The sequence below is a fragment of the Paraburkholderia ribeironis genome, assembly GCF_900019265.1.
In the GTDB taxonomy this organism is placed as follows: Bacteria; Pseudomonadota; Gammaproteobacteria; order Burkholderiales; family Burkholderiaceae; genus Paraburkholderia; species Paraburkholderia ribeironis.
The window spans coordinates 1-57,671 of the sequence record NZ_CYGX02000003.1; the positions used below are offsets into that span (position 1 = coordinate 1).

Sequence of the window (57,671 nt, forward strand, 5' to 3'; positions counted from 1 at the left end):
AATCAGCGTTTCCCTAGCATGAGTCTGTATAAGAAGGCGGAAATTGTCACTGAACTACCAGTACGATACTCGGGGTTAACGCTTGGATTTTCGGGCATGTCGCAGCGGGCGGCCGGTCAGGATTAACGGCAGACGATTAATTGATCGGTAAAAAGGACTTTCGAAAAGCGATGATTTTGACCGACGCTTTTAAGGAAAGCAGATTAAGACAAGCGGTTATTAAATCGCTCCCCGACAGCAAGGCTTTTCGGGTCACGACCATCAGGTGGAGACATACAGCGCGGCCTGTCTGCCGAAGGGACTTCCTTCCGGGCATTGGCCGGCTGCACCAGATACAGTGGAGACAAGGCTCATGGACGATATCAACCAGCAAACCACGCCCCGCCTATTCGTCGGGAACCGTTGGTGTCAGCTCGTCATCGGCATGGTGTGCATGGCGCTGGTGGCCAATCTGCAATACGCGTGGACGTTGTTCGTCGCGCCCATGCACGCCCGTCACGGGTGGAGCGAAGCGTCCATTCAACTTGCCTTCTCGATCTTCATTCTGACCGAGACATGGCTCGTGCCGTTCGAAGGTTTGCTGGTCGACAGGTTTGGACCACGGCCTGTGGTCGCGGCGGGTGCGGTATGCGCGGGCCTCTCGTGGGTCATGAACGCGCATGCATCGACGCTCGGGGTGCTGTACGCCTCCGCTGTGATCGGCGGGATCGGCGCGGGCGGTGTGTATGGCACTTGCGTCGGCAATGCGTTGAAGTGGTTTCCCGATCGACGCGGTCTCGCCGCGGGTCTGACGGCCGCGGGTTTCGGCGCGGGCGCAGCGATCACGGTCATTCCGATCGCCAACATGATTACGCGCTCGGGCTACGAGCACGCGTTTTTCTTCTTCGGCATTCTGCAGGGCGTCAGCATTCTGGTGCTCGCAATGCTGTTGATACGGCCGATTCTGCGCCAGCAAGCCGTGCGCAAGACCCGGTTCGCGGTATCGAAGGTCGATTTCACGTCGCGGCAAATGATCAGGACACCGGTGTTCTGGGTGATCTATCTGTCGTTCGTGGCGGTCGCGGCAGGCGGGTTGATGGCGACCGCGCAAATTGGCCCGATCGCGAAAGACTGGGGCCTCGCACGCATCCCGATGTCGGTGTTCGGCATGACCTTGCCGCTGCTCACCCTGACGCTGTCGATCGACAACATCTTCAACGGCTTGACGCGGCCGCTGTGCGGGTTCATCTCCGACAAGATCGGCCGCGAAAACACCATGTTCGTGATCTTCATCGGCGAGGGCCTGGCACTGCTCGGCATGATGCAGTTCGGCAGCAACCCCTATGCGTTCATGACGTTCGCTGCATTGATTTTCCTCTTCTGGGGCGAGATCTTTTCGATCTTTCCGGCAATCTGCGCCGATACGTTTGGCGCCAAATACGCGACGGCCAATGCGGGGACCTTGTACACGGCGAAGGGCACCGCTGCGCTGTTGGTGCCGATTGCGTCGGTGCTGGCGGCGGCCGGCGGCTGGAATCTCGTCTTTATCGTCTCGGCCGTGATCACGATCGCGGCGGGCATCTCAGCGAAGTTCATCCTCGCGCCGATGCGCTCGCGCTGGATCGAGTCGCACGACGAGCCGCAAGGTGCGCTGGCGGCCGCGGGGAGCAATGGCAAGCACGCGTCGCGACTGAGCCACTGGCCCGAGCAGACTGGGGAATAGCGTGAGCGGTGCGCGCCCGGTGGTCACGTCATGAATGTTTCGTTGCAGCAGCTCAAAGTGTTTGTCGCGGTCGCGCGTGAACGCAGTTTTACACGCGCGGCACGTGAGTTCGATCTGACGCAGTCGGCCGTGAGCCGCTGTGTGCGCGAGCTCGAAGACGCAGTCGAACTGAAACTGTTCGACCGCACCACACGCCAGGTTGAATTGACGAATGCGGGCGCAAGCCTCGCGAGAAGAATCGGCCGGCTGCTGGACGAGATCGAGTCGACGCTTCTCGAAGAGCGCGCGGCTTACGACGGACATACCGGCGTAGTGGTGCTGGCGAGCAATCCGGTGTTGTCGTCGGGTTGGGTCGCGCAGGCGCTCGCACGGTGCGCAGCTGCCTATCCCGAGTTGACCGTGTCCGTCAGGGACCAGACGCAAACTGGCGTGCTCGCGAGTGTCGAGCAAGGCGAGGTGGACTTCGGCGTGGTCTCGACGGCCGACCCGTTCGACAACGATTTGCTGTACGCGCAAGTAATCTGCACGACGCCGCTGCATGTTGTGATACCGCCCGCGCATCCGCTGGCTCGACACGCGAGCGTTGCATGGCGCGCGTTGCACGAGTGGGCGCTCATCACGCTGAATGCGGACACGGGTGTGCGCGTCGCGCTGGAGCTTGCGTTCAGCGCGAATGAATTGAAGCGCCGGCCGCTGCAGGAAGTGGGGCATATCGCGGCGGTGTCGCGCATGGTCGAACTCGGGCTGGGCGTCGGCGTGTTACCGGTCGATGCGCATTGGCCGTCGCCGGGCGCATCGCTCACGAGCCGGCCGCTGGTTCCCGAGGTGAGCGTGGCCACGTTGCTGGTGCAGCGCCGGAACCGTTCGCTGCGGCCCAACGCCGCTGCGGCCTGGACCCAGTTCGCCGCGCCCGCGAGCGCGTTCGCGCAAGTCGCTGGCGGCGCGCCGTCCGCTTCGCAATCAGGCACGCGGCCGGTGGTTGCGCCGAGCCGCACCGTCTTGCACGAGACTTAGATCAGGCGTCGATCGCCGCCACTCATGGCCGATCGATTCGCCGGCAGTCCCACACATAACATCCACTCAAGGAGTTTGATGATGGAAACTGAAACCGACCTCCAGCACCACGATCTGCTGATCGACGGCAAGCGTCTGCCGCCCGGCACCGGCGAGTATTCCGTCGACATCAACCCAGCCACTGAAGAACCCATTGCGCTGGTCGCGCAAGGCAGCGCAGCCGATGTAGATACTGCGGTGCACGCAGCGCGCGCCGCGCTCAAAGTGTGGAACTCGATCAAGGCAGCCGAACGTGGGCGCATCCTCGCGCGCATGGCCGGCCTGATGCGCGCCAACCTCGACGAACTCGCCGCGCTCGAAAGTCTCGACGCCGGCAAGCCGATTGCCGCCGTGATGCGCCAGGACATTCCGGCCGCGATCGATACGCTCGAATATTACGCAGGCTGGTGCGACAAGATCAACGGCCAGGTGGTGCCGACGCGCCCTGACGCATTGACATACACGTTGCGCGAGCCGGTCGGCGTGGTCGCGGCGATCGTGCCGTGGAATTTCCCGCTGATGATCGGCATGTGGAAGATCGCGCCGGCACTCGCGTGCGGTTGCACGCTGATCGTCAAGCCCGCCGAGATCACTCCGCTCACCGCGTTGCGCATCGGCGAGCTCGCGCTCGAAGCGGGCGTACCTCCGGGAGTACTCAATATCGTCACCGGCAAGGGAAAGGTGGTCGGCGATGCGCTGGTGGCGCACCCTGGCGTCGACAAGGTGACGTTCACGGGCTCGCCGTCGGTCGGGCGCGGCATTCTGCAAGGAGCGGCCGGCAACTTCAAGCGCGTCACACTGGAACTCGGCGGCAAGTCGGCGAACCTGATTTTCCCGGATGCGAATCTCGACAACGCGGTGCGCGCCGCCGCATCGGGGATCTTCTTCAATACCGGTCAGGTATGTTCCGCGGGCTCGCGCATTCTCGCGCATCGTGATATCTACGACGAAGTCGTCGAGCGGCTCGCCGCGCGTGCGAAGTCGATCAAGGTCGGCGATCCGTCTGCGCGCGAAACGTCGATGGGGCCGCTGATCTCCTCCGCGCAGATGAAGACCGTGCTCGGCTATGTCGACGCAGGGCGAGCCGAAGGCGCTTCGCTCGTGACCGGCGGTGCGCGAGTGGGCGAGCGCGGCTTCTTCGTCGAGCCGACGGTGTTTGCCAATGTCGAACACGAAATGCGCATTTCGCAGGAGGAGATTTTTGGTCCGGTAGCCAGCGTGATCCGCTTCAACGACGAAGCCGATGCGATCAGGATTGCTAACGGTACGGCGTACAGCCTCGCAGCGGGGGTGTGGAGCGCAGATATCGGGCGGGTGCATCGGGTGGCGCGCGACCTGAAAGCGGGCACGGTATGGATCAATACCTACGGCTATACCGACGTGCGTTTGCCGTGGGGCGGCTCCGGCGATTCAGGCTTTGGCCGTGAGCACGGCGACGTTGCGATCGAGAACTTCACTGAGCCGAAGGCCGTGTGGCTCGCAATCGATCAATAAGGAAGTAAAAGAAAGGATCGAACGCGCGGGGCGTTCGATCCTTCTTTGTCGTTGTTGCCATGAGCATTGCAGTACGGCATTGCAGTGCGTGCGGCAAACAATCCAGATTGGTGCGACTCACTTGCCCTGCAAGGCCATCCGTTCGCGCAGCTTGATCAGTGCCAGCACCACGTCGATCGTCGGCGTCGGTTCGGCGACGAGGCGGCCCATCTCCTGGACTACCGTCAGCAGCGGATCGATTTCCATCGGTCGACGATTCTCCAGATCGACCAGCGTCGACGTCTTGTGCGCGCCAACCGCACCTGCACCGTCGATCCGCCTTTCCACGTCGACACGAAAGTGCACGCCGAATTGCTCTGCAATCCCTTTGGCTTCGAGCATCATCGTGCGCGATACCGCACGCGTGCCCGGATCGCTGGTGAGCACGTCGAGCGTGGCATGCGTCAACGCACTGATCGGATTGAAGCACAGGTTGCCCCACAGCTTGAGCCAGATTTCGTCGCGAATGTTGTCGCGAATCGGCGCATCGAATCCCGCTGCCTGCATGATCTCGTGCAATTGCTGAATGCGCGGCGTGCGTTCGCCGCTCGGTTCGCCGATCGGGAATTTCTTGCCATACACATGCTTGATCACACCGGGTTCGACGATCTCCGCGGCCGGGTAGAGCACGCAGCCGATGGCCCGTTCGGGGCCCAGCTTCGTCCACTGACCGCCGTCCGGATCGACGCTCGCGAGACGCGTGCCGGCGAAGCGGCCGCCATGCTGATAGAAGTACCAATACGGAATGCCATTGACGCCCGTGACGATCGCCGTGTGCTTGCCGAGTAGCGGCTGCATCGCATCGACCACGCCCGGAAGCGAATGCGCCTTCAGCGTGATGATCACGAAATCCTGCACGCCGAGCTCACGCGGGTCCGACGTACAGCGAACCGGCGCGCTGAAGGTCTCGCCGTCCATGATCAGACGCGCGCCATGGTCGCGCATGGCCGCCAGATGCGCGCCGCGCGCGATGAAACTGACGTCCGCGCCGGCGCGTGCCAGTTGCACGCCCATCAAACCGCCAATCGCTCCCGCTCCGAAGATGCAGATCTTCATGATGCCGTTCCCGTGACTGTGAAAAGCCGCTTGCCCGCTGCCGCGTTTCACTGGGTACAGCAGCGGATCACTGTCCGAGCATAAGGGGGTGCAACGAAAAAGTTTCTGTGCCGATGCATCAAGGATTCCTTATGGAAGCGGAGCGCGATGGATCCCGCGGATGCGCTCACCCGCGCCGAACCAACAGGAAACTCACCCCGATCGTCGCCAGAAATCCCCCGCAAACACGATTGAACCAGCGCCGGACCCGCGCACGCATTAGCCATTTCCCGAGATACATCCCCGCCCACGAGTACAGCGCGATCGCTACCCATTCGAGGACGAGGAAGCTCGCACCGAGCACTGCGAACTGGGCCACGATCGGTTTGGCGACGTCGACGAATTGCGGCAGGAACGCCGTGAAGACCAGGATCGCCTTCGGATTGCCCGCGGCCACGAGGAACTCCCGCCGCGCAATTCGTCCGAGCGACGCGTCAGTTTGCTGCGATGTATCGATCGCAGGCGCGTCGCTGCGCCAGAGTTGAATGGCAAGCCAGATCAGATAAGCTGCGCCGGCCAGTTTGATGGCAAGAAAGAACCACTCCGACGCGTGCAGCACGACAGCGAGACCGGTTGCGGCGAGCACCAGCATCAGCGCGAAGGCAACCAGCCGGCCCGTGCCGCCGACGAACGCGCTCATGAAGCCATGACGCGCCGCGACGTTGATCGACAGCAGATTATTGGGCCCGGGCGCGAGATTGATGGCAAAGCAGGCGGGCAAAAAGAACAGCCAGGCGGTAATGGACATAACGGCTCGCACGGTGAACGGAAGGTTGCGACGCATCGCGCGACAGGACGGCACGCGCGACTCGCTCAGTCCGAATTGTAGCGAAACGGGCCGCGCCGACTTCGGTGGCGCATTCAGTTCACCGCCTTGACAAACCCCGGGTCGCCAATCAACGCGTCGACGCTCAGCTTGACCGTGTCTTCAATCGCGATGCGGTTGCTGGTGAACTTCGGTGATTTCTGCTTGACCGTGCTGGTGGTCGAGAACACGACCTTGCGAGTCGCGGCGTCGGTGACCACGTAGTGCATCTTCAACGTCCAGAACGCCGGCGACCGTGCGTCGTCCACCGTGAACGCCTCGATGCTGCCGCTGAGCACCCGCTTGTTGTCGTCGAGGTGAAAGCCGGCGACCCGGAGGTATTTCACCACATCGTTGTGCACCGATTCGTTGATATCCTCTTTGAGGATGATGCCGCTCATCGCCGTATTTTCGATGCGGTTCGACGAAAGCTGTCCGTTGCGAGCGGGCAGGTAGGCGAAGTCACGTGCCGCGGCGACGCTCAGTGATCCGGTTGGATGCGCGGCCGCGTGCGGGGCGCTGCTATTCAGGCCGAACCACGACCAGGAGCACGCCGATAGCATCAATGGCAACGCAATCGTGCCGCAGCCTTTGAGCACGGCAGATCTCAACGGTGCACGGATGGCACCCGCCGCGCGGCCCGGACTCAGGTTCCGTTGCGGCGACTCAGGCGCAGTGCTGGAGAAAGCGGCAGTCGAGTTCAGAGGAGTTGCCTTTTTAATCGAGTCATCCCGGTAGAGAACAGCATGGTAACAGTGAGTCGGACACCTACGTTTTCCTGATCGAGCGATGCGCCGGATTCCGGTGCCGTTTGGGGCAGTTCCGCTGATCCGGTCAGAAGAAGCCCGCTTTTCCCTGAGTCATATCCACCAGTGCTCGCTGGGCATCATCCACCGCATTGACGGGCAAGCGGATCGTCATCTTCACCAGCATGCCGTAGGCGCTTTGCGCGAGCGCATAGCCTTCGGCGTCGATCCATCGGCGCACTTTGGCCTCATCGGCGTAACTCACCTCGACGATCAGCGACACCTGAGCGATCCTCTCGACTCGCGGTGCGTCTTGCAATGCCGACGCGATCGCATCCGTGTACGCGCGCACCAAACCGCCGGCGCCGAGCTTCACGCCGCCGTAATAGCGCACCACGGCAGCCAGCACGCCGTCCAGATCGTGATGCCGCAACACTTCGAGAATCGGTCGCCCCGCCGTGCCGGATGGTTCGCCGTCGTCGGACATACCGGACTGGCCGCCGGCCAGCAGCGCCCAGCACACATGGGTGGCGGCAGGATGCTCATCGCGCAGACGCCGCAATTCTGTCATCGCGGCGTCGCGATCCGCGACCGGTATCGCGTAGGCAATGAATCGGCTCTTGCGGATCTCGAGTTCCGCGCTCAGCGTCGCGGGCAGGGTATAGGTGGGCAAGGCAAAGACTTCAGTGGATAAAAGGTGCGGGCCGCACACGGCTCTGTGCTCGCCATGGTAACGGATCACGGGCGTCGCGCCATTTTCGGGATCGACGCTGTGGTTTGCCGGGGCACGACATCGGTGAATTGCGCGCCAATCGAAGCTCACGCATTCGTCTACAATTGCCTGCTGAACGCGTACCGGTTCGCGCATTTCAGCGCAGCGCGTTGATGGTGTTGCATGGGACCGGAGTAAGCGCTGAAGCGCCAACTCCGGTCGACCGCTGAGGGCCTGGAGTAAGTGCTGAAGCGCCAACTCCAGTCAAACCTCAGCATGGGACCAGAGTAAGCGCTGAAGCGCTAACTCCAGTCAACAAAGGAGACGACATGCTTGACCTATCCACGTTGGGGACTTTCGTTGCCGTCGTGCTCGGGCTCTTCCTGATTCCGGGTCCGGCCGTGCTGCTGGTTTTGACGCGCACCGTGCACGGCGGACGCAAGGCCGGTATTCTCACTGGCCTCGGAATCGCGGTCGGCGATTTCATCCACACGCTGGGCGCATCGGTCGGCCTTTCCGCATTGCTGATGACTTCCGCACTTGCGTTCAATGCGGTCAAGTATGTCGGCGCTGCGTACCTCGTTTATCTGGGCATCCGTGCGTTGCGCGAAAAACAGGCAAGCGCGCATCTGCCGGCAGTCGCGCCGATTTCGGCTTCGAAGGCGTTCTTTCAGGCCATTCCCGCCGAAGTATTGAATCCTAAGACCGCGCTGTTTTTCCTCGCGTTTCTGCCGCAGTTCGTGCACCCCGAACACGGTTCGACGTTTCTGCAGTTCACCACACTCGGGCTGATCTTCGTCGGCATGAGCGCGCTCTACACGACGCTGATCGTGTTGACCATTCGTCCGCTCGGCAAGCTCGTCAAGCGTCTGACGTGGCTGACTCGCTGGCAGAACAAGATTATCGGCGTGCTGTTCATTTCGCTCGGTCTGCGTGTGGCCGCGCAAACGCGCTGATCGATCCACGCGGTAGCTCTCGTTTCGTCACATTGCGAAAGCGCGGCCGCGTTGCTAGAGATTGCGGCGCTGCCTTCTCAGACGGCCTTCGCGTGCGTATTCCAGCTGGCTCTGCGTGCGAACCGCGAGCCTTTCCTGTTCGGCGCGGCTTGTGTGCCGCGTATCGTCGATTTCGCCGACCCGCAGGACCTCCTGCGCGATCCGTATGCGTAGCGTCATCAACGGTTCGCCGCGCTCGACGAGGCTGCGGTCCGCGGCGCGAGCCTGTTGAACGCCACTGTCGATCAGGTTGCGCAATTCCAGTAACGTGAGCCGCTGCCGCTGGATCTCTAGAATCAACCGTTGCACGGCGGGTTCGTCGCGCGTGCGCCACCAGGCGCGCAGCTCGGCAAGCGACGGAGGTTCGAAGGCGGGAAGACGCATTGCTCAGACGTAAAAATACTGTATATATGTACAGTATATCCCGTCCTTTTACGAAATCGCGTAAGTGGCGTCGGCAGATTTTCATCGAGTCGCGTGAGCAGACGTCAGCGCGTCCAGCACAACGTGAGCAAAATGGATGACGAGACGGCGATGATGAAAAGGCAGACAGCAGGGAGCATGTTGTGCGGGTAGTTCATGGTGTCACAATCAAATATGGCGATTCGAGTGCTTCATCATAGGTGGAACCGGTTCACATGACTGTCAAGCATTGCCAGACACAGTGCATCGGCGGCAAGCGAAAGGTTCACGCATGACCCTGGAGGCAATCATTCATGAACGACGACGCACCTTCCGCAGCTAACACGCGTACACCGGAAATCGAGTTCTGGTTTGATTTCGGCAGCAACTACAGCTACCTCAGCGTGATGCGCATCGAAGCGCTGGCGGCGGCGCGAGGCGTGCGGATTCGCTGGCGGCCATTTCTGCTGGGACCGGTATTTCGCCAACTCGGTTTCGACAACTCGCCTTTCGTGTTGCAGAAGGAGAAGGGCGCGTATGTGTGGAAGGACATGGAGCGCCAATGCCGCAAGTACGGCATTGCGCTGACGCGTCCCACTACGTTCCCACGCGCGGCGCTGCTCGCGATGCGCGTGGCGCTGCTGGGCGCGCAGCGGGAATGGATGGGTGCTTACTGCCGCAAGATCATGCAACTGAACTTCGCCGATGACCGCGACATCGGCTCAGCAGACGTGGTGAGCGAGGCGCTCGACGCACTCGGTTTGCCGGCGCAGCGCATCATCGCCGATGCGCAAAGCGACGCCAACAAACTGCACTTGCGCGAACAGACCGCGACGGCCGCGGCCAAAGGCATATTCGGTGCGCCGACTTTTTTTGTCGCCGATGAAATGTTCTGGGGCAACGACCGGCTGGATGATGCGTTGGAGTATTGCGATTCGATCGCGACGCGCGGCTAGCGTGCTGAATCAGCCGGGCGCGATAGGTATTCATTCGTCGCTGTGCTGGCAGAAGCGGCGGCCTGGAACGTGGGAGACGACGGCCTGCGCGATTTCGAGCGGCGTGCTCTCGGCGGGCACGACGCGGCGGCTCGATTCGGGTGTGTGCTTCATGGTCCATTCGACGAGCCGGTATGAACGTCCCCAAGGTGGCTGCAGCGGGTCCGAGACCTTGCAGGAGTGGATCTGCCGAACCCATTCGTGGCCGGGCATGGCGCGCAGATGCTCGAATACCGTTTTTTCAACCATGGTCTGACTCCTTCTTCGCGGGCGTGTTGTTCGTTTTTCGGCGCGTGGTCGACACCCTTGAGAAAAAAATGCCGCCAGATAGTCTGGCGGCCTAACAGGGGATGGTGTGCGCATGGTTGCAGGGAAGAATTAAGCCAAACTTAAGAGAGCGAAATGTGCGTGCGCCACGAGCCGACACTCAAGAGGTCGCCGCATCGGCCGTTATTAAAGTGGTTGGGGCTGCCAACCCCGCTTCGCCCTCGGGCTCGCATTGCTGATAACGTGACGAACCTCGCCCAAACGCCGCTCTCCGAGCGCCTTCGCTCGCTAGTCGACACCGTGCAACACAACGAGCGCACGTTGCGCCGCATTCAGAACGTCGAGTTGCGTCTGATCGGCGCGCAGGATTTCGCCTCGTTTCTCGACATCTTGTGCAGCCATCTGCCACGCGAATTCTCGCTGGCGAGTGTGACGCTCTGGCTCGATGATCGCGCGCCGATGCTGCTCGAACTACTCGAGCCGGGCGCATTGCGCGAGCTGGATCATGCCGGCCTGAAGACTTCGCGCGACGGCGGACTTGCGGCGCAAGGTCTGTGCGAAAGAGGCCGGCCATGGCTGGGCAGGCCCCACGAACTGCGCGACAGCATGCGTCGCGCGTTCTTCGGCGACGCGCCTATACCGGCGAGCGCGATCCTGCTGCCGCTTGCAGTGGGCGATAACGTCAGCGGCTATCTCTGTCTCGGCAGCGACGACCCCGCGCGTTTTGGCGATGGCATGGCGACAGACATTCTGGAGCGCTTTGCAAGCATCGTGACGGCGAGTCTCGAGAACGTCGCGCATCGCGAGCGGCTCAAGCAACTCGGCATGACCGATGCGCTGACCGGCCTCGCCAATCGCCGCTATTTCGACGAGCGGCTGCGCGAGGAGCTGATGCGCGCGGTTCGTTACGGCGTGCCGCTGGCGTGTCTGTTCATCGATATCGACGGCTTCAAACGTATCAACGATAGCTACGGCCATCAGGCCGGCGACCGCGCATTGGCGGCGGTGGCGGCCTGCGTGCGGCAGCAGCTGCGGCTGGGCGATGTGGTTGCGCGCTATGGCGGCGAGGAGTTTGCCGCACTGCTGCAAGGCGATCTGGCCGATGCGCTGACGGTCGCCGAGCGCGTGCGGCTGGCGGTCGAACAGTTGGCGTTGGAGGACGATCACGGCGAGCGCATCGCGTTGACGGTATCGATCGGCGTCGCGGCGCGCGTGGTCGGCGGGACACCCGCCGAGGCGGCGTCGCTCGGTCGTGCGATGATCGACGAAGCCGATCGTGCGATGTATCGGGCCAAACACAACGGCCGCAATCGCATCGAGACGCTGCTGAATCCGTGCAGCGCTCACGCGGCCCGCTAATTTTTGCGGCCCGCCAATTAACCGCTAGCGCATCGCAGGGGAATTCGCCGGTTCGCGCCGGTGCAGTTGCGAACGAGCAATCACACTTAGCGTCAGATTCGCACTGCCGGTTGCACCCCCGCCCGGCAGCGCGCACGACCCGCAGCTTAAGGGCTTGAGGGCCTAAGGCAGCGCCGTTTCCGAAACCGGCGGCGTCTTGTCGAGTTCCTTCTTCACGCCTTCGGCGTAGCTCGGATCGATCTTCTCGAACAGCGCCAGTTGCCGCTCGACGATCTCTTTCGACACCCCCGCCATCGCTTCGGCGATATTGCAGAAGAGACGCCCACGCTGCGCCGCGTCGAACAGCTTGTAGAGCGCGCGTGGATGGCTGTAGTAGTCGTCGTCCTCGCGGTGGTCGTAGCGCTGGATCGTGCCTTCCACCTTGAGCGGCGGTTCGTTCACCAACGGGTCCTGCGGGAATGCCCCGAACCGGTTTGGCTCATAGTTAGGTGTACTGCCGAGATTGCCGTCGGTGCGCATGCCGCCGTCGCGATGATAGGTATTCAGGTTTGCCGTGCGCGGCGCGTTCACCGGAATCTGATGATGGTTGATGCCGAGCCGGTAGCGGTGGGTGTCGCCATACGAGAAGAGCCGCCCCTGCAACAGACGATCCGGCGAGAAGCCGATGCCCGGCACGATATTGGCCGGCGTGAACGCTGCCTGCTCGACGTCGGCGAAATAGTTTTCCGGATTCTTGTTCAGCTCGAGCACGCCGACGTCGATCAGCGGATAGTCTTTGTGCGACCACACCTTCGTGATATCGAACGGATTTTCCTTGCGTGCATTCGCTTCGGCTTCCGGCATGATCTGAACGCAGAACCGCCACTGCGGGAAGTTTTTCTTTTCGATCTGCTCGAACAGATCGCGTTGCGCGCTTTCGCGATCACGGCCGATCAGCTCGGTGGCCTCGGCGTTCGTGTAGTTTTCAATGCCCTGTTTCGACTTGAAGTGGAACTTCACGTAGAAGCGCTCGTTCTGCGCGTTGATCAGCGAAAACGTGTGCGAGCCGTAGCCGTTCATCTGCCGGTAGTTCTTCGGAATACCGCGGTCGCTCATCAGAATCGTCACCTGGTGCAGCGATTCCGGATTGCGCGACCAGAAGTCCCACACCATGTTGGCATCGCGCAGGTTGTTCTTCGGATTGCGCTTTTGGGTGTGAATGAAATCGGGGAACTTGAGTGGATCGCGGATGAAAAACACCGGCGTGTTATTGCCGACCAGGTCCCAGTTGCCTTCTTCGGTATAGAACTTGATCGAGAAGCCGCGTACGTCGCGCTCCGCGTCGGCCGCGCCGCGCTCGCCCGCGACCGTCGAGAAGCGCAGGAACAACGGCGTGACCTTGCCGACTTCGAAAACCTTGGCTTTGCTGTAGCGGGTGATGTCGTGCGTGATGGTGAGCGTGCCGAATGCGCCGGAGCCTTTGGCGTGCACGCGCCGCTCGGGAATCACTTCGCGGTCGAAGTGCGCGAGTTTTTCGATCAGCCAGAAGTCCTGCAGCGTGATCGGGCCGCGCGGGCCGACGGTTTCGGAGTTCTGGTTGTCGCCGACCGGCGCACCGGCCGCGGTCGTCAATGTGCGATTCGTCATGGCGTTTCCTTGGCTTGCTTGCGGGTGGATGCATCGATCGCGCTCGCGGCGATCCATGCGCAGCGTCGCGCCGGCTACCAGATCGTCCAGCGCGACAATGAGTCTAGAAGGCTTTTGAGCGGTTGCCCAATCAAAACTTCTTAACGGATCTAAAGGGAAGCATGGCGACGCGGCGCGCATTGACGCGCCGTTTTGGCCTTCAGACTGGCTGCGGATCGGTGTCGGATAGGCTTCAGCTTGGCCTTAGCTTGGCTTCAAACGCCCGGTGCATCTGGCGGCACGCCAAGCAGTTGCAGCGCGCCGCCGGTCACGCCGCTGAAAACCGGCCCTGCCACCGTGCCGCCATAGAACGCCTTGCCGGCCGGGTCGTCGATCATCACGGCGACGATCAGCCGAGGGTCGCTCATCGGCGCCATGCCGACGAACAGCGCGCGGTAGCGGTTTTTCGCGTAAGTCGCGCCGACCTGCTTGCGCGCCGTGCCCGTCTTGCCACCGATCCGGTAGCCGTCGACCGCCGCCGCGCGCCCCGTGCCGCCTGCGCCGGCGGCCATTTCCAGCATCGAGCGGATTGCCCGCGCGGTACCCGGCGTGGTCACCTGCGTGCCTGGATGCGCGGCCGTCGCAGCCGCGCCCGTCACATCGCGCAGCAGACTCACGCGCTGCATCGTGCCGTCGCCGGCATAGGCGGTGTAGATCTGTGCGATCTGCAGCAGCGAAGCGGACAGCCCGTAGCCGTACGCCATGGTCGCCTGTTCGATCGGGCGCCAGCGCCGGTATGGATGCACCCGGCCGGAAGCCACGCCGGGAAAGGTCAGCTCGGGTCGCAAGCCGAGCCCGTATTGCTGGTACTTGGTCCAGATCGTCTCGGCCGGCAGGTTCAGCGCGAGCTTGGCGAGCGCGATGTTGCTCGACTTCTGTACCGCTTCGGCGACGGTCATCGCGCCGTGATTCGACGTGTCGTGAATCACGGCCGGGCCGATCCTGTACCAGCCAGGGGCGGTATCGATGATGCTCTGCGGCCGCACCCGGCCTTCGTCGATCGACAGCGCGACGACCACCGGCTTGATCGTCGAGCCCGGTTCGAAGGTGTCGACCACTGCGCGGTTGCGCAGTTGCCGGCCGGTCAGGCGGGCGCGGTCGTTCGGATCGAAACTCGGATAGTTGGCGAGCGCGAGAATCTCGCCGTTGCGCGCATCGAGCACCACCACGCTGCCGGCTTCGGCGTGATGTTTCGCAACCGCTTCCTTCAGTTGCCCATACGCGAGCTGCTGAATGCGCCGGTCGATCGTCAGATGGATGGTCTCGCCGTTGCGCGCGGGCACCAGCGGCCGCGTCTCGGACACCACGCGGCCGAGCCGGTCGCGGATCACTTCGCGCTGGCCGGGCACGCCGAGCAACTGCCGGTTGGCGGCCAGCTCGACGCCTTCCTGGCCGTTGTCCTCGATATCCGTGAAGCCGACCACGTGCGCCGCCGACTCGCCTTCGGGATAGAAGCGTTTCGAATCGGCGATCTGCGTGATGCCCGCGAGACCCAGCCGGGACAGATGCGCGGCGGTGTCGGCATCCACCTGGCGTTTGAGCAGCACGAAGGTCTTGTCGCCATTCAGGCGCCGGCGCAATTCCGCGAGCGGCAAGTCCAGCAGCTTCGACAGCGGGGCGACTGCGGCTTCGTCGAGCAGCCTGGGGGATGCCCAGATTTCGTAGGTCGCGAGGCTGACGGCCAGCATTGAGCCGTTGCGATCGACGATCCGTCCGCGTGTCGCATCGAGTTCGATGGTGCGCTGATAGCGCTTTTGTCCCTGGTCGACGTAGAAGTCCCGGTTCACGACCTGCACCCAGAACGCGCGGCCCGCCAGCGATGCGAACGCGCCGAACACCAGCAACACGATGAATCTGGAGCGCCACGCCGGCAGGCGCGCGGCCAGCAACGGGTTCTTCGCGACGGGTGCGTAGGGATCGTGCGGCTGCAATTTTTTCTTCTGGATCATGGAGTGCGGATAACGAACGCTCGATTGACTGGCGCCGGCCGGATCGGCGGCGATGAACACCTTGAGTTGCCAATGGAAGCGCGCGGCGAGCATGCGCGTCGCGAAGCCGCTGGCCAACGCCACCATCACGGAAGCGATTGTAATGAGAACGTAATATGAATGCGAGATCCATGCAAGCGGAGAGGGGCTGGGCAGCGCGTTGCGGACCAATGGGCCGAAACGGATCAAGCCGGATCCGGCGACGCCGGATTCGGCTTTAGCGCGTTGCGCTCGCGGGCGTAGGCAACGTTCGCTGAAGGTGACGATGCGGGTCAGACAGCGGTGCGCGCAGGGGACGAAACACAAAGACCCAAAAAAGCCGCGCGAACTTGCAAAATTCGCGCGGCTGGTTCGTTCGATTGATACGTCGATTCCGAGTGGCGTGTTAAATGGGCGCTCTTCGTCTGTAGAGCGCTTTTTTTTTGCGCGCTCGCTTGGTGCTTGTTTGGCGCTCGCTCGGTGTTCGTTGCGTGCCCGTTACATACCCGATTGGTGTTTGATGATGGCTGACGCCCGCTGCTTGCGCGCGGCTCGGCCGGCGCTGGGCTTCAAACTGCGCGCCGACACCGCTGCAGCGCGCGTCCCCTTCAGGCCGGCAACACGAAGCTCGAGATGGCCTCGCGCAGCACGCCCACCTGATCCTTCAGCGAATGCGCCGCGGCCGCGGCCTGCTCGACGAGCGCGGCGTTCTGCTGCGTCACCTGATCCATTTCGCCGACCGCGCGATTGACCTGCTCGATGCCCGTGCTCTGTTCGCGTGAAGCGTTGCTGATCTCCTCGAGGATTTCGTTCACGCGCCGCACCGATTGCACGATCTCGCCCATCGTCGACCCCGCATTGGCGACCAGCGACGCGCCCGCTTCGACGGTATCGGTCGAGGTTTCGATCAACGCCTTGATCTCCTTGGCCGCTGTGGCCGAGCGCTGCGCGAGGCTGCGCACTTCGGCGGCGACCACCGCGAAGCCGCGCCCCTGTTCTCCCGCGCGAGCCGCTTCGACGGCCGCGTTGAGCGCCAGGATGTTGGTCTGGAACGCGATGCCGTCGATCACGCCGATGATGTCGCCGATCTGCCGCGAGCTGCTGGTGATCTCGCCCATCGTGCGCACCACGTCGTCGACCACGCGGCTGCCGCGCGTGGCCACGTCCGCGGCCTGGCCGGCGAGCTGCGCGGCCTGCATCGCGCTGTTCGCGTTCTGCTTCACGTTGACTGTCATCTGATCCATGCTCGACGCCGTTTCGACCAGCGCCGCGGCCTGCTCCTCGGTGCGCTGCGAGAGGTCGGTGTTGCCGGCGGCGATTTCGGTTGCGCCGATATTGATGTTCTCGGTACCCACGCGCACACGCGACACGGTTTCGACCAGGCCGGCCTGCATCGTCTGCAGCGCGCGCAGCAGGCTGCCGCCGTCTTGCGAGCGGACCGGCACGCGCGTGGCGAGATTGCCTTGCGCCATCAGTCGCGCGTGCTCGACGGCCACTTCGAGATCGCCGCCGAGCGAGCCGCGGATGCTGCGTAACACCAGCAGCATGACGGCTGTGGCAATCGCGCCGAGCGCCACGGTGATCGCGAGCCAGCGCAGCAGGTTGGCGTAGAACGCGCTTTGCACGTCGTCCATGTACATGCCGGTGACGAGATACCAGTCCCACGGCGCGAAGTGCATCGAGTAGCTGGTTTTTGGCACCGGTTTGTCGCTGCCCGGCTTGGACCACAGATAGTCGACGAAACCGCCGCCATTGCGATTGCCCGCGTTGACGATATCGACGAACAGATGGTTGCCCGCCGGATCGGTAAACTGCGCGAGATTCTTGCCGACCAGTTCGTGCTTGAACGGATGCATCAGCATGACCGGCTGCGAATCGTTGATCGAGATGTAGCCGTCCTTGCCGTAGCGCATCGTCGCCAGCATGTCGAGCGCCTGCTTTTGGGCGTCGGTTTCGGAGAGCGTGTGCTGCTGCGCCAGGGCGTAGTAGTGAGTGACGATATGGCTGCCCTGGTCGATCAGCGCGGTCAGTTGATCGCGCCGGTCCGCGATCATCGACGCGCGGTTTTGCCATGCGCCGAAGCCGCCGATCAGGATCAGGCCGATCCACAGCACGGCGATCATCGAGGTCAGTTTTTTGTTCAGAGTCATAGCGATGGGAATTGCTTTCGCAAGGTGGTCGGTCAGATTGAAATGGCGCGTTGCGTCCGGTTGGTCGCTGACTGTGTTTACGGCGCGACAAGGTTTGATCAGCAGGCAGGGAAAACCCGCTGTGTGACGATCCAATTCGTCTGATTTATGAAGCTTTGGCGACTTGCTATTCGCAATTCCGTGCTGATCCGGAGAAGGCGCTTATTCGATTTCGTATTGCCGGTTTTAATCGGACGAGGGCTCGGCGATGCTTACGCAAGTCGGGTGGCGTGCTGATTCACGCGCCGGAGCAGGCGCGGCAGCTGCGGCCGCGCGGCGAACGCGGTGTGCGGGGTGCGTGCCGCGCGTCGGCGTTTGCTGCGTGTGCGGCGCGCCTGGCGGATGCGGCGCGTCCCGCGCGTCCGGCGTCTGCAATGCGCTCACACCGGATCTTTGTCCGGCGGTCCATCGGGCCGCTGCGGCTCCTCGACGTGATGACCCGGCGACGGCGGCACCAGCGGGTCGGCTTCCGGGTCGCGGTTGGGATCGGCGTGGGGGTCGGGAATCGGACTGGTATGCATGTCGTAGCTCATCGCATCACCTTGTAGTTGAGAAGCGCGCGGTACGGGAAATGACGTCCCTACCCATGCCGACGATTCATTTCAAGCGTAGACGTTTCCGGCACGCCGTGCCGCTTACTTTTTCGCGCGGCGGCCCACGCTCAACTGCCAGTAACGCTCAGTGGCGAAGACGTCGTCGTAATTGCCCGCGCCGAATGCGCGCAACTGGCTCGCGTACGCATTGACCGCTTCGCGCTTGAGTTGCTCGCGGCGCTCGACATCGATCGTATAGTTCGCGCTCGGACTGGCCGGCGTCGCCACGATGCCGCGCTGCGCGAGATCGGCGAGCCGCGCCTGTACCGCGCCGGGCGTGCACCGGTGAATCGCTTCCTCGTAGCAGAACCAGGCCAGATGCGACAGACGCGGCAGGATTTCGCAGCAGGCTTCGAATACGCGTGCGTGATCGTCGTGATGCAGGCCGAGCGGCATCAGCAGCGTGTTCGCGGTCGAGCGATAAATGGTTTCCTCGAGCGCCGCCGCCATTTTGGCGATCGACGGCGAGTCGGAATACTGGCTGGCGCGAAACGGCATACGTAGCGGAATCGCGTCGAGCACCTCGAGCGCGCGATTGTCCTCGAGCGTGCGTTCGTGGACCGCGTCATAAGCGTTCTGGAAGCCCGATTTTTCATCCCAATCGGTATGCATCTCATGTTCGGGCGGCGCGGCGAACACCGTGCAGACCGCGGCATCGGGATGCGCGGCGAGCAATGCGCCGCAACTGAAAACGGCATCGTCGAAATGGGGCGAGACGATGAAAAGGCGTGGGCTGGTTTCGCTCATGGGCGGCGGATACGGAGTTGAGCGGAGTTGAGGCGCGGCTGGCCGTATTTGACGCGTCGGTTGGCGAGGCGTGAGTACGCGCGAAAAATACCGCGTCAACTCAGCTTAGGCGGAATCGGTGCGGCTTGCGCGGTCGATCTGCATGCGCAAACAGTATGCCCCGCCCGGAGCAACTACGCACGCTCCGCCGCCAGCGCCGCCGCGCGGCTGAACGCCGTCACGATGGTGGCGACGATGTCCTCGCGCAGCCGGGCGTCCGCCGTTCTCAGCGCGTACGACGGATGCCACGTCGGCACGATCAGCCGGCCGCGATGAGCGATGGTCTGCCCCAGGTATTCGGACAGATTGACGTGCGCGCCCGTCAGCGCTTTGAGCGCGGTCGCGCCGAGCGTGACCACGACGCGCGGCGCGACCTGCGTCAGCTCCTGTTCCAGCCAGTACTGGCAAGCTTCCGCCTCGCGGCGCGCGGGCGTGCGGTGGACGCGCTGCTGGTCGAGCGTTTCCCACTTGTAATGCTTGACCGCATAGGTGAGATATAGCGTCGCGCGGTCCACGCCGGCGCGCGCCAGCACGGTGTCCAGCAATTCGCCGGCGACGCCGGCGAAGGGCTCGCCCCGCTGGTTCTCGTACTCGCCGGGCTGTTCGCCGACCGCCATCAGCGTCGCGTGGGCCGGCCCGACGCCCGCGACGGCCTGCTTCGCGTTGCGCCACAGCGCGCAACGTCGGCAGGTGGCAAGCGGGCCATTCGGCTCGCGCAACGGCGGTGTGGTCGCCGAGTATTCGACTGGCGGCGTCTGCGCAATGGTGACCGTGGCGCTCCGCGCGCCGAGGCGGCTGCGCTCGCGTGCGATGCGCGCGGGCAGCGGCGGACCTGCGGGCGGTGTGCGCCAGTAGCGCAGCGGCACGGGCGCCGGACCGCCATTGAAGACGCTCGCGTAGTAGGCGAGCCAGAGCGCCTCGGTGGGCTCGCTGGTTGGGGCTTCGCCGGCCATGGCGCCCGGCGGCAAAGCCTGCGTGGCTTGCGCGCTTTCCTCCGTGGCGGGCTGGCCGATACGCAACAGCATGCCGTTCCAGAACGCCGCGCCTTGCGGCGTGGCCAGCACCCACGTGGAATCGCCCATGCGTGGAGCGAACCGCGCGGCGGCGCGCTCCAGCAAATCGTGATGCGGTTCGTACCAGCCGACGAATTCCGGCGGTCCCATCGACGGATCGCGTCGCCGGAACAGTGTGAGACTCAGCAGATCTTCGGTCTCGCGCTCGACCGACTGGACGCGTTGAGCGAGCAGCGCGCCGTCGGGGTCTTGCAGTTCGACGACGTGACGCTCGCCGCGCGTCCAACGCCACAGGATGCGGTATAGCAGCGCCCAGCGATCGGCTGCGCGGACGCACGCGGCCGTTTTGAGTCGGGCGAGCAGATCGCGGGGGATGGCGGGTGTGGCGAGGGCTGGAGTGTCAGTGGTGTTGGCGGGCGTTGCGCTATCCGTGTTGGTGGTGTTCGCGCTGTTGGTGTCGACGTTGTCGGTGTTCGCGTTGCCTGAGGTGCGGGTGGCGCCCACGGCGTGCACGGCGCCCGCGACGTGCACAGCACTTGCAGCGCCGATGGCATCTGCTGCCATCCGCAGCCGCGCCTCTTGCCCAGCGTCCGAACCATTCGATACCGCCGCTTCTCCTTCGACTTCAATCCACTCGATCAGCTTCGGCTCGACGCCTTGACGCAGCAGTTCTCGCGCCGCACGACGCCAGGCGGCAAAAGACGGTTCGATTGGAATGCGGTTCATGGGACGCGCCGTGGGCGCGCGTGGTGAGATGCGTTAGCCCGTAGGACAAAAAATACTGTATGGATATACAGTATGCACCCAAATGCGGGCTTGGATCAAGCCCATGCCACGGACGCTCCATGTGTCCACCGCCACGGCGCGACCGGGTAGCGCAAGGGCACCATCAGCGCCCTATCAGCGCACGGTCAGCGCACAGCCAGAGAGCACAGTCAGAGAGCACAGTCAGAGAGCACAGTCAGAGAGCACAGTCAGAGAGCATAGCCAGGGCACAGTCAGAGAGCACAGCCAGAGAGCAGCCAGAGCACAGCCAGAGCACAGCCAGAGCACAACCGGCACCCCGCCAGCACCCCATCAAATCTTGCGCAAATCCTCCGGCGTATCGACATCTCGCAAAATGCCGGGGTCGTCGACATCCACCCTCGTTACGCGCTGCGACATCAGCAACGACTTCGCGCCGACATCGCCGTCGAGCGCGAGCAGTGCTTCGCGATGTTCGCTGCCGAAGCCGACCGGATGCCCACGCTGCCCTTGGTAAAACGGCGCGACTAGAGACGCGCCGTCGTCGAGCGTGCGCGACACGATTTCGATCGTCGCGGTGGCGATGCGCGGCATGTCTGCGAGCGCGACGATCCAACTTTCCGCGTCGTCGCTTGCTGCGATGCCGGCGGCGAGGCTCGCGCCCATGCCGCGCTCGGCGCCGGGCGCAAACACCACGTCGCAGCCGGCGTCGTTCAGGAGACGCGCGAGCGCATCCGAGCCGGGCCGCACCACGGCCAGCACGCGCGGCACGACGAGCAGCAGCCGATGCGCCGATGCGTACGCGACCGGTGTGCCATCGGGCATATGCGCGAGGAGTTTGTTGTGCAGGCCGTCGGGATCGAAGCGCGAACCGAGCCCGGCGGCGAGCAACACGCCGGTGGCGAGCGAGGCGTAGCCCATGGGCAGTCACCGGTGGAGAGAATGAATTCGATTGTGCGATGCAGTGCAACGACAGGCAAGAGTCGATGCGTGGGCATGGCGCTTACCGTCGCATCTTCGCGGCGGGCTTGGGTGCGAGTATGCGTCGGCGTTTCATCTGGCGGCGACGCGCATTCTTGTCACCGTGAGACGCGCAGAGGCGAACGTGGGTGGGGGCTTCGCCTCGGAGAGGCGCAAACAACACCGGTGGTTTGATGAACTACCGCCTCGGCGCGCGCAGCGCCGCCGGAAGCATGACTGCCTTGTCACCAGGGCGGAATGTGTGAAGGCACAGATTCCAGATGCACCACTGCCCCCTCCAAGCCAGGGGACCCGCTTAAGAATTAGCGGTTTGAAGCCGCTTTCTTTGCCTACTTTCTTTGCGGCATGCAAAGAAAGTAGGTGCCGCCCCGCACAGGGGCAACGCGAATAGACCACAAGCAACTCAAGAAAAGGCCCACACCACAAAACAACCCAAAGAAAGACCAACACCACAAAACAACTCAAGAAAAGACCAACACAATAAGAAGCCCACCCAAAGCGTCGCGCAGGCAACAAAAAAACCTACCCTACCCCCATCACCTTATCAAGCGTCATCGGCAGATCCCGCACCCTCACGCCGGTGGCGTGATACACCGCATTTGCAATCGCCGCCGGCACCCCCGTAATCCCGATCTCCCCGATCCCTCGCACGCCGAGCGAGTTGATATACGGATCGGGCCGATCAATGAACGCGATGTCGAGCGAACCGATATCCGCATTCACCGGCACGTGATACTCCGCGAGATTCGCGTTGGTAAAGCGCCCATAGCGCGTATCGAGCGACGATTCCTCCTGCAGCGCCGCGCCGATACCCCACACGATGCCGCCCATCATCTGGCTGCGCGCGGTCTTCTGGTTGAGCACGCGTCCCACGTCGTACACGGCGACGACGCGCGGCACGCGGATCGTGCCGAGTTCGGCATCGACATGCACCTCGACGAACACCGCGCCGAACGAGTGAAACGAGTACTTCTGCTTTTCGTCGCCGGGCTTGACCGTCGAGGTCGCCTCGATCGGCTTGCCGCCCGAGCGCGCGATGATCGCCGCGGCCGGATCGCGTCTGCCCGGTTGCGAGCGGCTCATCACCCAGCCGTTTTCGACCGTGATGTCATCCGGCGCGATGCCGTGCACCGGCGAGGCCGGGTCGGCGAGCGCGAGCGCGATCAACTGGCTGCGCGCCTGACTGGCCGCCTCGCGCACGGCCGGCGACACGCTCGCCGCCGATTGCGATCCGCCCGACACCGGCGCGTGCGGCAGCGTCGAGTCGCCGAGCGCGAAGTGGATGTTCTCCGGCGCGAAGCCGAGCGAGTCGGCAGCCACCTGGGTCATCACCGTGTAGGTGCCGGTGCCGATGTCCTGGGTGCCGGAGGCGACCATCGCGGTGCCGTCCGGCAGAATCCGCGCGATCGCCGCGGCTTCGCTGCGGTTGGCCGGATAGGTCGCGGTCGCCATGCCCATGCCGATCAGCGTATTGCCGTCACGCATCGAACGCGGCGCGGCGGCGCGTCGCGACCAGCCGAATTTCTCCGCGCCGATCTGATAGCACTCGCGCAGCGACTTGCCCGACCACGGCTTGTTTTCCTGCGGATCGGTTTCCGCGTAGTTCTTCAGGCGAAGCGCGAGCGGGTCCATTTTCAACGCGGCCGCGAGTTCGTCCATCGCCGATTCCAGCGCGAACGAACCGGTGGTTTCACCCGGTGCGCGCATGAAGGTCGGCGTGCCGAGATTGAGCGGCACGATCCGGTGCGTGGTCACCTGGTTGGGCACCGCGTACAACATGCGCGTGACCATGCAGCAGGTCTCGGTCCAGTCTTCGATCATCGACGTGTTGGAGAAGCTGTCGTGGCGTATCGCCGTCAGCGTGCCGTCGCGCCGCGCGGCGATCACCAGATGCTGTTCCGTGTGCGGCCGCGCACCGACCGGGCCGAACATCTGCGGCCGCTCCAGCACCAGCCGCACCGGGCGGCCGGTCTGCCGCGCCGCCATCGCGCACAACGACACGTGCGACCACGACGAGCCCTTGCAACCAAAGCCGCCGCCGATGAACGGCGAGATCACGCGCACATCGCTCGCGGCAATGCCGAACGTTCTGGCGACCGCCTGGGCCGCGCCGCTGACGCCTTGCGTCGAATCGTAGAGCGTGAGGTGCGGGCCGTCCCAGCGCGCCATCGTGGCGTGCGGCTCCATCGGATTGTGATGCTCGAAGGGCGTCGTGTACGTCGCGCTCACATGCACCGGGCCGCTTTGCAGGCCGTCTTCGAAACTGCCGCGTTGCGTGTCGGTTTGCCGTCCTTGCGGTTTGTCAGGCGCATGCGCGTTCGGCTTGGCCTGCGCGAAATCCACGGTCGCGGCGCTGGCCTGATAGACGATGCGCAACTGGCGCGCGGCATCGGTTGCGTGTTCGAGCGTGTCGGCGACCACCACCGCGACGGGCTCGTTGCTGTAGTGGACCTCGTTGTCCTGCAAGAGCGACAGCCAGCGGCTGGCCGGCGGCGCCACCGTCGGCTTGCCGCCGTTCGGCAGACGCGGCGCGTTCTGATGCGTCATCACCAGCAGCACGCCGGGCACCGCTTGCGCGCGGCTCGCGTCGATCGACGCAATGGTGCCGCGGGCAATCGTGCTGGTCACGAGCACCGCATGCGCGAGGCGCGCTTCGGGGAATTCGCCGGCATAGCGTGCCTCGCCGGTGACTTTGAGCAGACCGTCGCTGCGGTCCATGGGTTGACCGATCAGATTCATGCGACACCTCCCGTGCGTGCGGCGGCCTGGTTGACTGCGCGCACGATCGCGCGTTGCGCGAGCTGCACCTTGAAGCGATTGTCGTGTTGCGGCCGTGCGTCGGCGAGCGCGGCGGCGGCGGCGTTTTTCAGCCTCGCCTGCGTGAGCGCCTGACCGTTGAGCAGCTGTTCCGCGGCGCTCGCCCGCCACGGTTTGTGCGCGACGCCGCCCAGCGCGATGCGCGCGGTCCTCACATGCTCGCCGTCCATCTGCAACGCCGCGGCCACCGAGACCAGCGCGAATGCGTAACTGGCGCGGTCACGCACTTTCAGATAGTGGGTGTGTGTGCTGAAGAGCGGCGGCGGCAGGTCGACCGCGGTGATCAGTTCGCCGGGCTGCAAGGTGGTATCGAGGTCGGGCCGGTCGCCGGGCAGGCGGTGGAAATCGGCGAACGCAATGGTCCGCTCGCCGGCGGGGCCGCTCACGCGCACGACGGCATCGAGCGCGGCGAGCGCCACGCTCATATCCGACGGATTCACCGCGATGCATTGCGGACTCGCGCCGAGAATCGCATGGCCGCGGTTGTTGCCGTCGAGCGCCGCGCAGCCGCTGCCGGGCGTGCGCTTGTTGCATTGCGTGAAGGCCGTGTCGTAGAAGTAGCCGCAGCGCGTGCGTTGCAGCAGATTGCCGCCGACCGTCGCCATATTGCGCAATTGGGCCGACGCGCCCGCCAGCAATGCTTGCGACAGCAACGGATATTGCTCGCGCACCAGCGCGTGATTCGCCGCATCGCTATTGCGCACCAGCGCGCCGAGACGGATGCCGCCGTCGGGCAGCGTCGTCACCGTGTCGAGCCCGCTGATGTGCGTGATGTCGATGAGCCGCACCGGCCGCGCCACGCCGCCTTTCATCAGATCGAGCAGATTGGTGCCGCCGCCGATGAATACCGCGCCCGGCTGTTGCACCGCGCGGATTGCGCCGGCGACGTCGCCGGCGCGTTCGTAAGAGATCGCATCCATGCTGGTTGCTCCGTCAGGCGTGGCCGAGGGTGGCGTTGCGATTGCTGCTATCGCCACTGCCGCCGCTGTTGCCGCCGCTGTTGCCACTGCCGTTGCCACCGCTGTTGCCGTTTCCGCCGATGCCGACCCCGCCGGTCCCGCCGTCATGCACGCTGCTGCGAGCGCCGGTCTGCACCCCACCGTCGTGCACCGCGCGTATCGCGGCGACGATATTCCCGTACGCGCCGCAGCGGCAGATGTTGCCGCTCATGCGCTCGCGGATCTCGTCGTCGGAGAGTTGGGCGGGGCGGCTGCGGACATCGGCGGTGACGGTGCTGGCCGTGCCGTTGCGAAATTCGGTCAGTAGAGCGGTCGCCGAACACAGCTGGCCCGGCGTGCAGTATCCGCACTGAAACGCATCGTGTCCGATAAAGGCGCGCTGCAGCGGACTCAACGCGGCAGGGGTCGCGAGCCCTTCGACCGTCGTGATGTTCTCGCCCTCGTGCATCACGGCGAGGGTCAGACATGCGTTGATGCGGCGGCCGTCGGCGAGCACCGTGCAGGCGCCGCACTGGCCGCGATCGCAGCCTTTCTTCGTGCCCATCAAGCCCGCGTATTCGCGCAACGCGTCGAGCAGGGTCACGCGCGGCTCGAGTTGCAGCGTGTAAGCGCGGCCGTTGATCGTCAAGGTGACCGGGCGCGGCGGCACCGGCTCACGAGTCGGCGCTGGCGGCGCGGCCGGCGTCTGGGTCTGTGCGCGCAGGTGCGGCGCCGCGCCGATCGTCGCGGCGGCGGCCGCCGATTGAAGGAAGCGGCGGCGTGACGGTTGCTGTGGGGAGGCGGCTTCGTCGCAAGGTGGCTGACATTCGTTGTGCGTAGACATAACGTTCGGTTGACTCCATCGAAAGGTCAATGCAGGCTAGCGAGGCGTCGGTATCCGAAGCGTCGCCTTCGAACAGATGCGATGCAGCAATTTCGGTGCCGTTGCACAGACAACCGTATGAAAAAATAACGGAGACAGCAAAGATGACATTAGCGAAAAGAGTCAGGCCGGCATGCACGGTAGGCGCGGTTATCGCAGTGGCGATCCTGCTGGATGGCTGCAACGGCGGCAGCAACGACAATATTGCACCGCAGGCCAACGTGCTGCCAGGCTTTATCAAGAGTGCGGTGACGACCCGCTCCTACGATGGCAATACCGACGATCTGCTGACGGCCGGTCTTGGTAAAACCGGCCTCGCGCTGGCCACGGCGCCCGCCATCGCCAACGCTGCGCAACCGACCGCCGCCGAGTTGCGGCGTCTCGCGATCTGGTCGAACTATCGGGCGCTGGTCGACATGACCGCGAACGGCGGCTACGGACGCTTCTGGGGACCCAATGTCGACCTGAACGGTAACGACACGCTGGGCGAAGGCAAGATCGCGGGCAAGGAATACCTGGCGTTCGCCGACGACGGCAGCGGCGCACAGAACGTCAGCATGCTCGTGCAGATTCCAAACAGCTTCAATCCGGATCAGCCGTGCATCGTGACGGCGACGTCCTCAGGTTCGCGCGGCGTGTACGGCGCGATTTCCGCGGCCGGCGAGTGGGGCCTCAAGCGCGGGTGCGCGGTGGCCTATACCGACAAAGGCAGCGGCAACGGCGCGCACGAACTCTCGACCAATCGCGTCACGCTGATCGACGGCACGTTGCAGGATGCCGCCACCGCGGGCAAGGCGAGCCTCTTCACGGCGAACCTGAGCGGCGCTGCGCTGGCATCGTTCAACATCCGGTTCCCGAATCGCTATGCGTTCAAGCACGCGCACTCGCAGCAGAATCCGGAGCAGGACTGGGGCAAGGACACGCTGGAGGCCATCCAGTTCGCGTACTGGGCGCTCAACGATTCGTTTGGGGCGCTCAACGGTTCGACGCGCACCGTGCGCTACACGAGCGGCAGCATCACGACGATCGCAGCGTCGGTGAGCAACGGCGGCGGCGCATCGCTCGCGGCGGCGGAGCAGGACACGTCCGGGTTGATCACGGCGGTCGTGGTCGGCGAGCCGCAGATCAATTTGCGTCTATCCACCCAGCTGTCGGTGGCCCAGGGCGGCGTGCCGGTTGGCGCGTTCGGCAAGCCGCTGGCCGACTACACCACGCTCGCCAATATGCTGCAGCCGTGCGCCGCGCTCGCGCCCGCCGCAATCGGCGCGCCATATCTGAGCACGTTGCCGGTCGCAACCACCGTGCAGATTCGCACAGCGCGATGCGCGGCGCTTGCGGCGAGCGGCGTGATCGCGGGTGCGGACGTGACGACCCAGGCCACCAACGCGCTCGCGTTGCTGCATCAGAACGGCTACCAGACCGACTCGGATCTGCTGCAGGCGCCGATGTGGGACTCGCAAGCCGTGCCCGCGGTCGCCGTGACCTATGCGAATGCGTACGCGCGTGCGAGTGTCGCCGACAACCTCTGCAACTTCAGCTTCGGCACCACCAGCTCGACCGGCGCGGCCGGCGCGACCCCGGCGGTATCGCCGATGCTCACGGTGTTCGGCAATGGCAACGGCGTGCCGCCGACCAACGGCATCAACCTCGTCTACAACGTGGGCATGCTCGGCGCGGCGGATCACCGGTTGGCGACCGGCGACGCCAGCTTTGCGGGCGCGGTCTGCCTGCGCGCGCTGTGGACCAGCGGGACGCTGAACGCCAACGTCGAGGCGATTCGCGTGAATGCGAACCTGCATGGCAAGCCGGCCATCATCGTGCAAGGCCGGGCGGATGCGCTGGTGCCGATCAACCACGCGTCGCGGCCGTATCTCGGGATGAATCGGCTGATCGAGGGCAATGTGAGCAACCTGTCGCTTTATGAAGTGACGAACGGCCAGCATTTCGACGCGTTTCTTGGCGTGGCGGGTTTCGATACGCGCTTTGTGCCGCTGCATTACTACAATCTGCAGGCGCTCAACCTGATGTGGAGCCATCTGAAGAGCGGCACGCCGCTGCCGCCCTCGCAGGTGATTCGCACGATACCGCGCGGCGGTCTGCCGGGCGCCGCGCCCGCACTGACCACGGCGAACTTGCCGGCGATCGCGGCGAGTCCGGGCGTCAACGCGATTACGGCCGCCAATGGCGCGGTGAACGTGCCGAACTGAGGGTTGGTGGCTGGCGGCTTGCGGCGCTGTTGAGCGGCTGAGGTTTGTCGAAGGCGCCGCGCGTACGTTTGCTGGTGGGCGCGTATGCATGCACATCGGCATGCATGCGCGAGTGTCTCGCCGCGGGCGCGTTTTCCTTGCGTTCGCGTCGGTACATGCCATGCTGCTGGTCAGATGATGCACATTCACTGGAGACCCCATGCAGTTCGACTACCGGCATTTCCACATCGATTGCCGCGCACGCCAAGCGCAAGACGGTGTCTACTACGCGAGAGCGAAGATCACATGCGTGCCGCACAATGACGAACGTTTCCAGTTGCACGATTCGGGCGACATCGATTCCTTTGCCAACGAAGCCGATGCCGTTTCATGCGCGAGGTCCTGGGCGATCGAGTGGTGCGACGTCGTGGCTGAGTAGGCCGCATTGAGCAGGCCGCATGAGCAGGCCGCATGAGTGGGAGGACCGACCGTGGCGAAGCTCCGGATTGCAACCTTCAACATCAACGGCATCCGTTCGCGACTGCCGGCGCTGCTGCAATGGCTCGCACGCGAAGCACCGGACATCGTGTGCCTGCAGGAACTCAAGGCGGTGGATAGCGCGTTTCCCGTCGAGCCGCTGCGCGACGCGGGCTACGGGTCGATCTGGCAAGGCCAGAGCGCATGGAACGGCGTGGCGATTCTGGCGAAGGGAGAGGCGCCGCTCGAAAGCCGCCGCGGCCTGCCCGGCTTCGAGGCAGACACGCACAGCCGCTATCTGGAAGCGGTCGTGAGCGGCATGGTGGTGGCAAGTGTGTACCTGCCGAATGGCAATCCGCAACCCGGCCCCAAGTTCGACTACAAGCTCGCGTGGTTCGATCATCTGATCGCGCACGCGGCGAAGCTCTTCAAAAGCGGGCATCCGGTGGTGCTGGCGGGCGACTTCAACGTCGTGCCCACTGACGAAGATATCTACAACCCTCGCTCATGGCTGAAAGACGCGCTGCTGCAACCCGAGAGTCGCGAGCGTTATCAGCGGCTGCTCGCGCAGGGCTGGACTGACGCAGTGCGAACGCATTTCGGCGACGAGCGGGTCTACACCTTCTGGGATTATTTCCGGCGCCATTGGGACACCAATTCGGGCTTGCGCATCGATCATCTGCTACTGAGCGCCGAACTCGCGCCGCGTTTGCGCGATGCGGGTGTCGATCGCTGGGTGCGGGGCGAACCGCATGCGAGCGATCACGCGCCGACGTGGGTGGAACTGGAGATGGTTGCCGGACGCAGGAAGCGAAACGGCTAGAAGGACAGGGCGCGACAGAGAAGCGTCGCGAACTGCTTCGCGAAAGCGTCCGAACCGCTTCGCGAGGTGAAGACTGCTGAATCGGTTGCCGGATCATCCACGCGAAGCAATGCGCTCGAGACGACACGGCACAACATGACACGAACGGGCGATCGCCACCGGCGGATGCCCGTTGACCCGCTGCCCTGACGCTTACCGATCGCCGCGGCTCGTCGCGCCATGCGACCACAACGCGCCGGCGACAAAGCCGGCAAGGGCGACCACCGCAAGGGTGGTGAAAGGGCTTTCGGCCGTGGTGTCGCGAACCAGACTGGTCGTGCTCGCGCAGAGTTGCTGCGCTTTGCCGCTCAGCTCTTTGGCTTTACCCGCCAGCTGGGTGCTGGTGTCGCCCAGCGCATCGCCGACCGCGCCTTGAACCTTGCCCGCGACTTCCTTGATTGAGCCTTCCGCTGAGTTGGTGTCCATATGAACTTGCTCCCATTGTCATATTTACGTGTGAGCTCATTGCAATTGCAACGTCCACACACCAGGGTGTCGCGCAAGCCGCCCCACGCAGGGATGCTTACGAGAACCGGACAGGGCGCAAGAAACGCGCCCGAAACTCGACGAGGTCCGCATGGCCACAACGGAGCATCAGCGTCGGCGCCGAAAATTGATGGCCACGAACACCGCCATGAGCATCATAAACCCGCCGAACAACAACGCGGCATTGACCATCACGTGTATCACGCCAAGCGTTGCGACGTTGATGAACGGATAGGGATAGAAGTCGGACAGACTACCGCGCCAGAACGTCACGCCGAGATACATGAGCGGATAGACCAGCCATAGGAGGCAGTGCCGCCACCGCAAGTGAAAGCGCGGCACGAACAGCACCCAGTAGAGCACGGCCAGCATCGGCAGGACGCTGTGCAGCGACTCGGCGAGCAGCCGTCTGAGCGGCGGGGGCGACCACCAGCCGCGCAATAGCAGGTTATAGGCGATCCCGACAAAAACCATGTACACGACCACCGCGGTCACGACCGTGGGTTGGCGGAAAAAGCGCACGAGCGGCGACCGGTGCTGGCGCAGCGCCACGCACGTAAAGCAGATCGCACAGGCCAGCACCGTCAGGTTGGTCAGATAGCTGCTCATGCGAGCCAGGCCGTCGAGCACGGTCAGCCCGCGGGCGAGCGTGCGATCGATGGTGACATCGGCTTGCGCGACGAGCGAAATCCACGCGATGACGGCGATGGCCGCCGCCAACATCAGCGACGAAACACTGGGCGTATGCAGCGGAAGCTCGGGCTCGTGCTGCGAAGGCGAATGGGGAGGGCGCATGCTCACGATTTTAGTCACACGTCGTGCTCAGCGGTTGGTTGACGCGACCATCGAGTCGGCACGGTCAACACGTGCATTCGCGTGATGCGTCGCCAGTTCCGCCCATCCGAAACGGCCTATGCGCACTTTTACCGATCAGCCGTCGCGACCCGCTATGATCGCGATTCCGAGTTGAATTTCGGCACCTGGCCACCGTTCACGCACGGCTCGCGCGCCAGATGCTCCGCTTTGTCGTGCCAGTAGAAGCAGTCTCTGGAACCACCAGTCAGGACTCGCCAGCAACGGAGAAGAGCATGAAAGCCAGCACCATCGCCGAACGTGAAGCCCGTGGCCGGGCCGCCCGTGAGCGCTCGAAACGATCGAGCCATCGCGCGACAGGCGAACTGCACCGCAATCCGATCGAGCTCATCAGGCAAAGCAGCGCGGGTTGCGTCGAAAAGCTCGTGCCACTGCGCTATGGGCGCATGGCCGCGTCGCCTTTTGCGTTTTTCGGCGGCACTGCGATCGTGCAGGCTCACGACCTCAGTAAGGTCCACGACACCGGCCTCGTCATGCCGATTTGCGGCGACGGCCATCTGATGAATTTCGGCGGCTTCGCGACGCCGGAGCGGCAACTCGTTTTCGACCTGAACGACTTCGACGAAGTGGCGCTCGGTCCATTCGAGTGGGACCTGAAACGCCTGAGCGCGAGCCTCGTGCTCGCGGCACGCCATCTGCGCCTGAGTCGCGGCACGGCTGAAAATCTGGTGATGACCGCGGTCACCCAATACCGTGACCGCATGGCGCAATACGCGCAACGCGGAGCACTCGAACTCTGGTACGACCGCATCACCTTCGACCTGATGGCTGAAGCCGCGCTGAATCAGGAGCGTCGCCGCGCTGTGCGGCGCGGTATGGAAAAGACGGCGAGCCGCACGCATGAAAGTCTGCTAGAAAAAATTGCCGGGCACCACGGCGACCACTGGACGATCCGCGATGCACCGCCGGCGCTCTTTCACGTGCGGGGCCGCGACACGCTGTTCGCGGCGGAAGAGAGCGAGACGTTCAGGGAAGGCAATTCACGCAAGATGCTCGAACGCATGTGGGGCGAGTACCTGGAGACGATGTCGCATGACCGGCGCGAATTGCTGGGTCATTTCACCGTGCAGGACATCGTGTTCAAGGTGGCGGGCGTCGGCGGCGTCGGCGCGCGCTGCCTGGCGGTGCTGCTGGTCGATCACATGGGCAATCCATTGTTCATGCAAGTCAAGGAGGCGCGGCCGTCGGTGGTCGGGCAGTTTCGCAAGTCGGCGCCGATCAGGCACGAGGGCGAGCGCATCGCGCAGGGGCAGCGCATGCTGCAGGCCGCGAGCGATGTCTTCCTCGGCTGGGCGACGGGGCCGCTTGGGCGGCCCTACTATTTTCGCCAGTTGCGCGACATGAAGCTGGCGGCGAACATCGAAATGTTCGACAGCAATCTGCTGGACGGCTATGCGCGACTATGCGCCTGGATCATGGCGCGTGCGCACGCGAAGGCGAGCGGCCAGGCGATCGAAATCAGCGCGTATATCGGCCGGGGCGATCAGTTCGCGCAAGCGCTGACCGGCTATGCGACCACCTACGCGGATCAGGTGGAACGCGACTACGACGTGTTCCTGAAGGCATGCCGCAGCGGGGTACTGCAAGCGCGCACCGATGAAGACATGGCGGCGGATTTTCGCGTGTAGCGGGTATCAAAGCGAACATCGAGCGAACGCGCTGCGCCGCTCAGCCCGGCGGCCGCGCATGCCATCCGCGTGTCCCACTTGTCTCACGCATCGACGCGCGCCTCGCGCAGCGTGACGAAGCGCAGCCGCTGCCGGCGCGCGGCGTTAATGACACGCGGCAGCACTTCGAGGATCACCGGTTTGCCGTCGGCCGTCAGCGCCGCATTGCCGTCGTGCAACAGCAGGATGTCGCGCGCCGCGAGGCCGTCGAGCAGCCTGCGCGCGACCACTTGCGGATCGCGCTCGCGCGTGTCGTAGCCGCGCCGCGTCCACGTCGCGAGCCGCAGATCGAGCTTGCGCAGCACCGGTTCGAGAAAGATGTTGCGCAGGCCCGCGGGCGCGCGGAAGAACATCGGCCGCGCGCCGCTCGCTGCCTCGAGCGTGCGTTGCGCGGCTTCGATCTCGCGCGTGAGCGCGTGCGGCAACGTCACGGAAAACGTATGTACGTGAACCTGCGAATGATTTTCGAGCGCATGCCCCCGCGCGACGATCTCGCGGGCGAGCGCCGGATAGCGCTGCACGTTCGCGCCGATGCAGAAGAACGTGGCGCGCACCTCGAACGCGTCGAGCAGATCGAGCACTTGCGGCGTGACGACGGGGTCGGGCCCATCGTCGATGGTGAGCGCGAGCGCATCCGCGTTGTGCTTGCCGGCGGGCAGGCGCGTCCAGTTCGGACCGAGCAGCGAGGTGCGCGGCAACAGGCCGGTCACCGTGAAAATGGCATGGTTCACGAAAATCGCCGCCAGCCACCACGGCCACGCGGCCGGCTTCAGCAGCCAGCCGGCCAGTATGACGACGTGCCACGCGACGGTGGCTGTGAGCATCGCGGGATAGCCGGTTTGTGGCCAGCGGCGCGGCGGCGCTGGCATGACGCCAGGCGTCGTCGTGGAGAATGGGTTCATCAAGCGTGCTTCCTGTCTGCCTTCCTTCATCCGTGGAAGGCCGTGAATCGTGCGCGTGACGCGCGACCGCGAACGATACCACCGAAGCACGGCTCGACGTGGGCGCGATGAGGAATGGTTACGTATGAAAGCACGCTGAAAGACGTGGTGTGGTGCGTTGGCCACCGTGCTGGCCATCGCTCTGGCCGCCGCTTCGGCCGCCGCTTTGGCCATCGCTTTGGCCGCCGCTTCGGCCAACGTTTTGGCCACCGCTTTGTCCATATGAGTCGTTTGTGATCGGCCAGCCGCTGTTGTATGGTGCCGGGGTCGAAGCGGCGTACGTGCGTCGCCAGTCAATCCAACAGGAGACTTGCTGTGACGGGATCGGGAAGCGGGAAAGTTGCGCTGGTGACGGGCGCGGGCAGCGGGATCGGTCGCGCATGCGCACTCAAGCTGCTGGAGAACGGATATAGCGTAGTGCTGGCCGGGCGCCGGCAGGCGCCGCTCGACGCGCTCGCCGCGCAAGCGCGGCAACTGGGCGGCGACGCGCTGGCCGCGGCCTGCGACGTGACGGATGCCGGCAGCGTCGCGGCGCTGTTCGACACGATCCGCGAGCGATACGGCCGGCTCGATGTGCTGTTCAACAACGCGGGCCGCAACGGATCGCCGGTCGAGATCGACGAACTGGATATCGACGAATGGCGCTCGGTGGTCGACACCAATCTCACTGGCGTGTTCCTGTGCACGCGTGCGGCCTTCGGCCTGATGAAAACGCAGAACCCGCGCGGCGGGCGCATCATCAACAACGGCTCGATCTCCGCGCATGCACCGCGGCCGAACAGCATTGCCTACACGGCGACCAAGCATGCCATCACCGGACTCACGAAAGCGGTCTCGCTCGATGGCCGCCAATATGACATCGTGTGCGGGCAGATCGACATCGGCAATGCGGAAACGGAAATGGCCACGCGGATGGCGCGCGGCGTGCGGCAAGCCAACGGCGAGATCGCGATCGAACCATTGATGGACGTGCAGCACGTCGCCGACGCGGTGCTGCATATGGCCAGCTTGCCGTTGTCCGCGAACGTGCAGTTCATGACCATCATGGCGAGCAAGATGCCGTTCATCGGCCGCGGCTGACCGCAGCCCCGGCGCAAACGCTGCGCGCGGGATCCACTTATACTGGGCCTTTACTGCCTCTACTGCGTTTACCGCCTTTACGGAACGCGATTCGCCGTGCCCCGAGCCACACCCAGCGATGACCCGCAGCCGCAGCCGCCCGTGCGGCCCAGTCTCGATGACTGCTGTCATAGCGGCTGCATTCCCTGTGTTTTCGATCTCTACGACGAAGCGCTAGAGCGCTATCAGATCGCGCTCGCCGAGTGGCAGGCGCGACACGCGGCGCCGCCGCGAGCGGGCAAACCACGCAAGCCACGCAAGGCGCGCACGCCGCGCATGCGTCGCTGAGTGGCACTGAGTGGCGCTCAATGGCGCTCGAACCTGTGCGCTCAGGCCGCAGTCCTCTACCGTATCCGTCATGACCGACCTTCAGCCCGCGTCCATCGAACTCTTGAATGAATCGCACACGCTGGACGACCTGCATCGCTTCGTGCAGCGTTATCCGCGTCTGCTCGTGCTGACCGGCGCGGGCATCAGCACCGACTCGGGCATTCCCGGCTATCGCGACGACAACGGCGCATGGAAGCGCTCACCGCCCATCACGTTGCAGGAGTTTCTCGGCACGCTCGCGATGCGTCAGCGTTACTGGGCGCGCAGCATGATCGGCTGGCCGGTGGTCGAGCGCGCGCAGCCGAACGCCGCGCACACCGCGCTGGTCCGGCTCGAAGCGGCCGGCCATGTGCCGACGCTGGTGACGCAGAATGTCGATGGCCTGCATCAGCGGGCCGGCAGCCGCGAAGTGATCGAATTGCATGGCGGCATCGACGGGGTCACGTGTCTCGATTGCGGAATGCAGCACACGCGGGCGTCGATCCAGCGGACGCTCGAGGCAAACAATCCCGCGCTCCTGAGCGTGAGCGCCGACACCGCTGCCGATGGCGACGCGCATCTCGAGTGGCACGATCTTGGCGCGTTTCGCATTCCGGCGTGTTCGAATTGCGGTGGCCTGCTGAAGCCGGCGGTGGTGTTCTTCGGCGAAAGCGTGCCGAAAGAGCGCATCGAAGCGGCGTCGCAGGCGCTCGACGCGGCCGACGCTCTGCTGGTGGTTGGCTCGTCGCTGATGGTCTATTCTGGCTACCGCTTTTGCGTTTGGGCGCACAAGCAGGGCAAGCCCGTCGCCGCGATCAATCTGGGACGCACGCGCGCCGATCCGCTGTTGTCGCTGAAGATCGCCGCGCCGTGCGCCGACACGCTGACTTCGCTGGCCGGCCGCCTGGCGCTCGACTGATGCCGGACCGACGTGGCCGCGCTGGTATCGGCGGGCTGGGTCGAGCGCCGCTGACGCGGCTTCGCGCGCCGCTTGCCGCGCACTGCCTGAACACTCACCACGCACGCACTCATTCACTCATTCACCCACCACGAAAGGAACGCCAATGTTGACGACGATCGAACAGCTCGAAGCACTCTACGGCCAGCCCCACGAGCGCGCACTGCGCAAGGAGATCGCGTACGTCAACGAAGACTATCGCGCGCTCATCGAAGCCGCGCCGTTCGTCGTGCTGGCCACCACCGGCCCGGACGGTGTCGACTGTTCGCCGCGCGGCGACGCGCCCGGTTTCGTGCGAGTCGTCGATGAACACACGCTCGCATTGCCGGACCGCATCGGCAACAATCGCCTCGACAGTCTGCGCAATATCATCGTCGAGCCGCGTCTGGCGTTGCTCTTCATCATTCCGGGCGTCGGCGAGAGCTTGCGCGTGAACGGTCGCGGGCGGATTTCCACTGCGCCCGAATGGCTGGACAGTTTCGCCGTCGAAGGTAAACTGCCGCGCTCGGTGTTGCTGATCGACGTCGACGCCGTGTACTTCCACTGCTCGAGAGCGCTGGTGCGTTCGAAGCTGTGGGATCCGGCGCAGCACGTCGATCGAGCGCGGCTGCCGAGCGCGGGCGAGATGCTGCGGCGTGTCAGCGGCGCGGATTTCGACGCCGCCACCTACGACCGTGAACTCCCCGAACGCGTGCGCACGACCTTGTACTGACGCGCGAGCAAACGAGTGCGCGAGCACCCGAGCCTTCGAGCTGAACATGACCGATCTCCCTCTGCCACCGCGTCAACATTCACCTTCCGCTGAACGCAACCGCGAACCGATTCTCGCGGTGTTGCGCGACACGCTGCCGGCCGCCGGCCGCGTGCTCGAAATCGCGAGCGGCACTGGCCAGCACGCGATCTGGTTCGCCGCCGCGCTGCCCGGGCTCGACTGGCAACCGAGCGATGCGGATGCCGACGCATGCACGTCGATTGCCGCATGGACCGCGTACGCCGGCGTGCCGAATGTGCGCGCACCGCTCGCGCTCGATGTGCATCAGCGGCATTGGGGCATCGATGCGCTCGACGCGGTGGTCTGCATCAACATGATTCACATCTCGCCGTGGAGCGCGGCCGAGGCGCTGTTCGCCGGCGCGAGCCGGTGTCTCGTCGATGGCGGCGTACTGTATCTGTACGGCCCATACAAACGCGGCGGCGCGCATACGTCGCCGAGCAACGATGCGTTCGATCAACAGTTGCGCAGCCGCGACCCGGCGTGGGGCGTGCGCGACATGGAAGCTGTCGTCGCGCTGGGCGCATCGGTTGGGCTCGTGTGCGACGCGCCGATCGCGATGCCGGCCAACAATTTCAGTCTGGTGTTCAGGAAACGCCCGGGCGTGGCGTCGGTCTGACGAACACGCGCCGCATGCCTCGCACTTGTCGTGAGATAGCGCCGACCCGGCCGCGGCAGTGACAAGCGTCGCCCGTTGCCCTCCAGCGAGCGGCAGGCGCGCATTTCTTTTATGCTTTCACCCTCGACGTCCCGCCGACGCTCTTTCCGGCGCGACGTCACGACATTTTTTGGACTCTGGAGAATTCACATGGGCAAACAGGCAATCGGCGTGGTCGGGCTGGCGGTCATGGGCCGCAATCTGGCGCTCAACATCGAGAGCCGCGGCCACGCGGTGTCGGTGTACAACCGTAGCCGCACAAAAACCGACGAACTCATCGCCGAATTTCCGGACAAGAAGCTGGTGCCGGCCTTCACGCTGGAAGAGTTCGTGGAGTCGCTCGAAAAACCGCGCCGCATCCTGCTGATGGTCAAGGCCGGCGAGCCGACCGACGCCACCATCGCGTCGCTCAAGCCGTTGCTCGACAAGGGCGACATTCTGATCGACGGCGGCAATACGCCTTTCACCGACACCATCCGCCGCAATCAGGAACTGGCGAAGGCCGGTCTGCATTTCATCGGCACCGGGGTCTCGGGTGGTGAAGAAGGCGCGCTGAAAGGCCCGTCGATCATGCCGGGCGGCCCGCGCGACGCGTACGACCTGGTCGCGCCGATCCTCACCGAAATCGCCGCCAAGGCACCGGACGGCGAGCCGTGCGTCGCGTACATGGGACCGGACGGCGCGGGCCACTTCGTGAAGATGGTCCATAACGGCATCGAATACGGCGACATGCAGCTGATCGCCGAAAGCTACGCGGTGCTCAAGCAGGTCGTCGGCTTGTCAAACGAAGAGCTGGGCAAGGTCTATACGGAGTGGAATCAGGGCGAGCTCGACAGTTATCTGATCGAAATCACGTCGAAGATCTTCAGCAAGAAGGACGACGAAACCGGCAAGGATCTGGTCGACGTGATCCTCGACCGCGCCGCGCAGAAAGGCACCGGCAAGTGGACCAGCCAGAACGCGCTCGATCTCGGCGCGCCGCTGCCGCTGATCACCGAAGCTGTGTTCGCGCGGGTGCTGTCGTCGCTGAAGGATCAGCGCGTGGCCGCCAGCAAGGTGCTGGAAGGGCCGCAGGCCAAGCCGCTCGGCGGCGGGCGCGACGCCTTCATCGAATCGGTGCGCCGCGCGCTGTACTTCAGCAAGGTGATTTCGTATGCGCAGGGGTTCGCGCAACTGCGCGCCGCGTCGCAAGAGTACAAGTGGGACCTCGATTTCGGCACGATCGCGAAGATTTTCCGCGCCGGCTGTATCATCCGCGCGCGCTTCCTGCAAAAGATCACGGACGCCTATACGCACGACAAAGCGATTGCGAACCTGCTGCTCGATCCGTACTTCCGCGACATCGCGAAGAATTATCAGTCGGCGTTGCGCGAAGTCGTGGTGGCGGCGATCAATGCGGGCGTGCCGGTACCGGCTTTCGCGTCAGCGATCGCCTATTTCGACGCTTATCGCTCGGAACGCCTGCCTGCGAATCTGGTGCAGGCACAGCGCGATTTCTTCGGTGCGCATACGTTCGAGCGCACCGACAAGCCGGGCAGCTTCCACGCAAACTGGAGCTGAACGTTTGAATCGAAGCCCGGCGCGCGCTGTGCACAAGACTCGCCGGGCTTGAATCCGGGTCGAAGTTGATGGCTGGAAATTGTTGCTCAGACTCGTGCGCAATCGGCGTGCCACGTAGACAGACGCGCGACTGTTGCAAAAATAGCAATTGAGTTTCATCGTTTTAGGGGTTTACCCTAGATGTCGACGCTCCTAGACTTGTTGTTAAGCGCTACGGGAAATCAAGCCCAAAGCGGACTACATACAAATTATGGAGGTTTACATCATGAAGACCCTGATCTCTGCAGTTGTCGTCGCCGCCGCTCTGGTTGCTCCTGTGGCGTCGTTTGCTCAATCGAACCAGCCGGTCACGCGTGCCGAGGTTCGTGCTGAACTGGTGCAGCTCGAAAAGGCCGGCTACAACCCGGTCGGCGATTCCGTCACCTACCCGGCGAACATCCAGGCTGCGCAAGCCCGCGTCGATGCGCAAGAAGGCACCGCTGCCGCCGCGACGAGCGGCTACGGCGCACCGACGGCCAGCACCTCGGAAGCTGGCCATTCGCTGAGCAAGAGCGACCGTCACTCGATCTACTTCGGCAACTAAGCCACGCTGAAGCTGATCAAGGCGTCGCCTGGCTCACGAGGCGGGGCGCAATAAAAAACGCCATCCGGTTTGCCGGGTGGCGTTTTGGCGTTTACGGCCTGGGTTTAGCGTGCGTTCGAACGGTGGTGGTGGAAGGTGGGGCCAATGCGACCCAATGCGACCCAATGCGACCCAATGCGACCCAATGCGACCAATACGCCGACGCGTCGCGCTTGAAGCCGTCGAGCGTGGCGACTGCTGCAGCATGCCATCACGGTGCTAATGCAACGTGCGATGCCGGCGGCCGATTTCGTCGAATAGGGCGCGGCTGGGTTCCAGCGCAAGCAGCCACGATTCGTCGTAGCCGCTCAGATTGTCCAGCGCCTCACGCAGCCGCTCGATTGCCAGCGCGGGAAGCTCGACGCTCGCTTCGACGCCGCTCGACAGCACCGCGATGCTGGCCAGTTGCACCAGGGCGTCGGCGGCTTCGGCGACGTCGGCCGCGAAAACGAGGTGCGTGTTCAGCAACTCGACCAGACCGGGCGATGCGGCAACGTCGTCGACGTTGAGTTGCACAGCCAGAAAGGTGGCTTTGTTCATCCCCAACTCCTTGCAGGCTCCAGACGTATTCGTACGATGCGTTCCGCATAGCTTGACTGAGTATAGGCGAGGCCCCGAGCGTTTCAATAATCACACGAATTGGCCGGTCAGCCTTGTTGCGCAAGGCACGCGGGCCGTCTGACCTACCTATAATGGGGTCAGCCGGAACGCCGGCAGCGCCAGTCCGGATGACCCGCGTGACCAACCGGAAATGGAATATGACGCGGCGGCTTCACGTTTCCAGACCTCGCCTCTGACCATGAAGATCATTCGCAGCAAGAGCTTCACCGCGACACGTCCCTGGGGCGCGCTCGACATCGCCAACATGGGTGGCATCACGACGCGTCTGCACTGGACCGATCAACCGTACAAGTGGCACGTCAACGATGGCGAGGAAGTGTTCGCCGTACTCGATGGGCGCGTCGAAATGCGCTATCGGGAAGGTGGCGTCGAGCAGTCGGCGATTCTGGAGACGGGCGATGTGTTCTACGCTTCGGTGGGTACCGAGCACGTGGCTCATCCGATCGGCGCGGCGCGCATCCTGGTGGTCGAAGCGCAGGGCAGCGTCTGACGGACGCCGGCCGGTTTGATGCTGGGCCCATGTCGTCGACGTTGGGCGCGGCGGCAAAATGGTCGCCACGTGGGCGACCACCCCGGCGGCCTCCGCCGCGCGCTCGACAGGCGGGGGCACGGCAAATGCGTAGTCATCGATTGAATCCGAATGAAATCAGTGTCGAGGAAAATCACATGACAAGACAATGGCAATGGGCGGGAACCCGGTTGCTGGCTGTGGCCGCGCTTGGCATGATGTTCAGCGGCTGTACGATCGCGCCGTGGCAGAGCACGCCGTTCTATACCAGTACGCCGTCCAGTCCGACCACCCTCAGCACGGTCCCGGTTCCGGCCGGTTTCTACCGGGTCAATCCGGGTGACACGCTCGCCGGGATTGCATCGGCTTACGGCCGCCGGCCACAGGAGATCGCCGCGTGGAACGGCCTCCCGGTCAACGCGCCGGTTAGTCCGGGGCAGGTGCTGCGCGTGTCTCCGCCGATGGCCTCCGGCAGCGTGATCAGCCCGCCGGTCACCGTCGCGCCGAACGTGCCGGGTGCGGTGCCCGCTGCGCCCACCGCGTCCGCCGGCGCGCAGCAAGGCGTGCTGCAATGGCCGTTGCGCGGACCGATACTGAAAGCCTTCGCGCCGGGCAAGTCGAGCGGCATCGTGATCGGCGGCCGCCCTGGCGATCCGGTCAAGGCCGCGGCGACGGGGCGCGTGGTCTATGCGGGTTCCGGTATCGAGGCTTATGGTCCGCTCATCATCATCAAGCACGACGATTCCTTGATCACCGCCTACGGGCAGAACAGCACGCTGCTCGTCAAGGAAGGCGACGCGGTCGCGCAAGGGCAAACCATCGGCGAGGTCGGCGTGGATAGCCACGGTGTCGCATCGATCCAGTTCGAAGTCCGCCAGAACGGTCAACCGGTGGACCCGCTCGCGTGGCTGCCGAAGTCTGGTGGGTGAGTTTGGGCCGCTGTTCGGAAGGTGTGCGGCAAGCGCGTGATAAGCGCGTGGTAAGCGCGCCGCGGCAAGCGTTCTTTTGCGGGCCGATTTTCAGCGCTGCGTGAATTGACTACACTGTGTGGCTCAGCCGCCGTCGCGGTGTCCGTCCGCCGATGCGTGGACGGGCGCGCTGACCGGCCGTGGCAGGCTGTCATCCATGGACGCACAGGGACACACAATGATCGATTTGCGCAGCGATACCGTAACCCGACCCACCGCGCCGATGCTCGCGGCCATGTCGGCCGCCGAAGTGGGCGACGACGTCTGGGGCGACGACCCCACCGTGCTGCGCCTGCAAGCGACGCTCGCCGAACGCACCGGCAAGCAGGCCGGACTGTTCTTCCCGAGCGGCACGCAAAGCAATCTGGCGGCATTGATGGCGCACTGCGAGCGCGGCGACGAATACATCGTCGGCCAGCTGGCGCACACGTACAAATATGAAGGCGGTGGCGCGGCAGTGCTCGGCAGCATTCAACCACAGCCGCTCGAGAATGCCGCCGACGGCTCGATCCCGCTCGACAAGATCGCCGCCGCGATCAAGCCGATCGACGACCACTTCGCGCGCACGCGTCTGCTGGCGCTGGAAAACACCATCGGCGGCAAGGTGCTGCCGGCCGGTTATGTCGCCCAGGCGGTGCAGCTCGCACGCGAACACGGCCTGTCGGCTCACCTCGACGGGGCGCGCGTCTATAACGCGGCGGTCGCCTCGGGCCAGCCGGTCGCGGCGTTGTGCGAGCCGTTCGATTCGATCTCGATCTGTTTTTCAAAGGGATTGGGCGCGCCGGTCGGCTCGGTGCTGGTCGGCAGCCAGGCGCTGATCGATGTGGCGCACCGCTGGCGCAAGGTGCTGGGCGGCGGCATGCGCCAGGCCGGCGTGCTGGCAGCCGCCTGTCTGTACGCGCTGGACCACAACGTCGAGCGTCTCGCCGACGATCACGCGAACGCCGCGCATCTGGCGGCGGGTCTGGAAACGATCGATCAGGTGACGGTTCAGTCGGTCGCCACCAACATGGTGTTCGCGCAATTCCCGCAGCACCATTGCGCGCCGCTCGAAGCATGGCTCAAGGAGCGCGGCATCCTCACGCAGATGCTGTACGCGTCGCGATTCGTCACGCACAAGGATGTGTCGCGTGACGATATCGAGACGTTCATCGCCGCAGTGAAGGGTTATTTCGCGGCGCGGTAATTGCCCGCTTTATCCGTTTTGCGGACGGTGTTTATTTCGCCGCCGCTTTCACGTGCCCGCTCGCGCGATGCGACGGCGCCAGCAGCCGCAGTCCGCTCGCGAGGCTCGCCGCACCGGCAAAGAAAGCGCCGGTGCTGAGCGCGAGCGTCGGACCATGCCGGCCGGCAATCCCGAAGCTCAACGCCACCAGCGCCGCGCCCGTGGTCTGCCCGAGGAGCCGCGCGGTCGCGACGATGCCGCTCGCGCCGCCACTGCGCTCCGGCGGCGCGCTGGCCATCAGCGCCTTCAGATTCGGCGATTGGAAAAAGCCGAAGCCCGCGCCGCAGATCGCCATTCGAATGCCGATGTCGAGCACATGCGGATGCACCGGCAAGAGTGCAAGCGAGGCCATGCCCGCCGACATCACCGCCAACCCGATCGCGCCGAGCAAGCCCGGCGGATAGCGATCCGACAGACGGCCCGCGAGCGGCGCGGCCAACGCCACCACGACCGGCCAAGGTGTCATCAGAAAGCCGGTTTCGACCTGGCTGCGATGCAGCACATCCTCGAAGTAGAACGGCAACGACACGAACGCGAGCCCTTGCGCGGCGAACGAGCAAACGGCCGTCACCGCCGATAGCGCGAACACCGGCCGCCTGAACAGATCGACGGGCAGCATCGGCGCCGGGTGGCCTGCCTCACGGCGAATCAGCAGCAGCCCGAACACCACCGCAATCGCGGCCGCGCTCAGTACCAGTTGCGTCGGCGCGCGCTGGGCCGCCTCGCCGAGCGCGAAGATCAACGCGGCGAAGGTGATGACATTGAAGAGCGCCGCCACCGGATCGAAATTGTGCTTGCCGCGCCCCGTATGCGGCAATGCCGGCCACGCGAAGCCCAATGCCAACAGGCCGAGCGGCACATTGACAGCGAACAGCCACGGCCACGCGGCCATCGACAGAATCAGCGATGCCACCGTCGGTCCCACCGCGAACGACACGCCGACGATCAGCGCGTTGGTGCCGAGACCGCGTCCGAGCCGGTGCGGCGGATATAGATAGCGGATCAGCGCCGTATTCACGCTCATGATCGCGCTCGCGCCGAGCCCTTGCAGCACGCGTGCGGCGGCCAGCAGCGGGAGCGTCGATGCGATCGAGCACGCGAGCGACGCCAGCGTGAACAGCGCAATGCCGCCGATGTAAATCCGCCGATGCCCGACGATATCGCCGAGCGCCGCGAGCGGCAGCAGCGTCGCAACCAGCGCGAGCTGATACGCATTGATGATCCACACCGACGCCGCCGGCGCCGCGTGCAGATCCGCGGCGATCGCCGGCAGCGCGGTGTTGGCGATCGCTGTGTCGAGCGTGGCGAGTGCGACGGCGAGCATGATCGCGGCCATCGCGCGGCGGTTGGCGGCGGACATCGGGCCGTCCGCGGGGAAGATTTGTGCGGCGGTGGTGAAGGCTTTGTCGGACAAGATGTAGCTGTCGGGTTATGCAGGCCGATGCGGCGACCGGTCGGGAAACGCGGCGCGCGAGCGGCGGGTTGCGTAGCGTGAGCGCGTGTGCCCCGATCCAACGATCGAAACGGTGCGCGCGGCGAAATGAAGCGATTGTTACAGAGGCGTGGAAATCCTGCTCGGATGCGGGCAAACGGGGCCGCCGTTTGACGCGCCATTAATGCAACTAACGGTCATGTTCGCACGGTCACTTCGAACCGATACATGCGCACACTGTCACACGCGTTTGCGCCCACCCGGCCGGCAGACGAAGGGCCCTGATTTGACCCTGCATCGAAACGATCGACTGATTCATTCGTACGTCACGCGGCGAAAAAATAATCGTGTTGCGCGCGACCCCGTTGTTTGCGCGCCGTTCGCGATCGACCGCCTGTTTTATACGGCCTATGCCCACTTGCAGTGCCGGGCACTTGCGGCTTGCCCCGCTCATGTGCGAATCGCGGCCGCACCAGCGTATGCTGCCAGGCATGGCATGTGCGTCAGTCGCCGCTTGCGCCCGTCGATGGGCGACGGCTGAAAAATGTCGTACTCTCTTTTATTAACCCGCCTGACCGGCACGCGCCTCCCGTCCGTCAACTGTGCGGTCCGCGCATGCCGCGTCGCTTTTCCCCGGAGGCTTCGATGACAACCGTCGATCTGGAATTCGACCAGCTCAACAGTACCGTCGACGCGCTACGGCGCTCAATTTCCAATCGCATGATGTATGGCGTCGGCAAGGACGCCGTCACCGCGCATCCGCATGACTGGCTGCACGCCGCTGCGCTCGCCGTGCGCGACCGGCTGGTGGCGCGCTGGATGAAGACCACGCGTCTGCAATACGAACAGGACGTCAAACGCGTCTATTACCTGTCGATGGAATTCCTGATCGGCAGGACCTTCACGAACGCGCTGCTCGCGCTCGGCATTCACGACCAGATGAGGGACGCGCTCGCGAGCCTCGGCGTCGATATGCAGGCGCTGACCGACATCGAGCCCGACGCCGCGCTCGGCAACGGCGGCCTCGGCCGGCTCGCCGCCTGCTTTCTCGATTCGATGGCGACGCTCGGCATTCCCGGCTTCGGCTATGGCATCCGCTACGAGTACGGCATGTTCCGCCAGGAGATCATCAACGGCGAGCAGGTCGAAGCGCCGGACTACTGGTTGCGCGCGGGTAATCCGTGGGAGTTTCCGCGGCCCGAAATCAAATACATGGTGCACTTCGGTGGCCGCACGGTGCAGCGCGGCGAACAGGTGGAATGGATCGACACCGAGCACGTCAACGCCACCGCGTACGACACCGTCATTCCCGGCTATGCGACCGACGCGACCAACACGCTGCGGCTGTGGTCGGCGCGCGCCACCGACGAACTCGATCTCGGCGCGTTCAATCGTGGCGACTACCGCAACGCGGTCGACACCAAGAACATGTCGGAGAACGTCTCGCGCCTGCTGTACCCGGACGACTCGACCCAGGCCGGTCGCGAATTGCGGCTGCGCCAGGAATACTTTTTCGTGTCGGCCACCATGCAGGATCTGATTCGCCGCTATCAGCGCACGCACAGCACGTTCGGGCGCTTCTCCGAGAAAGTCGCAGTGCATCTGAACGACACGCACCCGGTGCTGGCGATTCCCGAGTTGATGCGTTTGCTGGTAGACATCCATAACCTGTCGTGGGACAAGGCGTGGAAACACGTCACGCAGATTTTCTCGTACACCAACCACACGCTGATGCCCGAGGCGCTCGAAACGTGGGACGTCGAAATGCTCGCGCGCCTGTTGCCGCGGCATCTCGAGATCATCTTCGAGATCAACGCGCAGTTTCTCAAGCACGTCAGCGAGCAGTCGGGTCATGACGCCGAGATGATCCGCCGCATTTCGCTGGTCGATGAATACGGGCAGCGGCGCGTGCGCATGGCGCATCTGGCGATCGTCGCGAGCGACAAGGTGAACGGCGTGTCGAAGCTGCATTCGCAGCTGATGACGCGCGATATCTTCGCCGACTTCGCGCAGCTCTATCCGGACCGCTTCACCAACGTGACCAACGGCATCACGCCGCGCCGCTGGCTCGCGCAGGCGAGCCCGTCGATGTCGTCGCTGATCGACCAGCATATCGGCAGCCATTGGCGCAGCAATCTGTTCGAGCTGGAGCAGTTGCGCAATCTGCGCACCGACAGCGGCTTCATCGACGCCTTCCGCGAAGCCAAACGGCAGAGCAAATTGCGGCTCGTGCACCGGCTCGCGCATCACACCAAATTGCCCTTCAATCCGGATGCGTTGTTCGATATGCAAGTCAAGCGCATTCACGAGTACAAGCGACAACTGCTGAACCTGCTGCACGTGATCGTGCGCTACAACCAGATTCGCGCGAACCCCGAACACGACTGGGTGCCGCGCGTAGTGATGTTCGCTGGCAAGGCCGCGTCGGCGTACCGGATGGCCAAGACGATCATCAAGCTGATCGGCGACGTCGGTCAGAAGGTCAATCACGATCCGCTGGTCGGCGATCGACTGAAAGTGGTGTTCGTGCCGAACTATGGGGTGAGCGTGGCCGAGCTGATGATTCCGGCGGCCGATCTGTCGGAGCAGATTTCGATGGCCGGCACCGAAGCGTCGGGCACCGGCAACATGAAGCTCGCGCTCAACGGCGCGTTGACGATCGGCACGATGGACGGCGCGAACATCGAGATCTGCGACGCCGTGGGGCGCGAGAACATCTTCATCTTCGGTCATAGCGCCGACGAAGTGGACGACCTGCGCGCAAGCGGCTACCGGCCGCGGCAGGTCTATGAGGAGAATGCCGAACTGCGCATGGCGCTCGACCAGATCCGCACGGGGTTCTTCTCGCCGGACGATCCGCTGCGCTTCTCGGACATCTTCCACACGCTGGTCGACTGGGGCGATCACTACATGGTGCTGGCCGACTTCGCCGCGTTCGCGAAGGCGCAGGCGGAGGTGGATGCGCGTTTCGTCGACAAGCGCGCATGGACCGAAAGCGCGATCGAGAATGTGGCGGGGATGGGGCAGTTTTCGTCGGACCGCACGATTGGCGAATATGCGCGCAATATCTGGCATGTGAGTTCGCTCAATCTCGAGTGACGATGGGCGCGAGTCGGATCTGCTTGCTGGCTCGCCTGATCAGTCGTGCACAGGCCGTGCGGATTGACCCGCACGGTTTTTTATTGTCGACGCGCTGTCACGGCGCGAAGCTTTCGCGCGCATTGGCGGCATGCAGACCCAGCTGGCCACGCGTGAAATCGAACAGCACGTCGATGTTCTGCATCGCCATCAGACCAATCACGATGCGGTTCGCGTCCGGCTCTGCCTTGACGATCGTGACCTGGGCATTGTCATAACGATGCGCCCATGATCCGATGCCGATCGCCGCTTCGTAATTGCCCTGCTTGAGGACCTTGCCGATCTCGTCGTCGTCGGTCCAGTTCGGCGTCTTGTCCGTTTCGATGCGGATCATGCCGGAGTTGCCGGTGGCGAACACCAGCGGCGCGCAGAAGGTCATCTTGTCGGCGACCCGCACGCAGCCCGTCGGCCATTGCGCCGCGCCGTTTTTCGATACAGCCATCGGCAGCATCGTGTAGTCCTGCGTGAGCGCGCCCGACGGACTCAGCACGAGATAGGGCTTCGCGACATTGGCGTGCACCAGATACCGTTGACCCATGTTGCCCGGCAACGCGCGCAACGGTTGCGTGCAGCAATTGTCGCCCGGCAGGTCCGCGCCGACGCCGATGATCCCCGAGAACGCCCAGCCGAATTCACCGGTGTAGCCGTCGATCGCGATGCACCGTTTCGCGCTCGGCAGGCAGCGCACGGTGTCGACTGCTTGCGCGGCGATCGGCGCCGGCTTCATGCCGGCCACGCTGAATGGCAGCGTCACGGTCGCGCCTACCACTTGCGCACCGTTCGCGAACGACAACGACGTCACGCCGCCGGCGCTCGCGTAGCTGGAACCCGGCAGCGCCGACTTGAGGATTCGCACGCCCTGCGTGCCCGTGTCCAATGCGACATAGACCGGCTTGCCGTCGAGCTGGACCGGCAGGCCGAGGCGCGCGTGATCTTCGTCGGCGCGCTCCACATGCAGCGGAATCAGCAGGCCGTCGTTGCCGCCGTTGATCAGCGTGGCACTCGCGGCGGGCGGCGTGGGCGTCGGGAAGCTGGCCGAGCAGCCGGCCAGTGCGACGAGGCCGCTGGTTGCAATCAGCGCTGCCGTGGCGAGATGGCGCCAGTGAGCGCGCAGATGGGTGCGCAAGTGGGTACGCAAGTGAGCGCGCAAATGGGTACGCAAACCGGTGCGCGAATGCGCACCAACGTGCCGGCGCGCGGCATGGAGTGACGACAGGGACATAGATCACGCTTCTCAGAAGGCGCGGTCTCCCGTCAAGGCATGGCACGGTGATGCCGCGAGCGGATGGTGCTGCTGATGCTGAGGCGATCTTGCTCGAATGCTGCGGCGTGAGCGAGGAAGCCGGACGCTCGCCAACACTCGCGCAGCCTTGCAGAGGGAACACGCGATTACAGAAGCGGCGACTCTACATGGCCACGTGGATGCGATCGCAAAGATATGTAAAGGCGGCGCTGCGCGTCTTGTGGATGCCTGTTGCTGGGTGGATTGGCCGGCGTGCCGCGCTATGCCGCAATATGCCGCGCGCCGACGCGGCATTCAGTGGCCGGTCACTTCAGGGTTTCTGAGTTGCGGTTGCCGTAGCGGCTGCCTTGGCTTCATGCACGGCCGAGCTGACCCGTTCGACGAATTCGCGATCGGTGCTCATCAGCGCTTCGCGTTCGCCACTGGCCGTCTGCACCATCAATCGATGAGTCACGTCCTGGGTCGCCCAGGTGAGCCAGCCGACCACGATCAGCATGACGCCGCAGACGATGCCCACCGGCGAGCGCAACACCCCGCCGACGATTGCGCCGACGAGACCAAGCAGCGAAATCATGAGCGGCAAGACCTTGTTCTTCTGCACGGTGACGACCTGCACGCCGATGATGTCGCGCAGCGGAAAGACCTGGCCGGCTGACGAGAGGGCGTTGCGCGTGACCGATACGCCACGGTCGTTGAAAGGAGTGTCCATCGGGTTGAATGCGAGCAGTGGAGAAGGCCGCAGCGTAGCAGACTTCGAATCCTGAAGTGACGGGATCGCTCGCAGACTCACAGGTCGGCTGCACTGGGTGGCGTGCGCGATCGAGCCGGCATCGTGATTTCTTGCATGTGCGACTAACGCAGTCTTTCGGCCTCTCATTTATCGCAGTTCCATCAAACAGGTCGAGGCAAGCTGAAAACGTCAGCTCGCACCGTCGCGAGTTTCGTCGACGAAGCTCTCCGTTGCATCGTCGAGCTTGCGGCTCTTGCGTCCCGCCGGCCCGTGCACGTACAGCACCTTGACATTGGCGCGCTCGGTCGATGCGGCAGGCGGCGTCATCGAATACCGGACTTCGCGTGCGTGGTCGCTCAATTGCAGATTCGGATCGAACACTGAGTTGAAGCGCCAAAGCATCCGCAGGAAGTTGGTTTGTCCGCGCATCAGAAGATGTGCCGCTTCATTGGCTGCGCGGCGCAGCGCGGTCCAGCCAAGGTGCTTGCGATTGAGCACCTGCTGCGTGCGCACCAGCTCGCGGTAGAACTCGGGCAAAGGCAGCCTGGTCGGCAGTACGGCGTGCTGGATGTCATAGAGCCGGTAGTCGAGGCTCGTCAACTGGCGCTGCTCGCGCAGCCAGATTTCCGTGCCCGGATAGGGCGTGTTCACGCTGATATTGACGATCTCGGGAATCTCCAGACACCACTGCCTGATCGCCTCGAAGCGCTGCTGGTCCCAGTCGGGATCGGCGATCAGATTGATCGCGACGGTGATGCCGAGCGAGCGCGCGAACGCGAGCGCCTCGAAGTTCCTGTCGAGATTGATGCGCTTGCGAAACGCCTTGAGCCCTTCGGCATCGATCGCCTCCATGCCGATGAACATGTATTGCAGGCCCAGCCCGCGCCAATACTCGAAGACCTCCTTGTTGCGCAACAGCACATCGCCGCGTGTCTCGAGGTAGTACTTTTTATGTATGCCGCGCCGCTCGATCTCGCGGCCGATCGCCATGCCATGATCCGCGTGCACGAATGCAACATCGTCGACGATAAAGACACCAGGCTCGCGAATCGACGCCAGTTCGTCGGCGACCACCTCGGGACTGCGCGAGCGATAGCTGCGCCCGTAGAAGGTCCACGCACTGCAGAACGTGCAGTCCCACGGGCAGCCGCGTGCGAATTCGATCGACGCGCACGGGTCCAGCACGCCAATGAAGTATTGGCGCCGATGCCGCAGCAGATCGCGCGCAGGGCGGATCCGATCGAGGCTTTCGACAAAGCCCGGCGGCGGTCCTTCGCCGCCGCGGGTCACGACGCCCGGAATCGACAGTAGATTGGCGCGACGTGCGACGGCGTCGAGCAGATCGACGACCTTTGCTTCGCCTTCGCCTTTAAGCACACAGTCGATCGCGCCGTCGGCGTGCGTGAGCATATCGGCAGCGGTGAACGACGCGCTATGTCCGCCCACGAACACGAAGCAGGCGGGCCATTGCGCTTTGATCGCTTTCGACAGATCGATGATTTCGGGAATATTGGCGAGGTAGTTGCCGGAGAAACAGACGACATCGGGACGCCATTTGCGAATCAGCCGTTCCAGGTCGCGATGCGATTCGACTTGCAGGTCGAGCAACCGGACATCGTGCCCAGCCTCGCGGATGACGGCCGCGACCGTCTCCAGGCCAAGCGGTTCGAGTCGCAGAAACACGCGGGTGTACATCAAGCCACTGGGATGCACGGCGAGTACCTTCATGAGATCTCCTTGGCCGAAAGGGCGCGTCCGTGTCATGTCGGTGCGCGCCACGCCTTCCTGCTGAAATCCTTGATACGGTCGATGGCCGGGCCTCGCGTTCTGGCGGAGCAAACGCGTGCGGCTAGTCGCGATTCTACTGCCCGCCGTGCTCGCGTGCTCGCACGAAGGCAGAGGCACAGTGGGCAGACTGTTCGGGCGCATCGTGATAGACACTCGCCTGTCGCTAACGTGCTCTATCTTTCATTTTGCTTCGGCAGCCCTTGTCGCAACGTCGCGAAACGTCTAACAAATCGCACCCACCGGGCCATACAAAAATTCAATGATGCGCAAACCTTTGCGCTCCTCCAGCGATATCCAGCCGTGCCGTTATGCAAATTGCATCGGCGCGAAGTGTGCCGTGCGCCATCAGGAGCACGTCTTCGGGACGCCCGACGGCTCGAATCCCCTCCTCGTGCACAGCAGGAGGCAACAGCTGGAGTTGAAACATGAATCTCAAGAATCTGTCAGTGAAGGCAAAGCTCACGGGGACCTTTGGTGTGCTTGCCACTATCGTTTTGATCGTGTCGGGCCTCTCGCTGAAAGCGCTGAACGACGCCAACGACCGGTTTGCCAATTTCGTGTCGGGTGTCAATACCCGCGCCAATCTGGCTATGCAGATTCGAACCGCGGTTGACCGGCGCGCGATTGCGGCGCGCAACATGGCGCTCGTCACCACGCCGGGCGACTTCGAGATTGAAAAGGCCGCCGAAGCGCAAGCCCAGATGGATGTGCAATCGAGGCTCACCAAGCTCAACGAATTGATGTCGTCCGCGAGCGATGTGGCTGACAAGGCGCGCAGTCTCGTGGGCGACATCAACCGGATCGAGGCCGCCTATGCACCGGTTGCCAATGCGATCGTCGGCCTCGCCGTTGCGAACAAGCACGACGAGGCGGTGAAGAAAATCAACGACGAGTGCCGCCCGCTGCTTGCCGCTCTGATCAAGGCAACCAACGACTACGTGAATTACACGCGTACCCGTGCCGATGCGCTGGTTCGCGAGTCGGAAGATCGCTATGCGACGCAGCGCAACGTGCTGATGGCCATCTGTCTGGCCGCTGTCGCGATGGCAGTGCTGGCGGGGGTCGTGATCACACGAGGTCTGTTACGCGCGCTCGGCGCCGAGCCGGTCGAACTGGGTGCGGTCACGCAACGCGTCGCTGCGGGCGATCTGAGCCCGGTCGCGGGCGCGAAGAACGCGCCTGCGGGGAGCGTGCTGGCGTCAATGGGTGAGATGCAGACAAGTCTCGTCAATCTGATCGGGCAGGTGCGCAGCTCGGCAGACAGTATCGCGACTGGCTCCAGCCAGATCGCTTCAGGCAACGTCGATCTTTCTTCACGAACCGAACAGCAGGCTGCGTCATTGCAGGAAACCGCCTCGAGCATGGAACAGCTGACCTCGACGGTCAGGCAGAACGCCGAGAACGCGCAGCAGGCAAGTTCGCTCTCTGCCAATGCGTCGGAAGTGGCGCTGAAGGGCAATGAGGTGGTCAGTCAGGTCGTCGATACGATGGGCGAGATCAGTACCAGTTCCACGAAGATCGCGGATATCACCGGAATCATCGAAGGGATTGCGTTTCAGACCAACATCCTGGCGCTGAACGCGGCGGTCGAAGCGGCCCGCGCGGGCGAACAGGGCCGCGGTTTCGCGGTGGTCGCGAGCGAAGTGCGCAGCCTCGCCCAACGTTCGTCCAGCGCGGCGAAGGAAATCAAGGATCTGATCAACGCTTCAGTGCAGAAAATCCGCGATGGCTCGTCGCTCGCGAACGAGGCGGGAAAGACGATGTCGCAGGTCACCCAGGCCGTCACGCGAGTGACCGACATCATGGGCGAAATCGCCGCTGCGTCGACCGAACAAAGCCGGGGCATCGAACAGGTCAATCAGGCCATCACGCAGATGGACGAAGTCACGCAGCAGAATGCCGCGCTGGTGGAGGAAGCGGCGGCGGCCTCCAAATCACTCGAAGAGCAGGGGCGGCAGCTCAATCAGGCGATTGCGTTCTTTCGTCTGGATGCCGGTGCCGCTTTGCGTGCATGATGCGAACGGAGTCTGCCGCTTACAATAACGCGCAGGCGAAGCGATCGGATTCAGCACGCAGAGCCGGGTTCATCATGGAATCAGAAATCCTTTCGACGTTCCAGGAGACAACATGACCAGGTTGGATTCGACAGAGGGACCACCGGCATCTGAGCTGATCGACCAGCGCATTGCCGATCTCGGGGACTGGCGCGGCGAGGCGCTGAGCAGGATGCGCAAGCTCATCAAGGAGGCAGACCCGGACGTCGTCGAGGAGTGGAAGTGGCGGGGCACGCCGGTGTGGTCGCACGGCGGGATCATCTGCACCGGCGAGTCTTATAAGTCGATAGTGAAGTTGACGTTCGCCAAGGGAGCGTCGTTGCAGGACCCGGCCGGCCTCTTCAACTCCAGCCTCGACGGTAACGTGCGGCGCGCGATCGACATCCACGAGGGAGAACAACTCGACGCGGATGCGTTCAGGTCGCTCATTCGCGCGGCGGTCGCCCTCAACACATCCGGTGCAAAGGCAGGCTCGAAACGGGCGAAGCAGGTTGCAACCTAGAGGTTGTGAACTTCGGGGTTGTGAACTTCGCGCCTCTCATGGCGGGACTCCTGCCTTGCAACGTCCCGCCCGCTCCATGTGCGAGCGAATGCCTGACCGAAAAACGTTTAGCACAACGCAGCAACCCGCTGCCGGGTCGCAGGATTCAAAACTTCGTGGTCCATGTTCGGGATCACCATCGCGCTGGCGTGCACCAGCTTGTTGAGCCGACGGCCACCCCGGCCGAAGTGCATCCGTAGCGGGTCCAGCCCCGCGATCCAGCGGGCTGAATAACAACCGCACACGTACGCCGCGCGCTGAAGCCTTTCTTCACCTCCGCCGCTTCCGGTCGCGGCTTGTTGAACGCAATGGCAAAAAACGCTGCAACGCCTCCGGACGCCCGCGCAGCATCGTCCCGTCCCCAATACCAAAAGTGATATCGATACCGGCCAAAATATGATTGGAAAGATATGGCCCCGCTCCTTACACTTCAGCATTCCCAGAAAATGAGCAACAGCCCTCGTGATCTGCATTTCAAAGCTTCGCGATGCCAGCTATAACGAAAAGTGTGCTGTCGCCGGCTGCTCAATCGTCGTGTCGCCGGCCGCGCCGCGCCGGTTCGATCGAACCAGCCGGTGCTGTGTCCCAGCACGCGCATCAAGGAAATAGGCATGTCGGAAAAAAAGCGGAAATTGCGCTCAGCTGAATGGTTCGGCACAGCTGACAAGAACGGCTTCATGTATCGAAGCTGGATGAAGAATCAGGGTATCCCCGATCACGAATTCGACGGTCGCCCGATCATCGGCATATGCAACACCTGGTCCGAACTCACGCCGTGCAACGCGCACTTTCGCAAGCTCGCCGAGCATGTCAAACGCGGCGTTCACGAAGCGGGCGGCTTTCCGGTCGAGTTTCCGGTGTTCTCGAACGGCGAATCGAATCTGCGTCCGACTGCGATGCTCACGCGCAATCTCGCGGCGATGGATGTCGAAGAGGCGATTCGCGGCAATCCGATCGACGCGGTCGTGCTCCTCACCGGTTGCGACAAGACCACACCTGCGTTGCTGATGGGCGCGGCGAGTTGCGATGTGCCGGCGATCGTCGTCACCGGCGGCCCGATGCTCAACGGTAAGCTCGATGGCAAGAACATCGGCTCGGGCACCGCGGTGTGGCAACTGCATGAGTCGCTGAAGGCGGGCGAGATCAACCTGCATCAGTTCCTGTCGGCGGAAGCGGGCATGTCGCGCTCGGCGGGCACCTGCAACACGATGGGCACGGCGTCGACCATGGCATGCATGGCCGAAGCGCTCGGCACATCGTTGCCGCACAACGCTGCTATCCCGGCTGTCGATTCGCGTCGCTATGTGCTCGCGCATATGTCAGGAATCCGTATCGTCGAGATGGCTTACGAAGACCTCAAGCTGTCGAAGATCCTGACGCGCGAGGCGTTCATGAACGCGATTCGCACTAACGCCGCGATCGGCGGATCGACCAATGCGGTGATTCATCTGAAGGCGATCGCCGGGCGCATCGGCGTCGACCTCGAACTGGAAGACTGGGTGCGCATCGGCCGCGACACGCCGACGATCGTCGACCTGATGCCGTCGGGCCGCTTCCTGATGGAGGAGTTCTATTACGCGGGTGGCTTGCCGGCGGTGCTGCGCCGGCTCGGTGAGGCCGATCTGCTGCCGCATCCGGGCGCGTTGACCGTCAACGGGAAGTCCTTGTGGGACAACGTGAAGGACGCGCCCAATACCAACGACGAAGTCATCCGCCCGCTGGACAAACCGCTTGTCGCCGATGGTGGCATCCGCGTGCTGCGCGGCAATCTCGCGCCGCGCGGCGCGGTGCTCAAGCCGTCGGCAGCCACGCCGGAACTGCTCAAGCATCGCGGGCGCGCCGTGGTGTTCGAAAACCTCGAGCACTACAAGGCGCGCATCGTCGACGAGGCCCTCGATGTCGACGCCAACTCCGTGCTTGTGATGAAGAACTGCGGCCCGAAGGGTTATCCGGGCATGGCCGAAGTCGGCAACATGGGACTGCCGCCGAAGCTGTTGCGTGAAGGCGTGAAGGACATGGTGCGCATTTCCGATGCGCGGATGAGCGGCACCGCGTACGGCACCGTGGTGCTGCACGTGACGCCGGAAGCCGCGGCGGGCGGTCCGTTGGCGGCCGTGCAGGATGGCGACTGGATCGAACTCGACTGCGATGCGGGCACGCTGCATCTGGATATCAGCGACGCGGAACTGGAGCGCCGGATGGCGCAGCACGTGCCACCCCAACCGCCGGAAGGCGGCGGCTACCAGCGTCTTTACGTCGACCACGTGCTGCAGGCCGACGAAGGATGCGACCTCGATTTTCTCGTCGGCTGCCGTGGCGCTGCTGTGCCGCGCCATTCTCACTGACGCTGCCGATACCTGTTAGCCGTGTCACCGCCAGGCGGCGGTGACACGCGCGTCGATCCGATCCAATGCCGGTTTTCACGGGTTGAATGCGTGAAGTGTTGGGTGTTTTCTGTGCGGGCTATCGAAGATAGCGCAATGCTATATTTAGGACTCCAGCGTTATCAAATCTATCTGGCTGAGTGGTGAAGTCGCGGTTCTGATTGACCGTCCGCTATCCGGCCATCAAGCGTCGAGCGGTTCTGGATTGATGCCTGAATAGCGCTTGTTTTTCCTGCGAAGACCATCACGACGCCACCACAGGCTCGGCGCCGGCGAGCGCGCGTCGTGGAGAGCCGCTCAGATCCCGCGTTGCCGCGAATCTATTCCCCGACCGGTATTCGAACGTCATGACGATCGAAAACCGGTCAACAACCTCATCCGCCGGTCGATACCCGACACGCGCCGATCCCTGCCTCTTCCCATCGACACCCTTGCCGCATCTGCTCGCGCTCGCGTTCAGGCCGCGGATGGCATAGCTGTTGCAAGGTTGGTCGCGAGCCGTCACATGAGACGTGGCTAGCCAGGTCCCCCACCTCAACGCGGCTCCCGACAAATCCGACTATTGGAGACAAGGATATGGAAGGGCATTCGCAAGTCCAGGTATTGGGCATCGATGCAGGCGGCACGATGACCGACACCTTCTTCGTGCGCGACGACGGACGGTTCGTCGTCGGCAAGGCACAGAGCAATCCCGAGGATGAATCACTCGCGATCTTCAATTCGTCGCGAGACGCATTGGCTCATTGGAAGCGCGACGTCGATGAAGTCTATCCCGAGCTGGTCACCTGCGTGTACTCCGGCACGGCGATGCTCAATCGCGTCGTGCAGCGCAAAGGCCTCGATGTCGGCCTGCTGGTGAACAAGGGCTTTGAACACGTCCACTCGATGGGTCGCGCGATTCAGAGTTACCTCGGCTATGCATTGGAGGAGCGGATTCACCTGAATACGCACCGCTACGACGAGCCGCTTGTGCCTTTGTCTCGCACGCGCGGAGTCACCGAGCGTACCGACGTCCAGGGCGACATCGTCATTCCGCTGCGTGAAGGCGAGGTGCGGCAGGCAACGCGGGAACTCGTCGCGTCCGGGTCGAAGGCCATCGTCATCTGTCTGCTTCAATCGCACAAGAACGGCACGAGCGAGCAGCAGGCGCGCGACGTGGCGCGCGACGAACTCAAGGCATTGGGCGTCGACATTCCCGTGTTCGCATCCGTGGATTACTACCCGCAGCGCAAGGAAAGCCACCGGATGAACACGACCGTGCTCGAAGCCTATGCGGCCGAGCCGTCACGGCAAACCTTGAAGAAAGTCA

General features: G+C 63.9%; 48 protein-coding genes and 1 pseudogene (1 of these 49 running past the window's edge). 25 read left to right on the top strand and 24 right to left on the bottom strand.

The genetic code is table 11. From position 1 onward, the window contains the following. The first annotated feature begins 352 nt into the window (after nt 1–352). The 3 genes from oxlT to BN2475_RS00345 all read left to right on the top strand — a co-directional run bounded on the left by oxlT (nt 353) and on the right by BN2475_RS00345 (nt 4,249). Entirely contained in the window at nt 353–1,702 is a 1,350-nt protein-coding gene (gene oxlT, locus BN2475_RS00335; protein WP_094777594.1) for an oxalate/formate MFS antiporter, read from the top strand. Nucleotides 1,703–1,732: 30 nt separating this feature from the next. Beyond that, nucleotides 1,733–2,716 (top strand): LysR family transcriptional regulator, encoded by a 984-nt coding sequence (locus BN2475_RS00340; protein ID WP_094777595.1) that lies wholly within the window; start codon nt 1,733–1,735, stop codon nt 2,714–2,716. A gap of 81 nt (nt 2,717–2,797) precedes the next feature. Further along, complete coding sequence (locus BN2475_RS00345; protein WP_094777596.1) at nt 2,798–4,249, top strand: aldehyde dehydrogenase family protein; 1,452 nt, start codon at nt 2,798–2,800, stop codon at nt 4,247–4,249. Nucleotides 4,250–4,366: 117 nt separating this feature from the next. Here the strand turns inward: BN2475_RS00345 and BN2475_RS00350 are convergent, their stop codons facing one another. The 4 genes from BN2475_RS00350 to BN2475_RS00365 all read right to left on the bottom strand — a co-directional run bounded on the left by BN2475_RS00350 (nt 4,367) and on the right by BN2475_RS00365 (nt 7,607). Then, a complete protein-coding gene (locus BN2475_RS00350; protein WP_094777597.1) occupies nt 4,367–5,344 on the bottom strand; it encodes a 2-dehydropantoate 2-reductase in 978 nt (325 codons plus the stop codon). Nucleotides 5,345–5,510: 166 nt separating this feature from the next. Then, nucleotides 5,511–6,131, bottom strand: a complete 621-nt coding sequence (locus tag BN2475_RS00355; RefSeq protein ID WP_094777598.1) for a LysE family translocator — start codon at nt 6,129–6,131, stop codon at nt 5,511–5,513. A gap of 113 nt (nt 6,132–6,244) precedes the next feature. Beyond that, nucleotides 6,245–6,787 carry a hypothetical protein gene (locus BN2475_RS00360; RefSeq protein ID WP_094777599.1) on the bottom strand — a complete coding sequence of 181 codons (543 nt, stop codon included), beginning with the start codon at nt 6,785–6,787 and terminating at the stop codon, nt 6,245–6,247. Between the two features lie 235 nt (nt 6,788–7,022). Next, on the bottom strand, nt 7,023–7,607 hold the full coding sequence (locus tag BN2475_RS00365; protein WP_094777600.1) for an IMPACT family protein: 585 nt from the start codon (nt 7,605–7,607) through the stop codon (nt 7,023–7,025). A gap of 368 nt (nt 7,608–7,975) precedes the next feature. Here BN2475_RS00365 and BN2475_RS00370 point away from each other — a divergent pair, with 368 nt between their 5' ends. Continuing rightward, nucleotides 7,976–8,602 carry a LysE family translocator gene (locus BN2475_RS00370; protein WP_094777601.1) on the top strand — a complete coding sequence of 209 codons (627 nt, stop codon included), beginning with the start codon at nt 7,976–7,978 and terminating at the stop codon, nt 8,600–8,602. A gap of 54 nt (nt 8,603–8,656) precedes the next feature. Here the strand turns inward: BN2475_RS00370 and BN2475_RS00375 are convergent, their stop codons facing one another. Next, nucleotides 8,657–9,025 (bottom strand): hypothetical protein, encoded by a 369-nt coding sequence (locus BN2475_RS00375; RefSeq protein WP_094777602.1) that lies wholly within the window; start codon nt 9,023–9,025, stop codon nt 8,657–8,659. A 332-nt stretch (nt 9,026–9,357) separates the two neighbouring features. Here BN2475_RS00375 and BN2475_RS00380 point away from each other — a divergent pair, with 332 nt between their 5' ends. Beyond that, nucleotides 9,358–9,999, top strand: coding sequence for a 2-hydroxychromene-2-carboxylate isomerase (locus tag BN2475_RS00380; RefSeq protein ID WP_094777603.1), 642 nt, complete (start codon nt 9,358–9,360; stop codon nt 9,997–9,999). 30 nt (nt 10,000–10,029) lie between these two features. Here the strand turns inward: BN2475_RS00380 and BN2475_RS00385 are convergent, their stop codons facing one another. Then, nucleotides 10,030–10,287 (bottom strand): DUF2866 domain-containing protein, encoded by a 258-nt coding sequence (locus BN2475_RS00385; RefSeq protein ID WP_094777604.1) that lies wholly within the window; start codon nt 10,285–10,287, stop codon nt 10,030–10,032. A 261-nt stretch (nt 10,288–10,548) separates the two neighbouring features. On the opposite strand from BN2475_RS00385, the gene BN2475_RS00390 reads away from it, so the two are divergent. Then, complete coding sequence (locus BN2475_RS00390) at nt 10,549–11,664, top strand: GGDEF domain-containing protein (protein WP_094777605.1); 1,116 nt, start codon at nt 10,549–10,551, stop codon at nt 11,662–11,664. 162 nt (nt 11,665–11,826) lie between these two features. On the opposite strand, the gene BN2475_RS00395 is transcribed toward BN2475_RS00390, so the two are convergent. The 10 genes and pseudogenes from BN2475_RS00395 to BN2475_RS00435 form a co-directional block, all read right to left on the bottom strand. Beyond that, entirely contained in the window at nt 11,827–13,290 is a 1,464-nt protein-coding gene (locus BN2475_RS00395) for a catalase (protein ID WP_094777606.1), read from the bottom strand. Nucleotides 13,291–13,544: 254 nt separating this feature from the next. After that, nucleotides 13,545–15,278, bottom strand: coding sequence for a peptidoglycan D,D-transpeptidase FtsI family protein (locus tag BN2475_RS00400; protein ID WP_094777661.1), 1,734 nt, complete (start codon nt 15,276–15,278; stop codon nt 13,545–13,547). Nucleotides 15,279–15,904: 626 nt separating this feature from the next. Further along, nucleotides 15,905–17,446, bottom strand: coding sequence for a methyl-accepting chemotaxis protein (locus BN2475_RS00405; protein WP_094777662.1), 1,542 nt, complete (start codon nt 17,444–17,446; stop codon nt 15,905–15,907). A gap of 419 nt (nt 17,447–17,865) precedes the next feature. Beyond that, nucleotides 17,866–18,006 (bottom strand): hypothetical protein, encoded by a 141-nt coding sequence (locus tag BN2475_RS34505; RefSeq protein ID WP_162494316.1) that lies wholly within the window; start codon nt 18,004–18,006, stop codon nt 17,866–17,868. A gap of 114 nt (nt 18,007–18,120) precedes the next feature. Further along, complete coding sequence (locus BN2475_RS00410) at nt 18,121–18,825, bottom strand: PIG-L family deacetylase (protein WP_094777607.1); 705 nt, start codon at nt 18,823–18,825, stop codon at nt 18,121–18,123. 173 nt (nt 18,826–18,998) lie between these two features. Beyond that, on the bottom strand, nt 18,999–20,603 hold the full coding sequence (locus BN2475_RS00415; RefSeq protein WP_245841111.1) for a UdgX family uracil-DNA binding protein: 1,605 nt from the start codon (nt 20,601–20,603) through the stop codon (nt 18,999–19,001). A 351-nt stretch (nt 20,604–20,954) separates the two neighbouring features. Further along, the gene (locus tag BN2475_RS00420; protein ID WP_094777608.1) at nt 20,955–21,542 is read right to left on the bottom strand and encodes a nucleotidyltransferase family protein; all 588 of its coding nucleotides are present in this window, start codon (nt 21,540–21,542) and stop codon (nt 20,955–20,957) included. A gap of 582 nt (nt 21,543–22,124) precedes the next feature. Continuing rightward, nucleotides 22,125–24,341, bottom strand: a complete 2,217-nt coding sequence (locus tag BN2475_RS00425; RefSeq protein WP_094777609.1) for a xanthine dehydrogenase family protein molybdopterin-binding subunit — start codon at nt 24,339–24,341, stop codon at nt 22,125–22,127. Beyond that, the gene (locus BN2475_RS00430; RefSeq protein WP_094777610.1) at nt 24,338–25,339 is read right to left on the bottom strand and encodes an FAD binding domain-containing protein; all 1,002 of its coding nucleotides are present in this window, start codon (nt 25,337–25,339) and stop codon (nt 24,338–24,340) included. The genes BN2475_RS00425 and BN2475_RS00430 overlap by 4 nt, the downstream gene beginning before the upstream one ends. A gap of 175 nt (nt 25,340–25,514) precedes the next feature. Beyond that, nucleotides 25,515–26,201: pseudogene (locus BN2475_RS00435) on the bottom strand (2Fe-2S iron-sulfur cluster-binding protein); the annotation flags it as partial. Between the two features lie 143 nt (nt 26,202–26,344). On the opposite strand from BN2475_RS00435, the gene BN2475_RS00440 reads away from it, so the two are divergent. From BN2475_RS00440 to BN2475_RS00450, 3 genes are all read left to right on the top strand, one after another. Beyond that, nucleotides 26,345–28,447 carry a D-(-)-3-hydroxybutyrate oligomer hydrolase gene (locus tag BN2475_RS00440; RefSeq protein WP_094777612.1) on the top strand — a complete coding sequence of 701 codons (2,103 nt, stop codon included), beginning with the start codon at nt 26,345–26,347 and terminating at the stop codon, nt 28,445–28,447. Between the two features lie 199 nt (nt 28,448–28,646). Further along, the gene (locus BN2475_RS00445) at nt 28,647–28,865 is read left to right on the top strand and encodes a hypothetical protein (RefSeq protein ID WP_094777613.1); all 219 of its coding nucleotides are present in this window, start codon (nt 28,647–28,649) and stop codon (nt 28,863–28,865) included. 51 nt (nt 28,866–28,916) lie between these two features. Further along, nucleotides 28,917–29,726, top strand: coding sequence for an exodeoxyribonuclease III (locus BN2475_RS00450; protein ID WP_094777614.1), 810 nt, complete (start codon nt 28,917–28,919; stop codon nt 29,724–29,726). Nucleotides 29,727–29,918: 192 nt separating this feature from the next. Here BN2475_RS00450 and BN2475_RS00455 read toward each other — a convergent pair whose 3' ends face one another. Both BN2475_RS00455 and BN2475_RS00460 read right to left on the bottom strand, forming a co-directional pair. Beyond that, a complete protein-coding gene (locus tag BN2475_RS00455) occupies nt 29,919–30,191 on the bottom strand; it encodes a CsbD family protein (protein ID WP_094777615.1) in 273 nt (90 codons plus the stop codon). A 168-nt stretch (nt 30,192–30,359) separates the two neighbouring features. Beyond that, entirely contained in the window at nt 30,360–31,046 is a 687-nt protein-coding gene (locus BN2475_RS00460) for a Pr6Pr family membrane protein (RefSeq protein WP_094777616.1), read from the bottom strand. Between the two features lie 293 nt (nt 31,047–31,339). On the opposite strand from BN2475_RS00460, the gene BN2475_RS00465 reads away from it, so the two are divergent. Further along, complete coding sequence (locus BN2475_RS00465) at nt 31,340–32,752, top strand: DUF2252 domain-containing protein (RefSeq protein WP_094777617.1); 1,413 nt, start codon at nt 31,340–31,342, stop codon at nt 32,750–32,752. 83 nt (nt 32,753–32,835) lie between these two features. On the opposite strand, the gene BN2475_RS00470 is transcribed toward BN2475_RS00465, so the two are convergent. Beyond that, entirely contained in the window at nt 32,836–33,693 is an 858-nt protein-coding gene (locus BN2475_RS00470) for a polysaccharide deacetylase family protein (protein WP_094777664.1), read from the bottom strand. Between the two features lie 354 nt (nt 33,694–34,047). Between BN2475_RS00470 and BN2475_RS00475 the strand changes: the two genes are divergently transcribed. From BN2475_RS00475 to BN2475_RS00505, 7 genes are all read left to right on the top strand, one after another. Next, nucleotides 34,048–34,812 carry an SDR family oxidoreductase gene (locus BN2475_RS00475; protein WP_094777618.1) on the top strand — a complete coding sequence of 255 codons (765 nt, stop codon included), beginning with the start codon at nt 34,048–34,050 and terminating at the stop codon, nt 34,810–34,812. Between the two features lie 96 nt (nt 34,813–34,908). Continuing rightward, nucleotides 34,909–35,139 (top strand): oxidoreductase-like domain-containing protein, encoded by a 231-nt coding sequence (locus BN2475_RS00480; protein ID WP_094777619.1) that lies wholly within the window; start codon nt 34,909–34,911, stop codon nt 35,137–35,139. Nucleotides 35,140–35,209: 70 nt separating this feature from the next. After that, entirely contained in the window at nt 35,210–36,079 is an 870-nt protein-coding gene (locus BN2475_RS00485) for an NAD-dependent protein deacetylase (RefSeq protein WP_094777620.1), read from the top strand. A 145-nt stretch (nt 36,080–36,224) separates the two neighbouring features. Beyond that, nucleotides 36,225–36,830 carry a pyridoxamine 5'-phosphate oxidase family protein gene (locus tag BN2475_RS00490; protein ID WP_094777621.1) on the top strand — a complete coding sequence of 202 codons (606 nt, stop codon included), beginning with the start codon at nt 36,225–36,227 and terminating at the stop codon, nt 36,828–36,830. Nucleotides 36,831–36,876: 46 nt separating this feature from the next. Next, nucleotides 36,877–37,509 carry a DUF938 domain-containing protein gene (locus BN2475_RS00495; RefSeq protein WP_094777622.1) on the top strand — a complete coding sequence of 211 codons (633 nt, stop codon included), beginning with the start codon at nt 36,877–36,879 and terminating at the stop codon, nt 37,507–37,509. 189 nt (nt 37,510–37,698) lie between these two features. Next, nucleotides 37,699–39,108: an NADP-dependent phosphogluconate dehydrogenase gene (gene gndA / locus BN2475_RS00500; protein WP_094777623.1), complete on the top strand. Its 1,410-nt coding sequence runs from the start codon at nt 37,699–37,701 to the stop codon at nt 39,106–39,108. A 265-nt stretch (nt 39,109–39,373) separates the two neighbouring features. Continuing rightward, nucleotides 39,374–39,691 (top strand): DUF4148 domain-containing protein, encoded by a 318-nt coding sequence (locus BN2475_RS00505; protein ID WP_094777665.1) that lies wholly within the window; start codon nt 39,374–39,376, stop codon nt 39,689–39,691. A gap of 258 nt (nt 39,692–39,949) precedes the next feature. Here BN2475_RS00505 and BN2475_RS00510 read toward each other — a convergent pair whose 3' ends face one another. Beyond that, the gene (locus tag BN2475_RS00510; RefSeq protein WP_094777624.1) at nt 39,950–40,270 is read right to left on the bottom strand and encodes a hypothetical protein; all 321 of its coding nucleotides are present in this window, start codon (nt 40,268–40,270) and stop codon (nt 39,950–39,952) included. Nucleotides 40,271–40,529: 259 nt separating this feature from the next. On the opposite strand from BN2475_RS00510, the gene BN2475_RS00515 reads away from it, so the two are divergent. From BN2475_RS00515 to ltaE, 3 genes are all read left to right on the top strand, one after another. Continuing rightward, complete coding sequence (locus BN2475_RS00515) at nt 40,530–40,841, top strand: cupin domain-containing protein (protein WP_162494317.1); 312 nt, start codon at nt 40,530–40,532, stop codon at nt 40,839–40,841. Nucleotides 40,842–41,017: 176 nt separating this feature from the next. Beyond that, on the top strand, nt 41,018–41,788 hold the full coding sequence (locus BN2475_RS00520; protein WP_094777667.1) for a peptidoglycan DD-metalloendopeptidase family protein: 771 nt from the start codon (nt 41,018–41,020) through the stop codon (nt 41,786–41,788). Nucleotides 41,789–42,005: 217 nt separating this feature from the next. Continuing rightward, on the top strand, nt 42,006–43,013 hold the full coding sequence (ltaE, locus tag BN2475_RS00525; RefSeq protein WP_094777625.1) for a low-specificity L-threonine aldolase: 1,008 nt from the start codon (nt 42,006–42,008) through the stop codon (nt 43,011–43,013). 31 nt (nt 43,014–43,044) lie between these two features. Here the strand turns inward: ltaE and BN2475_RS00530 are convergent, their stop codons facing one another. After that, complete coding sequence (locus tag BN2475_RS00530; RefSeq protein WP_094777668.1) at nt 43,045–44,412, bottom strand: MFS transporter; 1,368 nt, start codon at nt 44,410–44,412, stop codon at nt 43,045–43,047. Nucleotides 44,413–45,129: 717 nt separating this feature from the next. Between BN2475_RS00530 and BN2475_RS00540 the strand changes: the two genes are divergently transcribed. Continuing rightward, complete coding sequence (locus BN2475_RS00540; RefSeq protein WP_094777627.1) at nt 45,130–47,583, top strand: glycogen/starch/alpha-glucan phosphorylase; 2,454 nt, start codon at nt 45,130–45,132, stop codon at nt 47,581–47,583. A 97-nt stretch (nt 47,584–47,680) separates the two neighbouring features. Here the strand turns inward: BN2475_RS00540 and BN2475_RS00545 are convergent, their stop codons facing one another. From BN2475_RS00545 to hpnR, 3 genes are all read right to left on the bottom strand, one after another. Beyond that, nucleotides 47,681–48,748 (bottom strand): hypothetical protein, encoded by a 1,068-nt coding sequence (locus BN2475_RS00545; RefSeq protein ID WP_425435434.1) that lies wholly within the window; start codon nt 48,746–48,748, stop codon nt 47,681–47,683. 427 nt (nt 48,749–49,175) lie between these two features. Then, complete coding sequence (locus BN2475_RS00550) at nt 49,176–49,574, bottom strand: DUF6232 family protein (protein WP_094777629.1); 399 nt, start codon at nt 49,572–49,574, stop codon at nt 49,176–49,178. 210 nt (nt 49,575–49,784) lie between these two features. Further along, on the bottom strand, nt 49,785–51,323 hold the full coding sequence (hpnR, locus tag BN2475_RS00555; protein ID WP_094777669.1) for a hopanoid C-3 methylase HpnR: 1,539 nt from the start codon (nt 51,321–51,323) through the stop codon (nt 49,785–49,787). A 485-nt stretch (nt 51,324–51,808) separates the two neighbouring features. Between hpnR and BN2475_RS00560 the strand changes: the two genes are divergently transcribed. From BN2475_RS00560 to BN2475_RS00575, 4 genes are all read left to right on the top strand, one after another. Continuing rightward, entirely contained in the window at nt 51,809–53,398 is a 1,590-nt protein-coding gene (locus tag BN2475_RS00560) for a methyl-accepting chemotaxis protein (protein WP_094777630.1), read from the top strand. 112 nt (nt 53,399–53,510) lie between these two features. Further along, complete coding sequence (locus BN2475_RS00565) at nt 53,511–53,939, top strand: DUF1801 domain-containing protein (RefSeq protein WP_094777631.1); 429 nt, start codon at nt 53,511–53,513, stop codon at nt 53,937–53,939. A gap of 650 nt (nt 53,940–54,589) precedes the next feature. Continuing rightward, nucleotides 54,590–56,323 (top strand): IlvD/Edd family dehydratase, encoded by a 1,734-nt coding sequence (locus tag BN2475_RS00570; protein WP_094777670.1) that lies wholly within the window; start codon nt 54,590–54,592, stop codon nt 56,321–56,323. 615 nt (nt 56,324–56,938) lie between these two features. Next, nucleotides 56,939–57,671, top strand: partial view of a hydantoinase/oxoprolinase family protein gene (locus BN2475_RS00575; RefSeq protein WP_094777632.1) — the 5' portion only. 1,412 nt of this gene lie beyond the right edge of the window; the window shows 733 of its 2,145 coding nt (coding positions 1–733); the start codon lies at nt 56,939–56,941; its stop codon lies off the right edge, out of view.

What these genes read in the sequence shown, in the direction of transcription:
- BN2475_RS00385 (WP_094777604.1), bottom strand. Translation starts at nt 10,287, where the DNA reads ATGGTTGAAAAAACGGTATTCGAGCATCTGCGCGCCATGCCCGGCCAC.
- BN2475_RS00540 (WP_094777627.1), top strand. Translation starts at nt 45,130, where the DNA reads ATGACAACCGTCGATCTGGAATTCGACCAGCTCAACAGTACCGTCGAC.
- BN2475_RS00400 (WP_094777661.1), bottom strand. Translation starts at nt 15,278, where the DNA reads ATGATCCAGAAGAAAAAATTGCAGCCGCACGATCCCTACGCACCCGTC.
- BN2475_RS00485 (WP_094777620.1), top strand. Translation starts at nt 35,210, where the DNA reads ATGACCGACCTTCAGCCCGCGTCCATCGAACTCTTGAATGAATCGCAC.
- BN2475_RS00340 (WP_094777595.1), top strand. Translation starts at nt 1,733, where the DNA reads ATGAATGTTTCGTTGCAGCAGCTCAAAGTGTTTGTCGCGGTCGCGCGT.
- BN2475_RS00560 (WP_094777630.1), top strand. Translation starts at nt 51,809, where the DNA reads ATGAATCTCAAGAATCTGTCAGTGAAGGCAAAGCTCACGGGGACCTTT.
- BN2475_RS00370 (WP_094777601.1), top strand. Translation starts at nt 7,976, where the DNA reads ATGCTTGACCTATCCACGTTGGGGACTTTCGTTGCCGTCGTGCTCGGG.
- BN2475_RS00470 (WP_094777664.1), bottom strand. Translation starts at nt 33,693, where the DNA reads ATGAACCCATTCTCCACGACGACGCCTGGCGTCATGCCAGCGCCGCCG.
- BN2475_RS00495 (WP_094777622.1), top strand. Translation starts at nt 36,877, where the DNA reads ATGACCGATCTCCCTCTGCCACCGCGTCAACATTCACCTTCCGCTGAA.
- BN2475_RS34505 (WP_162494316.1), bottom strand. Translation starts at nt 18,006, where the DNA reads ATGCATACCAGTCCGATTCCCGACCCCCACGCCGATCCCAACCGCGAC.
- BN2475_RS00355 (WP_094777598.1), bottom strand. Translation starts at nt 6,131, where the DNA reads ATGTCCATTACCGCCTGGCTGTTCTTTTTGCCCGCCTGCTTTGCCATC.
- BN2475_RS00420 (WP_094777608.1), bottom strand. Translation starts at nt 21,542, where the DNA reads ATGGGCTACGCCTCGCTCGCCACCGGCGTGTTGCTCGCCGCCGGGCTC.
- BN2475_RS00375 (WP_094777602.1), bottom strand. Translation starts at nt 9,025, where the DNA reads ATGCGTCTTCCCGCCTTCGAACCTCCGTCGCTTGCCGAGCTGCGCGCC.
- ltaE (WP_094777625.1), top strand. Translation starts at nt 42,006, where the DNA reads ATGATCGATTTGCGCAGCGATACCGTAACCCGACCCACCGCGCCGATG.
- hpnR (WP_094777669.1), bottom strand. Translation starts at nt 51,323, where the DNA reads ATGAAGGTACTCGCCGTGCATCCCAGTGGCTTGATGTACACCCGCGTG.
- BN2475_RS00350 (WP_094777597.1), bottom strand. Translation starts at nt 5,344, where the DNA reads ATGAAGATCTGCATCTTCGGAGCGGGAGCGATTGGCGGTTTGATGGGC.
- BN2475_RS00430 (WP_094777610.1), bottom strand. Translation starts at nt 25,339, where the DNA reads ATGGATGCGATCTCTTACGAACGCGCCGGCGACGTCGCCGGCGCAATC.
- BN2475_RS00530 (WP_094777668.1), bottom strand. Translation starts at nt 44,412, where the DNA reads ATGTCCGCCGCCAACCGCCGCGCGATGGCCGCGATCATGCTCGCCGTC.
- BN2475_RS00455 (WP_094777615.1), bottom strand. Translation starts at nt 30,191, where the DNA reads ATGGACACCAACTCAGCGGAAGGCTCAATCAAGGAAGTCGCGGGCAAG.
- gndA (WP_094777623.1), top strand. Translation starts at nt 37,699, where the DNA reads ATGGGCAAACAGGCAATCGGCGTGGTCGGGCTGGCGGTCATGGGCCGC.
- BN2475_RS00520 (WP_094777667.1), top strand. Translation starts at nt 41,018, where the DNA reads ATGACAAGACAATGGCAATGGGCGGGAACCCGGTTGCTGGCTGTGGCC.
- BN2475_RS00410 (WP_094777607.1), bottom strand. Translation starts at nt 18,825, where the DNA reads ATGAGCGAAACCAGCCCACGCCTTTTCATCGTCTCGCCCCATTTCGAC.
- BN2475_RS00490 (WP_094777621.1), top strand. Translation starts at nt 36,225, where the DNA reads ATGTTGACGACGATCGAACAGCTCGAAGCACTCTACGGCCAGCCCCAC.
- BN2475_RS00440 (WP_094777612.1), top strand. Translation starts at nt 26,345, where the DNA reads ATGACATTAGCGAAAAGAGTCAGGCCGGCATGCACGGTAGGCGCGGTT.
- BN2475_RS00515 (WP_162494317.1), top strand. Translation starts at nt 40,530, where the DNA reads ATGAAGATCATTCGCAGCAAGAGCTTCACCGCGACACGTCCCTGGGGC.
- BN2475_RS00380 (WP_094777603.1), top strand. Translation starts at nt 9,358, where the DNA reads ATGAACGACGACGCACCTTCCGCAGCTAACACGCGTACACCGGAAATC.
- BN2475_RS00345 (WP_094777596.1), top strand. Translation starts at nt 2,798, where the DNA reads ATGGAAACTGAAACCGACCTCCAGCACCACGATCTGCTGATCGACGGC.
- BN2475_RS00415 (WP_245841111.1), bottom strand. Translation starts at nt 20,603, where the DNA reads ATGAACCGCATTCCAATCGAACCGTCTTTTGCCGCCTGGCGTCGTGCG.
- BN2475_RS00405 (WP_094777662.1), bottom strand. Translation starts at nt 17,446, where the DNA reads ATGACTCTGAACAAAAAACTGACCTCGATGATCGCCGTGCTGTGGATC.
- BN2475_RS00505 (WP_094777665.1), top strand. Translation starts at nt 39,374, where the DNA reads ATGAAGACCCTGATCTCTGCAGTTGTCGTCGCCGCCGCTCTGGTTGCT.
- BN2475_RS00465 (WP_094777617.1), top strand. Translation starts at nt 31,340, where the DNA reads ATGAAAGCCAGCACCATCGCCGAACGTGAAGCCCGTGGCCGGGCCGCC.
- BN2475_RS00570 (WP_094777670.1), top strand. Translation starts at nt 54,590, where the DNA reads ATGTCGGAAAAAAAGCGGAAATTGCGCTCAGCTGAATGGTTCGGCACA.
- BN2475_RS00565 (WP_094777631.1), top strand. Translation starts at nt 53,511, where the DNA reads ATGACCAGGTTGGATTCGACAGAGGGACCACCGGCATCTGAGCTGATC.
- BN2475_RS00510 (WP_094777624.1), bottom strand. Translation starts at nt 40,270, where the DNA reads ATGAACAAAGCCACCTTTCTGGCTGTGCAACTCAACGTCGACGACGTT.
- oxlT (WP_094777594.1), top strand. Translation starts at nt 353, where the DNA reads ATGGACGATATCAACCAGCAAACCACGCCCCGCCTATTCGTCGGGAAC.
- BN2475_RS00445 (WP_094777613.1), top strand. Translation starts at nt 28,647, where the DNA reads ATGCAGTTCGACTACCGGCATTTCCACATCGATTGCCGCGCACGCCAA.
- BN2475_RS00550 (WP_094777629.1), bottom strand. Translation starts at nt 49,574, where the DNA reads ATGGACACTCCTTTCAACGACCGTGGCGTATCGGTCACGCGCAACGCC.
- BN2475_RS00425 (WP_094777609.1), bottom strand. Translation starts at nt 24,341, where the DNA reads ATGAATCTGATCGGTCAACCCATGGACCGCAGCGACGGTCTGCTCAAA.
- BN2475_RS00460 (WP_094777616.1), bottom strand. Translation starts at nt 31,046, where the DNA reads ATGCGCCCTCCCCATTCGCCTTCGCAGCACGAGCCCGAGCTTCCGCTG.
- BN2475_RS00395 (WP_094777606.1), bottom strand. Translation starts at nt 13,290, where the DNA reads ATGACGAATCGCACATTGACGACCGCGGCCGGTGCGCCGGTCGGCGAC.